The 57,149-nt window shown below is 71.9% G+C and carries 47 protein-coding genes and 1 tRNA gene (2 of these 48 cut by a window edge); 18 read left to right on the top strand and 30 right to left on the bottom strand.

All coding sequences use genetic code 11. From position 1 onward, the window contains the following. Positions 1-674 carry the 5' portion of a HipA family kinase gene (locus ACIBTV_RS04150; RefSeq protein WP_396702189.1) on the bottom strand. 85 nt of this gene lie to the left of the window's left edge, so the window shows 674 of its 759 coding nt (coding positions 1-674); the start codon lies at positions 672-674; its stop codon lies beyond the left edge, outside the window. A 729-nt stretch (positions 675-1,403) separates the two neighbouring features. Between ACIBTV_RS04150 and ACIBTV_RS04145 the strand changes: the two genes are divergently transcribed. The 3 genes from ACIBTV_RS04145 (at position 1,404) to ACIBTV_RS04135 (ending at position 3,404) form a co-directional block, all read left to right on the top strand. Next, a complete protein-coding gene (locus ACIBTV_RS04145) occupies positions 1,404-2,003 on the top strand; it encodes a restriction endonuclease (protein ID WP_396702187.1) in 600 nt (199 codons plus the stop codon). 104 nt (positions 2,004-2,107) lie between these two features. After that, positions 2,108-2,761 (top strand): HAD family hydrolase, encoded by a 654-nt coding sequence (locus tag ACIBTV_RS04140; RefSeq protein ID WP_396702185.1) that lies wholly within the window; start codon positions 2,108-2,110, stop codon positions 2,759-2,761. A 64-nt stretch (positions 2,762-2,825) separates the two neighbouring features. After that, positions 2,826-3,404 (top strand): flavoprotein, encoded by a 579-nt coding sequence (locus ACIBTV_RS04135; protein WP_396702183.1) that lies wholly within the window; start codon positions 2,826-2,828, stop codon positions 3,402-3,404. Positions 3,405-3,682: 278 nt separating this feature from the next. Here ACIBTV_RS04135 and ACIBTV_RS04130 read toward each other — a convergent pair whose 3' ends face one another. The 5 genes from ACIBTV_RS04130 to ACIBTV_RS04110 all read right to left on the bottom strand — a co-directional run bounded on the left by ACIBTV_RS04130 (position 3,683) and on the right by ACIBTV_RS04110 (position 12,903). Continuing rightward, entirely contained in the window at positions 3,683-6,166 is a 2,484-nt protein-coding gene (locus tag ACIBTV_RS04130; protein WP_396702181.1) for a M14 family metallopeptidase, read from the bottom strand. A 571-nt stretch (positions 6,167-6,737) separates the two neighbouring features. After that, positions 6,738-6,813 (bottom strand) — tRNA-Lys (locus ACIBTV_RS04125). A 97-nt stretch (positions 6,814-6,910) separates the two neighbouring features. After that, the gene (locus tag ACIBTV_RS04120) at positions 6,911-9,601 is read right to left on the bottom strand and encodes an RICIN domain-containing protein (protein WP_396702179.1); all 2,691 of its coding nucleotides are present in this window, start codon (positions 9,599-9,601) and stop codon (positions 6,911-6,913) included. A 383-nt stretch (positions 9,602-9,984) separates the two neighbouring features. Beyond that, positions 9,985-11,829: a LamG-like jellyroll fold domain-containing protein gene (locus ACIBTV_RS04115; protein ID WP_396702177.1), complete on the bottom strand. Its 1,845-nt coding sequence runs from the start codon at positions 11,827-11,829 to the stop codon at positions 9,985-9,987. A 165-nt stretch (positions 11,830-11,994) separates the two neighbouring features. Next, positions 11,995-12,903, bottom strand: a complete 909-nt coding sequence (locus ACIBTV_RS04110; RefSeq protein WP_396702175.1) for an SDR family oxidoreductase — start codon at positions 12,901-12,903, stop codon at positions 11,995-11,997. A gap of 120 nt (positions 12,904-13,023) precedes the next feature. Here ACIBTV_RS04110 and ACIBTV_RS04105 point away from each other — a divergent pair, with 120 nt between their 5' ends. Then, on the top strand, positions 13,024-13,590 hold the full coding sequence (locus ACIBTV_RS04105) for a TetR/AcrR family transcriptional regulator (protein WP_396702173.1): 567 nt from the start codon (positions 13,024-13,026) through the stop codon (positions 13,588-13,590). A gap of 1 nt (position 13,591) precedes the next feature. Here the strand turns inward: ACIBTV_RS04105 and ACIBTV_RS04100 are convergent, their stop codons facing one another. Further along, positions 13,592-15,700, bottom strand: coding sequence for a prolyl oligopeptidase family protein (locus ACIBTV_RS04100; RefSeq protein ID WP_396702171.1), 2,109 nt, complete (start codon positions 15,698-15,700; stop codon positions 13,592-13,594). Positions 15,701-15,884: 184 nt separating this feature from the next. Here ACIBTV_RS04100 and ACIBTV_RS04095 point away from each other — a divergent pair, with 184 nt between their 5' ends. Beyond that, positions 15,885-17,294 carry an FAD-binding oxidoreductase gene (locus tag ACIBTV_RS04095; protein WP_396702169.1) on the top strand — a complete coding sequence of 470 codons (1,410 nt, stop codon included), beginning with the start codon at positions 15,885-15,887 and terminating at the stop codon, positions 17,292-17,294. A gap of 35 nt (positions 17,295-17,329) precedes the next feature. Here ACIBTV_RS04095 and ACIBTV_RS04090 read toward each other — a convergent pair whose 3' ends face one another. Further along, positions 17,330-18,235 carry an oxidoreductase gene (locus tag ACIBTV_RS04090; protein ID WP_396702167.1) on the bottom strand — a complete coding sequence of 302 codons (906 nt, stop codon included), beginning with the start codon at positions 18,233-18,235 and terminating at the stop codon, positions 17,330-17,332. Between the two features lie 131 nt (positions 18,236-18,366). Between ACIBTV_RS04090 and ACIBTV_RS04085 the strand changes: the two genes are divergently transcribed. The 3 genes from ACIBTV_RS04085 to ACIBTV_RS04075 are packed head-to-tail and all read left to right on the top strand — an operon-like array spanning position 18,367 to position 21,018. Next, positions 18,367-19,248: a helix-turn-helix transcriptional regulator gene (locus ACIBTV_RS04085; protein WP_396702165.1), complete on the top strand. Its 882-nt coding sequence runs from the start codon at positions 18,367-18,369 to the stop codon at positions 19,246-19,248. 52 nt (positions 19,249-19,300) lie between these two features. Next, positions 19,301-19,879, top strand: coding sequence for a WHG domain-containing protein (locus ACIBTV_RS04080; protein WP_396702163.1), 579 nt, complete (start codon positions 19,301-19,303; stop codon positions 19,877-19,879). Continuing rightward, complete coding sequence (locus tag ACIBTV_RS04075) at positions 19,879-21,018, top strand: GDSL-type esterase/lipase family protein (RefSeq protein WP_396702161.1); 1,140 nt, start codon at positions 19,879-19,881, stop codon at positions 21,016-21,018. Before ACIBTV_RS04080 ends, ACIBTV_RS04075 begins: the two co-directional genes overlap by 1 nt. Before the next feature lie 30 nt (positions 21,019-21,048). Here the strand turns inward: ACIBTV_RS04075 and ACIBTV_RS04070 are convergent, their stop codons facing one another. The 4 genes from ACIBTV_RS04070 to ACIBTV_RS04055 form a co-directional block, all read right to left on the bottom strand. Continuing rightward, on the bottom strand, positions 21,049-21,828 hold the full coding sequence (locus ACIBTV_RS04070) for an SDR family oxidoreductase (RefSeq protein ID WP_396702159.1): 780 nt from the start codon (positions 21,826-21,828) through the stop codon (positions 21,049-21,051). A 117-nt stretch (positions 21,829-21,945) separates the two neighbouring features. Beyond that, positions 21,946-23,733, bottom strand: coding sequence for a glycoside hydrolase family 15 protein (locus ACIBTV_RS04065; protein ID WP_396702157.1), 1,788 nt, complete (start codon positions 23,731-23,733; stop codon positions 21,946-21,948). 116 nt (positions 23,734-23,849) lie between these two features. After that, positions 23,850-26,321 (bottom strand): ATP-binding protein, encoded by a 2,472-nt coding sequence (locus ACIBTV_RS04060; protein ID WP_396702156.1) that lies wholly within the window; start codon positions 26,319-26,321, stop codon positions 23,850-23,852. A 58-nt stretch (positions 26,322-26,379) separates the two neighbouring features. Further along, positions 26,380-29,406, bottom strand: a complete 3,027-nt coding sequence (locus ACIBTV_RS04055) for a S8 family serine peptidase (protein WP_396702154.1) — start codon at positions 29,404-29,406, stop codon at positions 26,380-26,382. Positions 29,407-29,746: 340 nt separating this feature from the next. On the opposite strand from ACIBTV_RS04055, the gene ACIBTV_RS04050 reads away from it, so the two are divergent. Then, positions 29,747-30,355, top strand: coding sequence for a TetR/AcrR family transcriptional regulator (locus ACIBTV_RS04050; RefSeq protein ID WP_396702152.1), 609 nt, complete (start codon positions 29,747-29,749; stop codon positions 30,353-30,355). 105 nt (positions 30,356-30,460) lie between these two features. On the opposite strand, the gene ACIBTV_RS04045 is transcribed toward ACIBTV_RS04050, so the two are convergent. The 8 genes from ACIBTV_RS04045 to ACIBTV_RS04010 form a co-directional block, all read right to left on the bottom strand. Then, the gene (locus ACIBTV_RS04045; RefSeq protein WP_396702151.1) at positions 30,461-31,900 is read right to left on the bottom strand and encodes a dihydrolipoyl dehydrogenase family protein; all 1,440 of its coding nucleotides are present in this window, start codon (positions 31,898-31,900) and stop codon (positions 30,461-30,463) included. Between the two features lies 1 nt (position 31,901). Beyond that, positions 31,902-32,459 (bottom strand): hypothetical protein, encoded by a 558-nt coding sequence (locus tag ACIBTV_RS04040; RefSeq protein ID WP_396702149.1) that lies wholly within the window; start codon positions 32,457-32,459, stop codon positions 31,902-31,904. A 188-nt stretch (positions 32,460-32,647) separates the two neighbouring features. Further along, positions 32,648-33,985, bottom strand: a complete 1,338-nt coding sequence (locus ACIBTV_RS04035; protein WP_396702147.1) for an FAD-binding oxidoreductase — start codon at positions 33,983-33,985, stop codon at positions 32,648-32,650. Positions 33,986-34,071: 86 nt separating this feature from the next. Next, positions 34,072-34,371, bottom strand: coding sequence for a hypothetical protein (locus ACIBTV_RS04030; protein WP_396702145.1), 300 nt, complete (start codon positions 34,369-34,371; stop codon positions 34,072-34,074). Between the two features lie 168 nt (positions 34,372-34,539). Further along, positions 34,540-35,907, bottom strand: coding sequence for a pyridoxal phosphate-dependent decarboxylase family protein (locus ACIBTV_RS04025; RefSeq protein WP_396702143.1), 1,368 nt, complete (start codon positions 35,905-35,907; stop codon positions 34,540-34,542). A 96-nt stretch (positions 35,908-36,003) separates the two neighbouring features. Continuing rightward, a complete protein-coding gene (locus tag ACIBTV_RS04020) occupies positions 36,004-36,807 on the bottom strand; it encodes an S-methyl-5'-thioadenosine phosphorylase (protein WP_396702141.1) in 804 nt (267 codons plus the stop codon). 49 nt (positions 36,808-36,856) lie between these two features. Then, entirely contained in the window at positions 36,857-37,348 is a 492-nt protein-coding gene (locus ACIBTV_RS04015; protein WP_396702139.1) for a hypothetical protein, read from the bottom strand. Next, a complete protein-coding gene (locus ACIBTV_RS04010; RefSeq protein ID WP_396702137.1) occupies positions 37,341-38,732 on the bottom strand; it encodes a molybdopterin-dependent oxidoreductase in 1,392 nt (463 codons plus the stop codon). Before ACIBTV_RS04010 ends, ACIBTV_RS04015 begins: the two co-directional genes overlap by 8 nt. Before the next feature lie 211 nt (positions 38,733-38,943). On the opposite strand from ACIBTV_RS04010, the gene ACIBTV_RS04005 reads away from it, so the two are divergent. Continuing rightward, positions 38,944-40,005: an NAD-dependent epimerase/dehydratase family protein gene (locus tag ACIBTV_RS04005; RefSeq protein WP_396702135.1), complete on the top strand. Its 1,062-nt coding sequence runs from the start codon at positions 38,944-38,946 to the stop codon at positions 40,003-40,005. A gap of 85 nt (positions 40,006-40,090) precedes the next feature. Here the strand turns inward: ACIBTV_RS04005 and ACIBTV_RS04000 are convergent, their stop codons facing one another. Continuing rightward, on the bottom strand, positions 40,091-41,494 hold the full coding sequence (locus ACIBTV_RS04000) for a hypothetical protein (protein WP_396702133.1): 1,404 nt from the start codon (positions 41,492-41,494) through the stop codon (positions 40,091-40,093). A gap of 150 nt (positions 41,495-41,644) precedes the next feature. Here ACIBTV_RS04000 and ACIBTV_RS03995 point away from each other — a divergent pair, with 150 nt between their 5' ends. From ACIBTV_RS03995 to ACIBTV_RS03980, 4 genes are all read left to right on the top strand, one after another. Continuing rightward, positions 41,645-42,343 carry a glycosyltransferase family 2 protein gene (locus ACIBTV_RS03995; RefSeq protein ID WP_396702862.1) on the top strand — a complete coding sequence of 233 codons (699 nt, stop codon included), beginning with the start codon at positions 41,645-41,647 and terminating at the stop codon, positions 42,341-42,343. Further along, positions 42,340-43,023 (top strand): DUF2064 domain-containing protein, encoded by a 684-nt coding sequence (locus ACIBTV_RS03990; protein ID WP_396702131.1) that lies wholly within the window; start codon positions 42,340-42,342, stop codon positions 43,021-43,023. Before ACIBTV_RS03995 ends, ACIBTV_RS03990 begins: the two co-directional genes overlap by 4 nt. Beyond that, complete coding sequence (locus tag ACIBTV_RS03985; RefSeq protein ID WP_396702129.1) at positions 43,020-43,790, top strand: class I SAM-dependent methyltransferase; 771 nt, start codon at positions 43,020-43,022, stop codon at positions 43,788-43,790. The genes ACIBTV_RS03990 and ACIBTV_RS03985 overlap by 4 nt, the downstream gene beginning before the upstream one ends. A gap of 362 nt (positions 43,791-44,152) precedes the next feature. Next, positions 44,153-44,869 (top strand): hypothetical protein, encoded by a 717-nt coding sequence (locus ACIBTV_RS03980; protein WP_396702127.1) that lies wholly within the window; start codon positions 44,153-44,155, stop codon positions 44,867-44,869. A 48-nt stretch (positions 44,870-44,917) separates the two neighbouring features. Here the strand turns inward: ACIBTV_RS03980 and ACIBTV_RS03975 are convergent, their stop codons facing one another. After that, positions 44,918-45,994: an AI-2E family transporter gene (locus tag ACIBTV_RS03975; RefSeq protein WP_396702125.1), complete on the bottom strand. Its 1,077-nt coding sequence runs from the start codon at positions 45,992-45,994 to the stop codon at positions 44,918-44,920. Positions 45,995-46,189: 195 nt separating this feature from the next. Between ACIBTV_RS03975 and ACIBTV_RS03970 the strand changes: the two genes are divergently transcribed. After that, a complete protein-coding gene (locus ACIBTV_RS03970) occupies positions 46,190-46,468 on the top strand; it encodes a BON domain-containing protein (protein WP_396702123.1) in 279 nt (92 codons plus the stop codon). A 61-nt stretch (positions 46,469-46,529) separates the two neighbouring features. On the opposite strand, the gene amaP is transcribed toward ACIBTV_RS03970, so the two are convergent. From amaP to ACIBTV_RS03940, 6 genes are all read right to left on the bottom strand, one after another. After that, a complete protein-coding gene (amaP, locus tag ACIBTV_RS03965) occupies positions 46,530-47,165 on the bottom strand; it encodes an alkaline shock response membrane anchor protein AmaP (protein WP_396702121.1) in 636 nt (211 codons plus the stop codon). Positions 47,166-47,168: 3 nt separating this feature from the next. Then, positions 47,169-47,699 carry a DUF6286 domain-containing protein gene (locus tag ACIBTV_RS03960; RefSeq protein ID WP_396702119.1) on the bottom strand — a complete coding sequence of 177 codons (531 nt, stop codon included), beginning with the start codon at positions 47,697-47,699 and terminating at the stop codon, positions 47,169-47,171. Positions 47,700-47,711: 12 nt separating this feature from the next. Next, positions 47,712-48,134 carry an Asp23/Gls24 family envelope stress response protein gene (locus ACIBTV_RS03955; protein ID WP_396702117.1) on the bottom strand — a complete coding sequence of 141 codons (423 nt, stop codon included), beginning with the start codon at positions 48,132-48,134 and terminating at the stop codon, positions 47,712-47,714. Next, entirely contained in the window at positions 48,131-48,310 is a 180-nt protein-coding gene (locus ACIBTV_RS03950) for a hypothetical protein (protein ID WP_396702115.1), read from the bottom strand. Before ACIBTV_RS03950 ends, ACIBTV_RS03955 begins: the two co-directional genes overlap by 4 nt. A 94-nt stretch (positions 48,311-48,404) precedes the next feature. Next, entirely contained in the window at positions 48,405-48,719 is a 315-nt protein-coding gene (locus ACIBTV_RS03945) for a hypothetical protein (protein ID WP_396702114.1), read from the bottom strand. A 2-nt stretch (positions 48,720-48,721) separates the two neighbouring features. Further along, positions 48,722-49,147 carry an Asp23/Gls24 family envelope stress response protein gene (locus tag ACIBTV_RS03940; protein WP_396702112.1) on the bottom strand — a complete coding sequence of 142 codons (426 nt, stop codon included), beginning with the start codon at positions 49,145-49,147 and terminating at the stop codon, positions 48,722-48,724. Positions 49,148-49,431: 284 nt separating this feature from the next. On the opposite strand from ACIBTV_RS03940, the gene ACIBTV_RS03935 reads away from it, so the two are divergent. Then, positions 49,432-49,854, top strand: coding sequence for a hypothetical protein (locus ACIBTV_RS03935; RefSeq protein WP_396702110.1), 423 nt, complete (start codon positions 49,432-49,434; stop codon positions 49,852-49,854). Between the two features lie 9 nt (positions 49,855-49,863). Continuing rightward, positions 49,864-50,730, top strand: a complete 867-nt coding sequence (locus tag ACIBTV_RS03930; protein ID WP_396702109.1) for an aldo/keto reductase — start codon at positions 49,864-49,866, stop codon at positions 50,728-50,730. A 70-nt stretch (positions 50,731-50,800) separates the two neighbouring features. On the opposite strand, the gene ACIBTV_RS03925 is transcribed toward ACIBTV_RS03930, so the two are convergent. Continuing rightward, complete coding sequence (locus tag ACIBTV_RS03925) at positions 50,801-51,292, bottom strand: carboxymuconolactone decarboxylase family protein (RefSeq protein WP_396702107.1); 492 nt, start codon at positions 51,290-51,292, stop codon at positions 50,801-50,803. A 63-nt stretch (positions 51,293-51,355) separates the two neighbouring features. Continuing rightward, positions 51,356-52,759 (bottom strand): PLP-dependent aminotransferase family protein, encoded by a 1,404-nt coding sequence (locus ACIBTV_RS03920; RefSeq protein ID WP_396702105.1) that lies wholly within the window; start codon positions 52,757-52,759, stop codon positions 51,356-51,358. 508 nt (positions 52,760-53,267) lie between these two features. Here ACIBTV_RS03920 and ACIBTV_RS03915 point away from each other — a divergent pair. Continuing rightward, a protein-coding gene (locus tag ACIBTV_RS03915; protein WP_396702103.1) for a toxin glutamine deamidase domain-containing protein crosses the window boundary here: on the top strand, positions 53,268-57,149 show its 5' end (the start). The gene runs 14,226 nt beyond the window's last position; 3,882 of the gene's 18,108 nt are visible here — the first part of the coding sequence; it begins with the start codon at positions 53,268-53,270; its stop codon lies off the right edge, out of view.

Below are 57,149 nucleotides of genomic sequence, written 5' to 3'. Positions count from 1 at the left end.
GCCGCGTCGGCGAAGTCCGCGCCGACCAGCCAGCCGTCCGGCACCAGCGCCAGCACCTGGTCGAGCAGGTCGGCGGTGATCCGCGGAGCGAGGTCGGCGTCGGCCTCGGGGAGCCGGGTGGCGTACGGCGCCAGCACGTGATCGTCGGCCCTGAACGGTCGGCGTACGACGGCCTGCGCGCGCGGCCAGTTGTGGTGGAAGTACAGGGCGGCGCCGTGGTCGATCAGCCACACCGCCCGGTGCCAGACCAACAGGTTGGGGTTGCGCCAGCTGCGGTCGACGTTCTCGACGAACGCGTCGAACCAGAGCACCCGGGAGGCCAGGTCGGGGTCGACCGGGTGGGCCAGCGGGTCGAAGCCAAGGGCGCCGGGCAGGAAGTCCATCCCTAGGTTGGTACCGCCGCTAGCTCGTAGCAGCTCCTGCACCTCCTGGTCCGGTTCGGCGCGGCCGATGACCGGGTCGATGTCGACCACCACGAGCGGCGGCACCGACAGGCCCAGCCGGCGGGCCAGCTCACCGCAGATCACCTCGGCAACCAGGACTTTGGGTCCCTGGCCGGCGCCGCGGAATTTCACCACGTAGGTGCCGAGGTCGTCGGCCTCGACCAGCCCGGGTAGCGAGCCGCCCTCCCGCAGCGGGGTCACGTAACGGATCCCGGTCACCTCGCGCAGCATTCGGCCAGCCTAGCCGCCGGGCGGTCCAGACCGGCCGAGGACCATATCAACCTCATCTCGGCTCTTCAGGTCAAGCGGCATCTCGGCTGGTCGGCGGAGGATTACCCGAAAACAGCCCCGACGCGGCGTGAACCACCAGGTCAGGGCCTTGATCGTTGGTGCGCCGCCAGGGACTCGAACCCCGAACCCGCGGATTACGAGCCAGCGTCGAACCGATGCTCGCGTGCCTGTCGGTGCCACCAACCCGAAGCGAGTAAGAGGACATCGCTCGCCAGCCGAACCAGCGTCCGGCAAGTCACGGAGGGCGAGCAGGCGCGATCCGCTCTGGAGATGTAACGGAACGTGCCGGCCCACTACCGGGCCGGCACTGCGGATGAGTTCAGCGCCCTCCGCGCCGGGTTGCCGGGGCCGTAGCGTCGCCGGCTGAACGTGGACTGGGGCTGGTTGACCTCGGCGCTGCGGCGACTGGACCTGCCCGATCCACGGGTCGCGCCCAGGGCCGGAGCGCGGGACACGTGTACGCCGACCTGCTGCAGCACCCCGTCGCTATAGCGCTGACCTGCGCGGATACGAGCGCTGGAATTTTGGAAGCGGCCGGGAAAGGGTTTGGGGAAGCGCTGGCGGCCGGTGGGCTTTGCCTGGTCCGTCCGGCGTGGACAGACTCTTGTCGCACCCCGCCGCTACATTCTGTGCGCGCCTTCTAGCCCACGTTGATCTGGGGAGGTTTAAGTGGCTCGACGCAAGAATCGGCGGCGCCGGGGCAAGCGCAGCGACGGGGTGACGCTCGCCGCGATCGGCGGGGGCCTGCTCGCCGTGTCGGCCGTGGTTCAGGTCGCGCGCGAGCACCCGGTCATTGCCTCCCTGGTCGTGCTCGCCGCGCTCGCCGGCCTGAGCGCCTGGGTGTACTTACGGTGGGCAGGCGAGCGGCAGTTGGCCGAGCACGAGCGCAACGTGGCGGTCACCGACCACATGTCTGGGCCGGAGTTCGAGCAGTTCGTCGCGCGGCTGATGCGCGCCAGCGGATACCGCAACGTCACGGTCTCCGGGGGCTCCGGCGACATGGGCGCCGACGTGATCGGGCAGTCACCGTGCGGGCGCCGGGTGGTGGTCCAGTGCAAGCGGTACAAGGGCAACCTGGGAAGCCCACACGTCCAGCGGTTCGCCGGGACGGCCCGCGAGATCCACCGCGCTGACGTCGCGCTGTTGGTGACCACCGGCCGCCCGACCGCGCAGGCGCGGGATGTGGCGCTGCGCTGCCGCATCATGCTGGTGGACCGGCCAGCGCTGGCCCGGTGGGTCAGCACACAGGCGCTTCATCTGAAGCACTGAGGCAAGCCCGCGGGAGCGCCGGCGTCGGGCTGGGGGCAGGGAGACAGGCCTCGCGGGCCATCACCCGTGTTGATCACTTTGAGCAAGGAGGGCACACTCGCAGGGTGATCGCGAGCGTGTTCTTCGACGTGGGCGAGACGATCGTCGACGAGTCCCGGGAGTACGGGACCTGGGCGGACTGGCTGGGCGTACCCCGGCACACTTTCTCGGCGGTATTCGGGGCGGTGATCGCTCGGGGCCTGGACTACCGGGAGACGTTCCAGGTCTTCCGGCCGGGGTTCGACCTGGACGAGGAGCGGCAGCGCAGGGCTGCGGTTGGCCAGCCGGAGCAGTTCTCAGAGGAGAACCTGTACCCGGATGCGCGGCCGTGCCTGGCCGCGCTGCGCGAGTTGGGCGTGCAGGTGGGTCTGGCCGGTAACCAGACGGCACGGGCTGAGACGATCCTGCGCGCTTTGGACCTGCCGGTGGACGTTATCGGCACGTCGGACGGTTGGGGCGTGGAGAAGCCGTCAGCGGCGTTCTTCGACCGCGTAATCGTGGAGGCGGGCTGCCCCGCCGATCAGGTGCTGTACGTCGGGGACCGGCTGGACAACGACATCCGGCCCGCGCAAGAGGCCGGGATCGTGACCGCGCTGGTACGGCGTGGCCCGTGGGGACACATCCTCGACGACAAGGCCGTCAGCGAGCGCTGTCTGTTCCGGCTCGACTCGCTGGCTGAGCTGCCCGAACTGGTACGCAAGCACACGTCGGCGACCTAGCCATGCGCGCCACGGGCTCTGTTCGCACCGCCGCTGTTGGTTTCGCCCAGAGCGTCGGGATCCAATGGTGACCGGCGGTCACCTCCAGATCGTCGTCTGCGGCGCCGGTCCGGCCACCGAGGTAACCAAGCTCGTCAGGGCTGCACAGAGTCAATCCTGGACAGCGGCGGTCACGGCCACGCCGAGCGCGATGAACTTCATCGAGCCGCAGTCGCTCGAGAGCCTCACCGGTCATCAGATCCGATCGACCTACAATTCGTCGCCCGGCACCCGCCGATCGCTCCCCGCCGCCGACGCCCTGGTCATCGCCCCCGCGACCTACAACTCGATCAACAAGATCGCCCTCGGCCTCGCCGACAACTACGCCATGACCTCGGTCGCCGAGTTGATCGGACGGCAGGTGCCGACCGTCATCGTCCCGTTCGTCAACGCCGCCCTCGCCGCGCGGGCGCCGTTCCGGCACGCCGTGGCCAGCCTCCGCGACGAAGGGGTACGCGTCCTGCTCGGCCCCGACGACCAATGGGAACCGCATCCGCCCGGCAGCGGCAACGATCGGCAGAAGGCCTTCCCCTGGACGGTGGCCTTCGACACAGCCGCCCAAATCGCCCACGAACTCCGAACGGCCGCTACCAGCCAGCTCTGATTACCTGTGTGCCGCCGTCTGCCACCGGATGCCCGTCGATAGAAGACGGGCTCTTGGTAAGGCGAGCCCCGCCGCGATCTGGCGAACACCCGGTCGGCGCGAGACCGCCCGTGTGACGCCGGGTCCAGGTCGGCGCCCGAATCCTCGCTCCCGGGCATGCGCGCCGCCTACCCACCAGACGAGGACCTGTCCACGGCGGTCGAGGACGCGGCCTGATAGATCATTGCCCCGCCGGCGCGGGTGAAGGCATCGGCGGGGCAATGATCACCTGATGCTTACTACCTCTTGGCGATCTTGATCGTCGCCGTACGGTAGTTGTTGCGTCTGTCGTTCTTCGTCGGGTCGTAGTTCTTCTCGATGTTGCCGGCGCTGTCCACCGAGAACCAGCGGAACGTCGTCGTCTCGGTCACGTGGAACACCTGCCCTGGCTCCCGGAACTCGGTGGCCGCGTAGCGCGGCGACTGGAGCGTGGGACGGCTACCGTCGGTCGTGTAGTAGATCGTGGCCGGCTCGCTGGTCTCGAAGCGTACGTCCACCGGCCCGCGGTAGGTCCCCGCGCCGGGAACGAGCTGCGACGTCGGGTTCTTCCGGTCCCGACCCCAGTCCGCCGCGACCCGGAACATCTCCATGATCCCGTTGGCGTACTCCATCGTCTCGGCGTGGCCGCTGACCAGCTCGGGGTTCCCCGTCCACTCCGGCTGGAACGAGCCGCCCTGCCATCCCCCGGTGGCCGGGTTGTAAACGGAGCCGCCGACCTCCCAACCGAAGGCGTAGATCCCGTAGGTGTAGTACAGGTCCTCGCGCACGTTGCCGGCGGAGGAGTAGAGGACGTCGGACGAGCCGCCGACGTTCTCCGGCGTGACGACTGTCTCCCGGTGCGCCTTGACCTGCGACAGGATCCGGGCCGCCGACTGCCAGTAGAACGCCTCGTCACCAAGCGGTGGGCGCGGCGTGGTGATCCGCCCGTCCGCGATGTACGCGCCGGGCTGCCAGAACAACTGACCGCCGTTGGAGTGCACCGACATCATGAACTTGATGTTCGAGTACTTCTCGACCAGCCAGATGATGTTCTTCGACTCGGGCTCGGACAGCTCCTCCGGCCCCTGGTAGGTGCCGCTGACGCAGTTGGTCGACCCGCCCGCGTAGCCGTCGTGACCCGACGCGACCCGGTAGTTCCGGTTCAGGTCGACGCCCCAGGAGTTCCGCTGCCCCGGGTCGGCCGCCGCGTCCGGGCAGTGGTTCGTCATGTTCTTCCGCTGCGAGGCGAAGTTGTAGAAGCTGTAGTTCGCCCCGTCGGGGTTGTTGGAGAAGATGAAGAAGACGTCGGTGTTGTCGACGATCTTCTTCGTCTCCCGGTCGGAGCGATAGTTGTGCACCAGACGCTCGGCCGACTCCAGGCTGGTCGTCGCCGGCACCCACTCGCGGGCGTGGTCCTGCGCCTGGATCAGGACGCCGGGCTTCGTGCCGTCGCGGTGCTTGCCGATCCGCAGGACGGGAATCGTGACCGGACCCCGGGGCACCTCCCCCTCCGGCGCGCCGACACGCTTCTGGTCGAGGAAGTCGGACAGCGCCACCGGGCCGGCTGTCGGCGCGACGATGCCGGTGCCCGCGTTCGTGCGGTACGGGTGCGCGCGGTCGATGACACCCTGCGACCGGGTACGCAGCGCGTCCGCCACCTCGGTGGCCGTACTCGCCGGCGCACCGGAGGCATCAGTGGCGAGCAGGACGCGGACCGCCGTGCCCGCGACCTCCACGGCGAGCGGAAGATCCGCCTCCGAGCGGTCCACGAACTCGACTGTGACGTCGTTGCCGCCCTCGTGGCCCCAGGCGGCCGAGCTGACCACGACCGCCGACTGCCCCGTACCGCCGATCGTGGCCTGCGCCTTGCGCTGGTAGCCGTTCGTCTGGTTCGGCAGGTAGACGATCTCGGCGATGTCCGGGTACTGGCGGGCGATCTCCCGGGCGCGGCTGTAGAGCTGCTGCGGGTGCTTGTAGCCGTCCACGAAGTCCGACTTGTACGACGGGTTCGCCGTCAGCGGCGGCGGCGCGTCCTCCAGCCAGTCGGAGACCGCGCCGGTGGCGACGCCGCCCGTCGAGCTGGTGACCCGGATCTGGTTCGGGCGGGCGTCGAGCTTGAACAGGTTCCTGTGGAACATGTACTGCCCCGAGTCGACGAACCGGCTCATCGTCCGGGGGAAGCCGAAGGACGTGCCCCTGCCCGAGTCGTTCTCGAGCTGCATCTCGACGACGGGCTCTTCCCGTTGTCCCTCGGTGGTGCGCGCCTCGACGTACAGGAAGCCCTGGCCCTTGGTGGTGAACCAGTCGGCACGGGCGATCCGTACCGTCGCCTCGTGGCTGGCCGGCTGCGCGGTGCGGACGGCCGCGTTGCCCTGGAGGCCGCCGTCGGCCTCGTCACTCCAGGCGAAGCCCCCCTCGTCGCCGAGGACCTCGACGCCCATCGCCGTCAGTTCGGCGATCTCCCCGGCGGTGACCACCGCCTCGCCCTCGATGCCGGTCGGCACACGCCGCAGGCCGTGGTCGATGTCGAAGCCGGCGGCGACGACCTTGTCCAGCAGGTCGGCGCCGGCCAGCCTGACGCGTACGCGGCGAACCTGGTCCTGGATCTCCAGCTCGGCTCGGGCGGAGCCGACAGTGGTGCTCGTTCCCGTGGGATCCGCGCCCGCGGGCCCGGTCGACACGAGGACACCCGCCATCAGGGCGGGCAGCGCCACGAACGCGATGCGTCGTGGGGTGCGTCGCATACTCCCCTCCTTCGTGCTCGCAGTAGTCCACATAGGATGGACGGTTGACGCTCGCGCAACCTGGGCATGGCGACGGTCGGCGTGGCGAGAAGGTCCAAGGGTCGTGCGCGAGTCCGGTGAGCGTATGCGCGTCGGCGGCCGCATCGGCCCGGATCGAAGTAATTTGAGCATTACTTGAGGCATCGCGAGGTCGGCCGCGCCGCCCGCCCCTCGCCGAGTCCCGGTGACCGGGGCGGTTGATCCGGCGTCGGCACGCCGTCAGGCCGCTCATGGGCGACGCCCACGGGATCCGTCACGGACGGGATCAAGAACCACGTGGTGCCCCTCTTCGGCGCGTGGTGGCGGCGGCGGGCCCCGGAAGCTCTCGCCTGACGCCCCGGACATGTCCGGCCCATCGACTCCGAGAACGAACCGACGGTGCGCGCCGCGCGTACACGAGACCCGCGTGCAGTCCGGGCAGCGCCCACCCGGTCCAACGGCTCCCGAGCACCCACCGAGCGATCACCCACCACGGACGTACGCGAAAAAGGCCCCGACCCGGTGTGAGCCACCAGGTCAGGGCCTTGATCGTTGGTGCGCCGCCAGGGACTCGAACCCCGAACCCGCGGATTAAGAGTCCGCTGCTCTGCCAGTTGAGCTAGCGGCGCTCACTGACAACGGCGAGCACGTTAACACGTCCCCGGGACGGCGCTCGGGCCGCCCCGGGGACCGGGCCGGATCGGCCCGGCCACCGGGGTTGGTCGGTCAGCTCCGCAGGCTCCACTGCTGGTTTAAGCCACCGTTGCACGACCAGAGGATGATCTTCGTGCCGTTGGCGGTGGCGGCGCCGTTGGCGTCGAGGCAGAGCCCCGACTGGGCGTTGGTGATGGTGCCGTTGGCGTTGACGTTCCACTGCTGGTTGAGCCCACCGTGGCAGTCCCAGATGATGACCTGGGTGCCGTTGGTGGTGCCCGCCCCGGAGGCGTCCAGGCACTTGTTGCCGTACACCGTCAGTTGCTTGCCGGCGGTGGAGGTCCACCGCTGGTTGGTGCCGCTGCCGCAGTCCCAGAGCTGCACCTGGGTGCCGTTGGTGGTGCTGGAGTTGGGCACCTCGACGCACCGGCCGGACTGGCCGCCCACGAGTTGCGCGCCCTGCTGGCCGCCGCCGCTCTGCTGGCGGACGAGTGAGGTCGACTCCGCCGACCGGTTGCCCTGGGCGTCGACGACGTAGAGCCGGTACTCCCCCGGCGCCGTCGGCACGGCGATGGACGTGGCGGTGCCGCCCGCCCTGGTCATCGTCGGGCCGGCGGTGAAGGTGGTGGTGCCGGAGGGGGCCAGCCAGACGGACCTGGTGGCGTCGCCGGTGCTGCGGATCGGGATGGAGGCGGTCGCGCTGGTGACGTACGTGCTGGCCGGCAGGACGTAGTTCGGCGCGGAGAAGGTGCCCGCCGGGATGATGTCCCGGTACGCGTCCTCCAGTCCGGAGTTGACGGCGATGCCGTACGCCGTCGCCGGCCAGACGTAGTCGGAGGAGACGATGATGTCGCCGATGGTGCTGTTCGGCAGGTTCTTGTTCGAGACCTTGTTGATCGGGCCGTAGATCTGCGTGATGCTCAGGTCGTGCTTTCGACCGAAGTCGTCGGAATTGATCATCCAGGTGACGTTCTTGTCGATGCTCATCACGTTGTCCCGGAACGTGATGAACGCCGACCCCTCATCCGGGTGCAGCCCGTACTTGTGGCCCGCGGGAACGCCCTGGAGGTAGTTGTTGGTGATCGTCGTCCCGGGCTGGCTGCCGAGCGTGTAGATGGGTGCGGTGTCGCTGAGCCGCTGCACCGTGTCGATGATGTGGTTGTAGCTGACGGTGTTGGTCCGCGCGGTGGTGGTCGGCCGGTTCGGCGCGATCGAGCCCGATGACCCGTCGAAGTTCCACCAGCCCCAGCCCATCGTGATGCCCGACCAGGGTGCCTTCTCGATCCGGTTGCGCTGGATCGTCAGGGTGTCGACGAAGTACGCCGAGATGGGGCTGTGCCCGTTGAACAGGACCGCACTGTCGTACAGGTAGTTGTTCTTGATCTCGATGTTCTTCGGCAAACCCTCGACCTGCGGAAGGTACTTCTCCCGGTTGCTCGATGTGCCGTCGCCGATGTAGGCGTGCTGGGGATGACCGACGTCGATGGCGGAGCCGGCGATGTCGTTGGTGTGGTTCCCGATCAACTGCGTGTTCTGCACGTCATTGACCATGCTGATGCCGTCGGCGCCGGTGTGCTGGATCCGGTTGCGTTGCAGGAGGATCCCGTCGGCGTTCTGCACCTGGACGATGCCGGGCGTGACGTCCACGTTGCGGTAGTAGTAGACGTGGAAGTTGGCCTTCGCGTACGCCTGGGCGCCGAGGTTGCCCTGCTGCGCCTGCTTGAAGGACGAGCCGGCGACGGTGAACAGGTTCCAGTCGGAGTGCTGCACGGTCAGGCCGGAGAACGTCAGGTTGCGCGCGTGGTTGGTCGTCGAGGTGCCGGCGACGCGCAGCAGGGTGGTCACGTTGTTCGGCGCGTGGACCGTCGCCGTCGACATGTTCTCGGAGCTGGTTTTGTAGTAGTAGACGGTCTTGCTGCCCTTGTCGAAGTAGAACTCGCCGGGCGCGTCCAGGAACTCGTACGCGTTCATGAGCTTGTGGGTGCCGCCGACCTGGGCGTTGCCGTTGAAGGCCCCCTGAGCGATGGCCGCGCCGGGCTGCTGGAACAGGGCGACCCGGCTGCCGCCGTCGGTGGTCACCTGCCGGACGCCCACGATGGCAGTGGTCCAGGTGGTGCCCGTCTCGATCTCGATGTCGTCCTGGTTGCGCGCGATGGCGGGGAAGTCGTTCTGGTTGTACCTGGCGCCGTCGCACTGCGACCCGGACTCCCAGGCCCAGTCGGCCTGGCCGGCGGTGATGGTGTACGTCCCGTGGCACCCCGCCGAGCTGATCGTCTTCGACGCCATGGCGGCGCGCTTGTCGTTGACGTAGAGCGCCCGGAGTTTGGTGGCGCGGTCCAGGGGCGCCTTCCAGATGTTGCCGCTGTGCTGGGTCCAGCCCGTCACCGGCACTCCGCCGTCGAGGACCGGCCGCTCGTTGGCGTACGCGGCGTAGGTGATCCGGTATCCGTTCGTGCCGGAGTCGGCGGCGCCGAACTCGACGGTGCTGCTGATCGGATAGGTCCCGCCGCGCAGGTACACGTTGATGTCGCCGGTCATGTTCGCGTTCACCGTGCGGACGACGTCCCGGGCACGTTGCAGGGTCTTGAACGGCGACTGGAGTGTGCCGGGATTGGCGTCACTGCCGCCGGGCGCGACGTAGAAGGTCTGTTGCACCGCGGCGGAGGCCGCCGTCTGGTGTGCCGTCACCGCCGGCAGCGTGGCGGAGACGAGCACCGCGACCGCCAACAATGACGTGCGGGCGGTGGAGACGATCGTTTTCACGCACTGCTCCTCTCTCACGTGCCGTCGACATGGGACCCTTTCCGAGAGTAGGTAATACGTGTGACCAATACAACCGTCGATGTAACATTGCTGGTGCCTGAGCGGTAACAAAGATCGGCTCAGCAGGCGTGGGGGGGGGCGGCCCCCCCCCCCCCCCCCCCCCCCCCCCCCCCCCCCCCCCCCGCCCCCCCCCCCCCCCCCCCCCCCCCCCCCCCCCCCCCCCCCGCGCGCCCCCCCCCCCCCCCCCCCGGCCCCGGGGGGGGGGGGGCCCCCCCCCCCCCCCCGCCGGCCGGGGGGGGGGGGGGGGGGGGCCCCCCCCCCGCGGCGCGCCGGGGGGGGGGGGGGGGCCCCCCCCCCCCCCCCCCCCCCCGCCTCCCCCACCGTCAGGCCCGCAGGAACCGGCTCACCGGCAGCGGACGGTTCACCACCCGCACGTCACCGATCCAGCCGTAGAAGCCCTGCTCCACGATCCGGTCGTAGTGGTAAGCCCCGACCAGCCACGGCTCGTTCGAGGTGGCCAGGCCGATCGCCGGAGTGGACGGGTTGCGCAGCAGTTCGGCGCCGTCGACGTACAGGGTGGTGGTCTTCCCATCGTTGACCACCGCGACGTGGAACCACTCGCCGGCGGGCATCTCGTGGCCCCAGTTGCTGGAGATGTCGTTCTGGTTGAGCGGAAAGACGGCCCACTGCAACGCCATGCCGTCCGACAGGCTCAGCGTGGCGATCGGCTCCGCCGGGTCGCCACCGGTCTTGCCCGCGTCCCGACCGGCGCCGAAGCGGCTCAGGATGCTCATCCAGGCGTGGTTGCTCGACCGGACGTCGGCGGGCAGCTTGACGAACGCCTCGATGGTGTACCCGTCGCGGAAGGTCTCGGCGTTGAGCGGGGCGCCGTCGACGGTCCGCAGGTACGCGCCGCGCGCCGGCTTCTTGGCTCCGTCGAAGCGGAGGCTGGCGTGACCCGGCTGATCGGGGTGGTGCTCGCCGGACCAGCGCAGCGCCTCCGGCCCGCTGCCGGCGAGGGTGACCCGGGTGAGGTGGTTGCCGCGTCCGGAGAGATCCTCGATCCGGGCACCGTCGGGCACCGCGACGCCGTCGCCGCGTCCGTTGTCGAAGCGCCAGTAGGCGAGGGTGCCGGGCACCAGCATGGTGGCCGGGTTGCGGGGCGCCCGCGGCGGCACCGGGGCGAAGCCGGCGAACCGCTGCGCGAAGTCGATCCCGAGGCTGAAGCGGTTGACCGGGTCGGTCAGCTCCATCTCGCGCTGCTCCAGCACGTTGCGCTGCTCGGGCCGCTGCCCGAGGATCCACGGCGAGAAGGTCTCCACGTCGATCGTGTTGCGTGCCAGGTCGAACTGGTAGAGCCGGATCATCGCGCTGCCGCCGTAGTAGCGGTCCTGGTAGTTGGTGATGTGCAGGTGCACGTCGTGTCCGGCGTTGTTGCGCAGCACGGTCCGACCGGGCGGCCAGTAGTGCCCGTTGAGGGTGAGGAAGATCTGGTCGCTGTCCGCGACGAGTTCGTTCCAGAGCCGCTGACCGTGCCCGGAGAGGGTCGCCGCCCCGGTATCGTCCGCGTCCACCATGTCGTGGGTGGTGAGGATGACCGGGGTGCGCGGGTGCGCGGCCAGGACAGACTTCGCCCAGGCGAGGCCGGCGTCCGACGGACGCCAGTCGAGCGCCAGCAGCAGCCACTGCCGCCCGGCGGCGGTGAAGAGGTGGTACGTGTTGTAGCCGTCCCTGGTCGACCCGCCGTACGTCGGCAGCTTCCGGAACCGCTGCGGCCCGAACACGTCGAGGTAGGGGCTCGGGCCCCGCTGGTCGGTGGTGGACGAGTTGATGTCGTGGTTGCCGGCGAGCACGCTGTACGGCATTCGCTGACGGTCGAAGGTCTCGAAGACCTTGCCGGCGGCGGCGAGTTCGTCGGCTCGGGCGTTCTCGACGATGTCGCCCAGGTGGGCGGTGAAGACGATGTTCCGCTCCGCCTGGTTGTCGATGATCCACCGCAGACTCGCCGCCAGCGGCGCCGGGTCACCGCGGTCGGCGTCGAAGAGGTACTGCGTGTCCGGGATGACGGCGAGCGTGAAGCGGGGCAGGTCGGGGTCGGGTCGACCGCCACCGCCGTGCGCGCTGGCCGACGCGGGGGCGAGGGCCCCGACGGTGCCGGCGCCGACCAGACCGGCACCGACCAGGCCGGCGCTCTGCAGGAATCGGCGCCGACTCGGGCCTTCTTGCATGGGACTACTCCTCGGGTCGGGTGATGCTCCGGGCCCAGTACGCCTCCCGACCACGAACGTTGATCATGGTGCCCGGCAACGCCGCCCGAACTCCCCGTGAATCCTCCCGGGCAGCCGATGAAGCGGACGGCGGCCCGGGAAGGGTCGCGGGCCGCCGTCCGTGGTTCAGGCCCGGAAGTAGTGACCCTCGTCCAGGTCGGCGAGGAGACCGGGGCGGGTCGGGGTCCAGCCGAGCAGGTCGCGGGTGATCGCGGCCGACGCCGGGCTGTCCAGCTGCGCGAACGGCGCGAGGAAGCCGAAGTATTCGCCCGCCGCCTCCGGGCTGATGCTGCGGACCGGGATGCCCAGGTTGCGGCCGATGGCGGCGGCGATCTCGGCGAACGGGACCCCCTCGTCGGCGACCCCGTGCAGGCGCGAGCCCGCCGGCGCCTTCTCGAGAGCGAGCCGGTAGAGGTCGGCGGCGTCGAGGGTGTGCACGGCCGGCCACCGGTTCGCGCCCTCGCCGACGTAGGCGGCGTAGCCGTGCCGTCGCGCGGCCGCGATGATCATCGTGAGGAAGCCGTTCCGGTCGAGCGAGCTGTGCACGGTGGGCGTGAGGCGGACGATCGAGGAGCGCACCCCGCGCGAGGCGAGGCCGGCGACGAAGTTCTCCGCGTCGACCCGGTAGCCGCCCGAGAACACGTCCCGTTCGGTGCCGGGGCGGCCGACGACACCGCCCAAGGCGAGCATGGCCGTGCCGCTCGTGCCGACCAGCGGCTTACCGGAGCCGGCGAGGCCGTCGGCCAGCGCCCTGAGGGCGGCCAGGTCGACCTCGGCGGCGGTGGCCAGGTCGCCGGAGACCAGAAGGTCGTGGCGGAACGCCAGGTGGATCACGCCGTCGGAGGCGGCCGCCTCCTCCCGCAGCGCGTCAAGGTCGGACAGGTCGCCGCGGCGCACCTGGGCGCCGAGCTTCTCGATCGCGGCGGCCGCCGCGTCGGAGCGGGCCAGCCCGACGACCTGGTGTCCGGCGGAGAGTAGTTCCGGCACGACCGCCGAGCCGAGGTGGCCGGAGGCGCCGGTGACGAATACCCGCATGGTGGTTCCTTCCCGAGGACCGATGTCATCTTGCGACATCACGCTACACCCACATGTCACCATGCGACATGGGTCGCTCGATAGAGATGTCGCCGTGTGACATCGGATACCATTGCGCCCATGGCCCGCTGGCAACCGGACGCGCGCGGCCGCCTTGCGGCGGCCGCCCTGGAGCTGTTCCACGAGCGAGGCTTCGACCAGACCACGGTCACCGACATCGCGGCCCGCGCCGGGCTCGACAAGCGCACCTTCTACCGGATCTTCGGCGACAAGCGCGAGGCGCTGTTCAGCGGCGACAACCTGCTGGAGGAGACGCTGGTCAAGGCGGTGGCCGAGACGGACGCCGACCCCTTCGAGACGGTCGTCACCGCCTTCCGTCAGGTGGCGGAAGAGATCTTCGCCGACCGCCTCGACCTGGTACGGATGCGCCAGGCCGTCATCGAAGCCAGCCCCGAGCTGCAGGAGCGCGAACTGCGCAAGATGAACAGGCTGGCGGCCACGGTCGCCGCCACCCTGCGCGCCAAGGGAGTCGGCGACACCACCGCCACCCTGGCCACCGAATCGGGCGTCACGGTCTTCCGGGTGGCATTCACCCGCTGGGTCACGCCCGGCCGCGACGTCGCGCTCACCGACCTGATCGCCGAGGTGGCCGCCGAACTGCGCGCGGTCACGTCGGCCCAGGGCTGACTCACGAAGCAGCACCTCGACCGGTCGCCGTCGGCTCGTCCGCCTCGACGGGCGCGGCCTGGCGTGGCAGGGCCGCCGGTCCGGCCAGCCTCCGCCACAGGAACTCACACACCAGCGCCCAGAGGAACGCGCGCTGCTCGTTGTTGGCCGCCGTGCCGTGGCCGCCTTCGACGTTCTCGTAGTACGCGACCTCGTGTCCGTGCGCACGCAGCCGGGCCGCCATCTTCCGGGCGTGCCCAGGGTGCACCCGGTCGTCGCGGGTCGAGGTGATGAGCAGGACCGGCGGGTGCGCCGCCCCCGCCCGCACGTTGTGGTACGGCGAATACTCGCGCAGGTAGGCCCAGTCCTCCTCGCGGTCCGGGTCGCCGAACTCGGCGATCCACGAGGCGCCGGCGAGCAGCCGGTGGTACCGCCGCATGTCCAGCACGGGAACGCGGGCGACGACCGCCCCGAACCGCTGCGGATAGCGCGTCAGCATCACACCCGCCAGCAGCCCGCCGTTGCTGCCGCCCTCGACGCCGAGCTGCCCCGGGGTGGTGATGCCACGCCGCACCAGATCGGCCGCCACCGCCGCGAAGTCCTCGTACGCCCGGGGCCGGTTCTCCCGCATCGCCGCGCGGTGCCAGTCGGGGCCGTACTCCCCGCCGCCGCGGATGTTCGCCACCACGTAGGTGCCGCCGCGGGCCAGCCAGCCCCGGCCGACGAGTCCGCTGTAGTAGGGCGTCTGGGACAGCTCGTACCCGCCGTAGCCGGTGAGCAGCGTCGGCCCGGCCGGCGCGCCGGGATCCCCCACCACGAAGTACGGCACCCGGGTGCCGTCATCGGAGGTGACGAAGAACTGGCGCACCGTCCGGCCATCGGTGTCGAAGAACTCCGGCTCACGCTTGAGCGTCTCGACCGGGCCGCCGACGTGCCCGAGCCGCAGCGTCGCCGGTTGGAGGAACCCTTCGGCGGCGAGCAGGTACGCGTCGCTGTGGTCCGGGTCGGTCGCCACGATCCGGCTGTCGTCGAACTCCCCGACGCCGGCCAACGGCTCCCGCCGCCAGCCCGTCGCGTCGGGTGTCAACACCTCCAACCGGCTCCGCACGTCCACGAGGGTGGTCAGGAGCAGGTGGTGGCGGGTCCACAAACAGGAGTTCAGCGCGGTGCGGGCATCGGGCCGGAACAGCACCGTCAACTCCCGCTCACCGGCGAGGAACACGTCGAACCGGGTCGCCAGCAGGGCACCCGCCGGGAAGGTCACCCCGGCGACCTCCCACGGCGAGCGCGGCCGGATCAGCAGCCACTCCCGGCGTGGCTGCCAGTAGGCGTCCTCCGGTACCGGGATCCGGATCTTCTCGCCCGCCGTCGTCAGCAGGTAGTCCTGGCCGCGGTAGAAGTCCAGCCGGCGGCCGACGAAGTCGCGTTCGTACCCGGGGGTCAGATCGCGCCCGGCCCACACGGCGACGTCGTCGACCTGCCCCTCGTGGACGATCTCGGCCTCGGCCAGCGGCGTGCCGCGCCGCCACCGCTTGACGATCCGTGCATAGCCGGAGGAGGTCATCGAGCCGGGCCCGAAGTCGGTGGCGACGTAGATGTGGTCGACGTCGATCCAGCAGACGTAGCTCTTCGCCTCGGGCAGGGTGAAACCGTCCTCGACGAAGACGCGGCGGCGCAGGTCGAACTCGCGCACCACCGCCGCGTCGCCGCCGCCGCGGGACAGGCTGACCAGGCACCGCTCGTGCGTCGGCCGGAGCACGGTGACGTGCTGCCAGACCCAGTTCTCGCCCTCGGCCTCGGCCAGCGCGTCCACGTCGATCAGCACGTCCCACTCCGGCTCGCGCCGGCGGTACTGGTCGAGGGTCGTCCGCCGCCACACGCCCCGCGGGTGCGCCGCATCCTTCCAGAAGGTGTAGAAGAATCCGTCTCCCCGCCAACCCGGCCAGGGGATGCGGTCCTCGGCGTCGAGCACCTGCCGGATCTCGGCCTGCCGAACGGCGAACGTGTCGCTGCCGGTCAGCGCGGCGACGGTCTCCGCGTTGCGGTCCCGCACCCACTCGGCGGCGTCCCCACGATCAAGATCCTCCAACCAGAGGTACGGGTCGTCGCCCTCGTCCGCCAGCCTCGCCATATCGCCACTATCCCGAGGCCCGGAGCGCGCCGACGCCCGGCTGTCGGCATGGCGACTCGGCGCGGCGTCGGCGCGTCCGTCGCCGGTGTGAGGCGGCGCACCCGTCGGGTCCCGAACCAGGTCGGCACGGGACTCGTGTGTGAGGCGATTCCCATCCCGATCCTCTCGGAAGGCGTCCTTCTTCATGAACCACGGTCACCACTCGTCGCAGGACAGCGCTGCGGTCAGCATGGATGCGGCCCTGCGGCTCGCCACCGAGACGGTCGGGCCGGTGCTGCTCCCCGGCGACGAGGGATATGACGCCGAGTGTGCGTCGTACAACCTCGCCGTCCCGCAGCGGCCGGCCCTCGTGGTGGGTGCCGCGAAGGTCGCCGATGTCCAGGCCGCCGTCCGCTTCGCGGCCGAGCAGGGGCTGCCGGTCGCCGTGCTGACCACCGGTCACTCCGCGTTCCCCTCGGCCGGAGCGGTCCTGATCAACACCCGACGCATGGACGCGGTCACCATCGACGTCGAGGCGCTCACCGCCCGGGTCGAGGCCGGTGTGCGGTGGCACCAGGTCGTCGAGGCCGCGGGCAAGCACGGTCTGGCTCCGCTGAACGGGGCGGCGCCCACCGTCGGGGTGGTCGGCTACACGCTCGGTGGCGGTCTGGGCCCGATGAGCCGGACCTTCGGCTTCGCCGCCGACCACGTACGCCGGATCGAGCTGATCACCGCGGACGGTCAGCTGCGGGTGGCGACCGCGACCGAGGAGCCGGAGCTGTTCTGGGCCGTGCGGGGCGGTAAGGGCAACTTCGGCGTGGTGACCGCGCTGGAGTTCAACCTCTTCCCGGTCAGCCACATCTACGGCGGCGGCCTCTTCTTCGCCGGCGACGAAATCACCGAGGTGTTCAACGCGTGGGGCCGGTGGGCATCCGGCATGCCGGACGAGATGAACTCGTCGATCGCGTTGCTGCAGCTGCCTCCCGTTCCCGAGGTGCCGGAGCCGCTGCGTGGCCGGATGGTGGTGCACGTCCGGATCAGCTACGTCGGATCCGCCGAGGAGGGGGAGCGCCTCGTCGCGCCGCTGCGGGCCATCGCCCCGGTACTGATCGACTCGGTCGCCGAGATGCCGTACACCGCGGTCGGCGCCATCCACGCCGACCCGCCGAACCCGATCCCGGTCGTGGACCGGTCCGGGCTGCTGCGGGAGTTCACCCCGGAGCTGGTCGACGCGATCGTGGCGCAGGCCGGTCCCGGCGCGGGCAGCCCGCTGGCCATCGTCGAACTCCGGCGCCTCGGCGGAGCGCTGGACCGCCGCCCCCCGTCCGGCAACGCCATGGACCTGCAGGGCGCCACGTTCAGCGTCTACGCCGTCGGGATCGGCGGCCCGGACGAGGCAGAGGCGATTCAGGCTCACCTGGCCCGCGTGTTCCAGGCCATCGCGCCGTGGAGCACGGGCCGGAAGTTCGTGAACTTCCTGACCGCCAGCGACGTCAGCCCCGAGGCGGTCGCCGAGGCATACCTGCCGGAGACGTACCAGCGACTGGTCGCCATCAAGGGCAGCTACGACCCGACGAACATCTTCCGGACCACCCACAACATCATCCCCGCATGAGCGGACCGGCCCGGTGCCTCGCCCGCGCCGCCGGTTCAGAGGTAGCTGATGCCGGTGCGTTCCTCGGCCGCCGCCCACAGCCGCCCGCCGACGGCCGGGTCGGCGGCCTCCCGGCTCAGCCGCGCCTCGGTGACCGGGCCCCGGGTCTCCCAGAGCCGGGACGGTCCGAAGAACTGGCCGCCCCGCGCCCCCGGGTCGGTCGCGGCGCGCAGCTGCGGCAACGCGCCCTGCTTCACCGACTGGGTGGCGACCAGCCCGAGCCGCGCGATGACCTGCCCGAGCCGGCCGCGGTGTTCCCAGGCGCGTGGCGTGAGGTTGCTGCGGGTGAGACCGGGGTGCGCCAGCGTGCTGACGATCGGTGACCCGGCGGCGCGCAGCCGACGGTCCAGCTCGACACCGAAGACCGTCGTGGCGAGCTTGGACCGGCCGTACGCGGCAGCCGCCCGGTAGTTCCGCTCGAACATGAGGTCGTCGAAGTCGAGGTGCGCGTTCTTGTGGGTGATGGAGCTGAGACTGACCACCCGGGCTTCCCGCGCCGCGCCGAGGGCGCCCAGCAGCAGACCGGTCAGCGCGTAGTGGCCGAGCATGTTGGTGGCGACGTGCAGCTCGAAGCCGTCGGCCGAGGTGCGCCGCGGGCCGAGCAACACCACGCCGGCGTTGTTGACGAGCAGGTCGATCGTCGCGTGGTCGGCGGTCAGCCTCGCGGCGAAGGCGCGTACCGAGTCGAGGCGCGCCAGGTCCAGCTCGCGTACCTCGACGTCGCCGCCGATGCGGCGGGCGGCCTGCTCGCCGGCGGCGGTGTTGCGCACGGCGAGCACGACGTGGGCGCCACGGCGGGCCAGCTCGGTGGCGGTGACCAGGCCGAGACCCGAGTTGGCGCCGGTCACGACGGCCACCCGCCCACGCTGGTCGGGGATGCGGTCGGTGGTCCATCCGGTCATCTGCTGCTCCTCGGTGCGGGGTTCGCGTCGAGCGATGACGCTAGGAGCAAGCCGGTCCGGCTCGGTGGTACGCGGTTGCCTAGGTCGGCGGGACCTACCCTGCGCGTCCGGGGAGGCGGCACACTGGCGGCATGAGCAGCCCGCATCCGTACGCCCGCGAGCTCGGCGCCTTCCTTCGCGCCCGGCGTAGCCGGCTGCGGCCGCACGACGTCGGCCTGGAGCCGGGCGGCCGGCGCAAGGTGACCGGGCTGCGGCGTGAGGAGTTGGCGCTGCTGGCCGGGCTGAGCACCGACTACTACCAACGGATGGAGCAGGGCCGGGAGGTACGCCCGTCCGACGACGTCCTGGACGCGCTCGCGGGCGCGTTCGGCCTCGACGACGCCGAACGCCGGCACCTGTTCACGCTGGCCCGCGCCGCCCGCCGCCCGATGCCCGTACGGCCCGACCGTGGCCCGGAGCGGGTGCCGGAGGGCACCCGCCGGCTGCTGCGGGTGATGGACACCCCGGCTGTCGTCCTCGGTCGGCACCTGGACCTGCTCGACTGGAACCCGCTGGCGCAGGCGCTGCTCGGTGACCCGGCGGGCCGTCCACCCGAGCGGCTCAACATGCTCCTGCTCCTGTTCGACGACACGCTGACCGGGCAGCGGAGCTGCCCGGACTGGGAGCGGCAGGCCCTGGACTACATCGGCATGATGCGCGCCGCCGTCGCCACCGACCCGACCCATCCCCGCGCCACGGCGGTCGTCGGCGAGCTGAGCATCCGCAGCGCCGAGTTCCGGCGGCTGTGGGCCCGCCACGACGTCCGCGTGTCGGTCAGCGGCACCAAGACGTTCCGGGTGCCCGAGGTGGGCGACATCGTCCTGGAGTGGAACACCTATCCGCTTCCCGGCGATCCCGGTCCGGTGATGCTCGTCTTCACCACCGAGCCGGGCAGCCCCGACGCGGACCGGTTGAAGCTGCTGGCCTCGTTGCACGCGACCCGCTCGGGGCTCGGCATCGAACGCCGCGCCTGAGCGGCAAACCACATGTAATTAGGTTTCTAGCTACAGGGTGTAGGCTCGGGGCATGGTACGAGCGAACCTGACCCCGGCGGCAGTCATCGCGGCGGCGGCGGACCTCGCCGACCGGGAGGGATTCGACGCGATCACCCTGTCGGCACTGGCCCGCCGGTTCGGGGTGCAGACCGCGAGCCTCTACTCCCACGTCCGGGATCGCTCCGCCCTGCTCGACAGCGTGCACGAACTGGCCCTCGGCGAGCTCGCCGACCGGATCGCGATCGCCATCGGCGGCCTCTCCGGGCGAGACGCGCTCATCGCCCTGGCCAACGCGCACCGCGACTACGCCCGCCAGTTCCCCGGCCGCTGGGCCGCCCTGCAACGCCCGGCCGCGCCGTCGACCGTCCAGTCGGAGGCGGCCGGGCGGGTCGCCGCGCTCACCCTGGCGATGCTCCGCGGCTACCGGTTGCCGGAGACCGAGCTGGTGCACGCCACCCGGCTGCTCGGCGCGACCATCAACGGCTTCCTGGCGCTGGAGGCGAGCGGCAGCATCGCGCATCGCGAGCCGCCGACCGAGCTCTCCTGGCAGCGAGCGTTGGACGCACTCGACACGGTCTTCCGATCCTGGCCCACCGAAGGAAACCCCTGATGCCCATCCGGCCCGACCTTCTCCGCGGCGTCGCCGAGGTCGAGGTCACCTCACGCGGCCTGCGGCCCCACCGGCTGCCCGCCTGGGTGCGCGAGCAGTTCCCGGACGGGCAACTGCTCGCGATGGAGGCCCAGCCCTCCGGCGTACGCCTCGTGTTCCGGACGGCGGCCAGCAGCATCGAGCTGGTGAGCCGCCCGACCCGGATCGCCTACGCGGGCGCCGAGCGACCGCGCGGGCGCATCGACGTGTACGCCGACGGCGAGCTCACCGTCCGCGACGTGCTCGACGGCGGCGACCGGATCGAGATCGACCTGGCCACTGGCCAAACCACGTTCCATCCCGGGCCGGCACACACGACCACGGTCTCCGGTCTGCCCGCGGGCCGGCACCGCATCGAGGTCTGGCTGCCGCACAACGAGAGCGTCGAACTGATCGAGCTGCGCGCCGACGCACCGGTCGAGCCGGACGACACCGGCGCCCCGCTGTGGGTGCATCACGGCAGCTCGATCAGTCACGGCTCGAACGCGCTGGCGCCCAGCGACATCTGGCCGGCCGTCGCCGCCCGTCGCGCCGGCGTCGAGCTGCGCAATCTCGGCCTGGGTGGCAGCGCGCTGGTCGACCCGTTCCTGGCCCGCGTGATCCGCGACGCCCCGGCCGACTACATCAGCGTCAAGCTCGGCATCAACGTCGTGAACCTCGACGCGATGCGGCTCCGTGCCTTCGTCCCCGCCGTCCACGGCTTCCTCGACACGATCCGCGACGGCCACCCGGACGTGCCGCTGCTGCTGATCTCGCCGCTGTTCTGCGGCATCCACGAGGACACTCCCGGCCCGGGTGCGATCGACCCCGCCTCGATCGGCACCGACCAGGTGCGTTTCGTCGCGACCGGAACACCTGCCGACGTCCCGTTGGGACGCCTGACGCTCCAGGTCATCCGGCGTGAACTGCGCTCGCTGGTCGACCGTCGCGCGGCCGACAAGAACCTGCACTACCTCGACGGCACCGCCCTCTCCGGCCCGGCGGACGCCGTCGAGCTGCCCCTGCCCGACGGCCTGCACCCGAGCCCCGAGGCCCACCAGCGCATCGGCGCCCGCTTCGCCGAGTACGCCTTCACCGGCGCCGGCCCGTTCGCCCGATAACCACCGGGTCCGTCGACGGTCGGACCGTGGCTACGCGCCCTGCCCCTGGTTCTGCATCAGTCCACCGTCCATGAAATACGTCGACCCGGTGACGTAGTCGGCGTCGTCGCTGGCCAGGAAGACGGCGAGCTTGGCGATCTCCTCCGGCTGCGCGGCGCGCTTCCACGGGATCGACTGCACCTGCTCCTCCAGGTACTTCGGGTCGTCGATCGCCTGCTGGTTGAACGGGGTGAGCACCATGCCGGGCCCGATGTTGTTGACGTTCATCCGCATCGGGGCGACCTCCAGGGCGATGCTCTTCGCCAACTCCAGCATGCCGCCCTTACTGGCGTCGTAGTCGGAGCCGCCGGCCCGGGCCACCTCCTGGTGGATGGAGGTGATGTTGATGATCTTCCCGTGTCCGCCCTGGTCGCGGCGGTGCTGGATGAACCGTCGGCAGCAGAAGAACATCCCGTACAGGTTGGTGCGGATGGCCCGGTCCCAGGTCTCGGTGTCCAGGTCGGCCACCGGGATGCCGGACGCGTCCACACCCGCGTCGTTCATCAGGATGTCCAGCCGGTCGAACTCCCCCAGGGCCTCGTCGAACATCGCCTCCACCTGGTGCTCGACGCTGATGTCGCCCTGCACCACGACAGCCCGCTGGCCGGACTTCTCGATCTCGGCCTTCGTGTGGTTCGCGCCCGCGTGGTCGTGCAGGTAGTGCACCACGACGTCGGCGCCCTCCCGGCCGAACTCGATGGCAGTGGCCTGCCCGATACCCGAGTCGGAGCCGGTGATCAGGGCGGTCCGGCCCGTCAGTCGTCCGGTCATCAGCACGCTCCCCTCCGTGGCTGTCGCTCCGCCGGGGGCGTACCCGCTGGCCGCAGCCCTAAGCGGACAGGCGCGGTCGCCTCAACCGGACGTTCGAGTGGTCTCGACACGTCCGCCTCACGGTGTGGTGCCCGACTCGGACTGGCCGATGGTCCAGGCGGCGTTGATGAGGCCGATGTGGGAGAGCGCCTGCGGGAAGTTCCCGATGAGGCTGCCGTCGCGGCGATCGATCTCCTCGGACAGCAGACCGAGATCGTTCGCCCGGGCGGTCACGCGCTCGAAGATCTGCTTGGCCTCGTCGAGCCGCCCGGTCATGGCCAGCGACTGGGCCAGCCAGTACGAACAGATGATGAAGGCACCCTCCTCCCCCGCGCCCGTCCAGCGTTGCACGAGGTCGTCCCGGCCCAGTTCACGCCGGATGGTGTCCACGGTGGCCCGGACCCGGTCGTCGTCGCCGGGGAGGAACCCGACGATCGGCAGGACGAGCGCTCCGGCGTCGAGGTGGTCGGACCCGAACGCGCCGGTGAACGCCTGGCGGGAAGGGCTCCAGCCCTCGTTGAGGATCGCCTCGCGGATCTGCTCCTTGGCCTGCGACCACCGGGGCACCCGCGCCTCGGCGTCCAGGGCCGGCGCCAGCTTGACGGCCCGGTCCAGGGCCACCCAGCACAGCAGCTTCGACGTCAGGTAGTGCCGCTCGCCCTCGCGTCCCTCCCAGGTGCTGGCGTCCGGCTCCCGCCACGTGTCGGCCGCCCGGTCGGCCAGTGACCGCAGCAGGCTCGCGGCGACGGGCGACGGGTCCGCGAGTTCTTGTCGCAGGACCGAGGCGCACTCCAGGATCTCGCCGAGGACGTCGAGTTGCTTCTGCTGCCAGGCGTCGTTGCCGATCCGCACCGGTCGGCTGCCCTGGTAGCCCTCCAGGTGCTCCAGGGTGTGTTCGGTCAGGTCGCGCTCCCCACCCACACCGAACATGATCGGCACGTGCCCCCCGGCGCCCATCGAGCCGACGCACCCGGCCATCCAGTCGAAGAAGCGATGCGCCTCGTCGGGACAGGCGGCCACCCACAACGCCCTGAGGGTGGAGCTGCCGTCGCGGAGCCACCCGAACCGGTAGTCCCAGTTCGCCGCGCCACCCACCTCCTCCGGCAGCGAGGTGGTGGGCGCCGCGACCACCGCACCGGTCGGCTGGTAGGTCATCGCCTGGAGGACCAGGGCGCTGCGCCGGACCTGCTCCCGGTAGGGCCCCTGGTAGTCGTGGTGGATCCGGTCCCAGGACTCCCAGGCGGCGATCGTGTCCCGCAGCGCGGCCCGCCCGTCCAACGGCACGGTCCGCGGGTCCGCGGCCCGGCGGTGGTGCAGGGCGAACACGGCGCTGTCGCCCTCGGCGAGGGTGAGCCGCCCGCTCACCAGCGATCCGTCGATGGCAAGATCACGGTCACTGACCAGGGTCAGCCGATCGGCGGCTCCGGAGATCTCCATCCCCAGCGGCGTCCGGGCGACCGTGGGAGTGACCAGCCCGTACTCCGGCCGGGCCGCGAGCTCGACCGCCACGTCAACCGCTCCGGCGACGACCTCCACCTGCCGCAGCAGGACATGGGGGGACGTGTAGCCGATACCGTGCTCTCGTTCACCGGGGCCGAGACTGAGGGCGTCGGTCAACCGCAACACACCGCTTTCGGTACGGAACTCCGTGCGGAGCACCATCGTCCCGTCAAGGTAGTGACGGGAGGTCGTGTACCGCCCGTGCGGTCGAATCGACCAGAAGCCGCCGCTGGCGCCGAGCATGCGCGCGAAGACGCTCGGCGCGTCGAACCGGGGCGGGCACCACCAGTCCACGGACCCGTCCGAGGAGACCAACGCCGCGCCCTGACAGTCACCGAGAAGCGCGTAGTCACTGATCACAGCCACACCCGGCACCTACCCGCCGTGGTGCTCCCTACGCGCCTCGGTGCTCCCCGCGCGCCGGACGCCGGCGTTGCGCTCCCCCACCGCGACCCACCGGCCTCGTCAGGCCCGACCCGGCGTCAGGTCGGGTGTCGATCCGAGATCAGGTCCCGGCACCTGCGCAGGACGGCACGGGCGGCGGGTGCGTCGCGGCCGTGGATGCCGGCCGCCAACTCGGCCACCGCCGGTGCGGCCCGTGCGGGTTCGCCCGCCGCCACGGCCGCCTCGGTCAGCACCTCGACGGCCTCGGCGGCCCACGCCCAGATCCCCTTCTCCCGCACCAGTGCCAGCGCGTCGGCCGCGTGCCCGGCCGCCTCGTCCGGTCGTCGGCGAAGCATCAGCCGGGCCAGCGCCGACAGCGCCTGCACCAGGGGCCAGATGGCACCGGCGCGGCGCGCGTCGGCGACCACGCCGCGCAGCGCGCGCTCGGCCGCCGCCACCTCGCAGCCCTCGGCGGTACGGGCCAGCACGGTGGCCAGCTCGGCCCGGGCGTCGAGCAGGGTGACCGGCATCCGCTCGGCGGCGGCGACCAGCCGGGTGAGCCGATCGGCCAGCCCGTCCCAGCGTCCAGCCGCCCGGTCCAGCGACAGTTCGGTCGCCTCGACGAGGGGGGACAGCCGCTCGTACGCGGTCTCGGCGACCAGTTCCCGACCGGTCGCCAGCAGCGCGGCGGCCTGGCTCACGTGCCCGGCGTGCAGTGCGCCCTGCGCCCAGTTGAGGCAGGCGCGGGCGTGTTCCCGGGGCCGGTCCGCCAGTTCGGTGGAGGCGCTCAGCTCGGCGATGATCGCCCAGGCCGCCGGGTCGCCCAACTCCAGCAGCAGGGAGGCGCGGGCGATCCGGACGGCGAGATCGGCCGCCGGGTCTCCGCTGGCCGCGGCGGCGGCCTCCGCCTCGGCGCATCGGGCCAGGTGCTCGTCGACGTGTCGCCCGACGACGGTGTCGGGCGCGGCCAGCACCGCGAGGGCCTGCGCTCGGCGGCGCGGGGCGCGCAGGTAGGGCACGGCGCGCTCGATCTCGGCGTACCCGCGCAGCGCCTCCCCCTGTTGACGCAGCATCCGTCCGAGCATCAGGCCCAGCTCGCCCCGGGCGCCGGGTGGCAGCCCCCGGTCGGCGAGCAGACGCTCCAGCACCGGGATCGCGTCGGCCTGGCTGAGTCCGTCGATGGCGGCGCGTGCGAGCTTGTTGGCGAGCCGGGCCCGCACCGGTCGGGGCAGTTCGGGGACGTCCATGGTGTGGAGCAGGAATCTGGCGGCGGTGGCGTCGTCGCCGCGTCCGGTGGCCAGGTCGGCGGCGGCCTCGCTGTTGCGGACGAAGTCGGTCCAGCTTCCGGCGAGCCGGTAGTGGTGGGCCAGCTGGGCGACCGGCTTCGGTAGGTGGTGCTCCAGCACCCGGGCGATGCGCAGGTGCAGCCATTCCCGGGTCTCGCGGGGCATCAGGTCGTACACCACCTGCCGGGCCAGGTCGTGACGGAAGCGCAGCCCTTGCCCGGTGTCGTGCATGAGGCCCGCCCGGTGCGCCGCGGTCAGGGCGGCGGCGACCGGCGTCCGACCCAGGTTGAGCGCCGCCGCGAGGACGCCCTGGTCCGGCGCGAGTCCCAGCACGGCGGCGGCGCCGAGCACTTCCCGGGCGGCGTCGTCGAGCGGACGCAGCCGCCAGAGCAGCACGTCGCGCAGCAGGAACGGGACGCTGTCGTCGGCCAGTGGGTCCCCGCCGCGCTCGGCGAGGGTGCGCAGCACCTCCTCGACCACGAACGGTATGCCGGCGGTGCGGTCGAGCAGGGTGGCGGTCAGCTGCGGCGGTGGGTCGTCCAGGCGCAGCGTCTGGGCGGCCATCCGGCGGACGTCGTCGGCCTCCAGTGGGCCGAGCGGCATGCGGGTGACCGCCCACGGTGGGGTGCGGGCGAGCGCGTCGTGGACCGGTGTGCTGCCGCCCGGTGGCGGGGTGCGGGCGGTCAGCAGCACCGACAGCCCGTCGACGGGGTGGGTGCCGAGGTAGCTGAGCAGCTCGCAGGTGACCGGGTCGGCCCAGTGCAGGTCCTCGAGGACGAGCACGGTGGGGGTGAGCGCGGCCAGCACGGCGGTGGCGGCCCGGAGCAGCCGGTGCCGCTCGGCCGCCGGGTCGGCCAGCGGGGGCGGCGCGGCGGGTAACCGGTCGGCGAGTTCCGGCAGCAGCGGCGCGAGCGCGCCGGCCACCGGGTTGAGTGGGCCGAGCCGGTCGGCGCTTCCCCGGATGGCGTCCAGGAGCGCCCCCAGCGGGAAGGGCTCCGGCACATCGTCGCAGTCGCCGATCAGGCGGTGGCCGGGCATCCCGGCGAGCAGCTGGGTGACGAGCCGGCTCTTGCCGATGCCGGCCTCCCCCTCCAGGAGGATCAGGCACGGCGGGGCGTCGAGGAGGCGGCGCAGCGCGCTCAGCTCCGCGGTCCGCCCGACGAACTCGACGGGTCCGCGCAGCCGTGGCAGGCGGATGTCGGCGGAGACCCCACCGCCCTGCGTCGTGTTCTCACCGCCGTCGACCACCCTGGCGAGCACATCACCCGGGTGGGGAACGGCCACCGGCCGGCGCTGCGACAGTGAACTGGTTCACACATCGCGGCGCCGGCCGGCGTCCCGCTCAGGACTGGACGGTGATCGGCACGGACTTGAGCGGCCCGTCGCCGTTGCGGAAGTCCACGAACCCGATGTAACGCTTGCCGGGGGTGAGCCCGGACCAGCGCAGGGTCAGGTTCGCCGTCGCACCCGCCTGCACGCTGCGCTGCTTGGGATCGACGGTGAGCTTGCCGGTGGCGGTGCCCGGCGCGCCCGGCAGGTAGGTGGTGATGGTGTACGTCTCGGTCTCCTGCCCGGCCGGCAGGTTCTCGGTGAACTCCTGCTCGACGACGAGGACGTACTCCCCGGCGCCGTCCGGCAGGTCCACCCGGGCGCCGTCACGGCCGCTGGCCGTGGCGGTGACGAACTTGCCCGCCGTGTCGTAGACGTTGACGCTGAACTCAGTGCACGCCATCGTCCCCTCCTCGTCGTCCCAGTCGATGTGGGAGCAGACCGGCAGCCGCGAGGTCACCTGGACCTGCGGGTCGCGGGTCCCGGCCGGCACCCGGACGGTGCTCTTGTGGATCGACGCGGGCAGCGGGCTGGGCAGGTTGTCCAGCGAGCTCCAGTCCCAGCTCACGCCGCGGCCGGTGAGGGTGGCGGTGCTGCTGGTGCCGGCGGTCAGGCCGGTGAGCTGCGAGATCAGCTTGCCCTGGTAGCCCACCTCGGCGTCGATCTTGATGTTGCCGGAGGTGCCGGTGCCGGTGAGCCGGTCGGGCACGCTCAGCCCGGTGTTGTGCACCACCAGCGGGGTCCGCACCTGGTGGCGGTGCTCGTCGCGCCAGATCACCGCGCCGTCGACCCAGGTGTCGAACGCGCCACCGTCGTTGGTGACCTCCACCTTGAACTCGGCGCTCTTGCCGGGCCGCAGCTGGAGCTTGGCCGGGGTGACCTTGACCTTGTAGCCGGCCGGGGCCTGCACACTGGAGGTGTAGGTGCTGGTCTTGTCGCTGACGTTGGTGACGGTCCGGGTGACGGTCTGCTTACCCACCATCCGGCCCAGCGAGATCGACGGGTAGTTGAGCTTGGCGGTGTCGAGCGCGCCGATCTCGTCGCAGCCGTCCATCTGCAGGTACTCGGTGCCCCGGGCGGCCACGCCGCACAGGTAGCGCATCCAGTCCTGCGGCCCGGAGTCGTAGATCAGGCCCGGGTCGAAGGCGCCGCCCGGGTTGACCTGGCCGGCCCCGTAGTTGAGCGGGGTGGCATCGTAGCTGCCGATCTTGATCGGGTTGCCCTTGTCGGTCGTGTCGACGGCCGTGGTCATGAGCGCCGAGCGCACCGCGGCCGGCGACCAGTCGGGGTGCTTCGCCAGCACCAGCGCGGCGATGCCGGCGATGTGCGGCGCCGCCATCGAGGTGCCCGACTCCACGGCGAAGTCGTTGCCGCCGCCGGCGGGCGAGAACGCTGCGGCGATGTCCTGCCCGGGGGCGCTGATGTCCGGCTTGAGCAGGTCACCGGCGTTCAGGTTGGACGGGCCCGCCGACGAGAAGGCGGCGACCTGCGGCCCCTCGACGGTCTCCTGCTTGCCCGCCGAGATGCTCGCGGTGGGGTTGCCGGCGGCCACGTAGGCGCTGACCCGGGCGAGGGCGACCTCGTCGATGTGTACGGTCGGCACGGTCTGCACGTCGGCGTTGAGGGAGTTCAACGAGTCGTTGTAGAGGACCATGCCGACGCCGCCGGCCCGGGCCACCTCGATGCTCTTGTCGGTACGCGGAATCTCGCCGCGCAGGCAGAGCACGATCGCGCCCTTGACCTTGGCCGGGTCGAGCGTGTTGTCGGCGCAGAGCTCGGCACCGTACGTGTCGTTCGGGTCCGGTCCCGCGGTCCGGCTGAAGACGAGCGGCGCCGGCCCTACGGCGGTCTCGCCGACGCCCGCGCCGGTGAGCACGGTGCCGTCGCCGAGGGTCAGCTTGCGCACGTACTGCCGATCGGTGGTGCTCGCGGCGACCGTGGTCAGCCACGGCAGCGAGTTGTCGACCGTGCCCGCGTACGGCCCGGCGTTGCCGGCGGCCGCGGAGACGAAGACACCGGCGGCGGCGGCGTTGTAGAACGCCGCGTCGATCGCACCGAAGATCTCGCTGTCGTCGCCGATCGAGTAGTTGATCACGTCGACGCCGTCGGCGACCGCGTCGTCGATGGCGTGCACGATGTCGACATCGGTGCCGGTGGCGGAGCCCGCGCCGTTGTCGTAGAGCGCCTTGTAGATCGCCAGCCGGGCGGCCGGGGCCATCCCGGAGATCATGCCGAGATCCTGGCTGCCCGAGGAGGCCGGTACGCCGTTGTTGCCGGCGGCGGTGCTGGCCGTGTGGGTGCCGTGGCCGTTGCGGTCACGCGGCGAGGAGTACTCGTCGGGGAACTGGTCGGCGATCCCGCTGTCGTTGTACCAGCGGGCGCCGATCACCTTGTTGTTGCAGGTGACGGGGGCCTCGACGCCGGTGTCGCAGACGCCGTGCCACTTGGCGTCGATGAGCGCCTGGTCCGGGCGCGGGGAGGGCAGCGGCGCGAAGCTCGCGCTCTCGGGCCAGAAGCCGCTGTCGATGACCCCGACGATCATGCCTTCACCGGCGTGGGCGACGTCGCCGAACTGCTGCTGCCACACCCCGCCCTGTCCGGTCATGCCCAGGTAGTCCGGGGTGTGCGAGGTGGCGGCGCGCACCGTCCGGCTCTCGTAGACCGCACGCACACCGCGGGTGGCCCGCAGTCGTGCCGCCTGCGGCTTGGTGAGGTCGACCGCGAAGCCGTTGAACGCGGTCTCCATCGTCACCCGGGGCTGGCTGGCGGTCAGACCCACGCTCGTCAGCACGTCCGCGCGCTTCTGGCGCAGATGCTGCCGGTAGGCCTTGGCGTTACCGGAGTTGCGGTTGAGCTTGCCGCCGCCGGTCGGCTTGGTGGCCGCGATCCCGGCCACGCCGCCGCTGTAGGCGGCCAGCGGTTCGTCGTCGAGTTGGACGAGGTAGCGCGTGGTTGGTCCGCCGCTGGCCGTCGGCGCCGCGGCGGCACCTCCCGGCAGGCTCGTCAGACCGGCCGCCGCAAGCGTGACGGCGGCCAGCATGCTGACCGCGCGCCTGCCCCCTCCGCGCCGGTGTGCGTTGCGTTGTGGCACGTCATTGCCCTCCACGTTCGGTACCGGCCACCACGGGTGGTGGCGGTGGGCGAAACGTAGGATCGGCAACCCGTTCCAGAGAAGAGCGCGTAACGCGGCCGTCATCTCGGAAACAAGCTCGTAACATCGCGGGTACTTTGAGCGTCATTTTCGCGGCCCGGAACCGGCCGACCGCGTCCGTCGACCGTCCGTCGACCGTCCGTCGACCGTCCGTCGACCCGGTCGGCGGACCGGGCTCGGGGCGGCGCGCGTCCCTGAGACCGAACGTTCTATTCGCTAAACTGGGGGGATGACGCGCGACGAGCCTGACACCCGGCCCTCCGAGGCACGAAGCCGACTGCTCAGCACGGCAACCCGGATCTTCTACGCGGAGGGCATCCACTCCGTCGGAGTCGACCGGATCATCGCCGAGGCGAAGGTGACCCGGGCAACGTTCTACCGGCACTTCCCCAGCAAGGACGACCTCATCCTCGCCTACCTGCGTCAGGTGCACCAGATGGAGCGCGGCATGGTCGACGCGGCCATCGCCGCCAACCCGTCACCGGCCGATTCCCTCCTGGCCGTCGCCGGCGCCATCGCCGAGCGCATCACCTCGCCGGTCTTCCGTGGCTGCGCGTTCCTGAACGCCGCGGCGGAGTATCCCGACACGAACCATCCCGTGCACCAGGAAATCATCGCCCACCGGGAATGGTTCCTGGACACCATCACCGCGCTCATGGCGCAGGTCCACGAGGAGACGGCGGACTCCGCCGCCCGTCACTTCGTCATGCTCCGCGACGGCGCCATGGCCGCCGGTTGCCTCTTCGACCCCGCGTTGGTGTCCGAGACCTTCCTCCGCGGCGTCGAGGGCCTCCTGCGGGTCAACACCGAGCGCCAGTCGGCCGGATCGGCCCGCTAGCGCACGCAACAGCGACGCGCACGGCGGCGGCCCACCCGACGATGTCGAGTGGGCCGCCGCCGTCTTCGCACTCGGGACGCCCGCTGGCCCGCGTCCACCTGCGGGTCAGCGGCCGTAGGCCTCCAGCAGGCGCAGCCACACCTCGCTGACCGTCGGGTACGCGGGCACGGCGTGCCACAGCCGGTGCAGCGGGACCTCGCCGACGACGGCGATCGTCGCCGCGTGCAGCAGCTCCGCGACGTCCGGACCGACGAGGGTGAAGCCGACGATCACCTGGCGGTCCTCGTCGACGACCATCCGGGCGTGCCCCTGGTATCCGTCGGCGTGCAGGGCGGCTCCGGCGACGGCGGCCAGGTCGTAGTCGACGACCCGGATCCGCAGCCCGGCGGCCGCGGCGGCGGCCGCGGTCAACCCCACCGAGGCGACCTCCGGGTCGGTGAAGACAACCTGCGGCACGGCACGCTCGTCGGCGGTGGGGACGTGCCGGCCCCACTGGCCGTCCGCCACCGGCTCGCCCTTGGCTCGCGCCACGATGACGTCACCCACCGCGCGCGCCTGATACTTGCCCTGGTGGGTCAGCAGCACGCGCCGGTTGACGTCACCGGCCGCGTACAGCCATCCGTCGCCGATCAACGCCCCGTCGCCGTCGACGACCCGCAAGGTGTCGTCGACCGTGAGCCAGGCTCCGGGCTTCAGGCCGATCCGGTCCAGGCCGAGGTCCTGCGTGTTCGGCGTACGACCGGTCGCGACCAGGAGTTCGTCGGCGTCCACCTGCTCGCCGTCGGTGAGCGTGACGCGTACCGTGCCGTCGCCGTCGCGGTGCACCGACGCGGCCTCGGCGCCGAGGCGTACGGACACACCGGCGTCCCGCAGCGACCGCGTGACCCGCTCACCGACGAACGGCTCGGCCAGCGGCAGCACCCCGTCCCGGGCCAACACCGTCACCACGGATCCGAGACCCGCGAACGCCGTCGCCATCTCGGTGGCCACCACGCCGCCGCCGATGATGGCGAGCCGACCGGGAACCTCGCTCGCGGCGGCCGCCTCCCGGCTGGTCCACGGTGCCGCCGCGCGCAGCCCGGTGACCTCCGGGATCAGCGCGCCGCTGCCGGTCGCGACGACGACCGCGTGCCGCGCGGTGAGCGACACGGTGGCCCCGTCGGCGCCGGTGACCTCGACGACCCGCTCGGCGCTGATCCGTCCCTGGCCGCGGTACAGCGCGATCCCGGCCGAGTCGAGCCAGGACACCTGCCCGTCGTCCGACCAGTTCGAGGCGAAGGAGTCACGGCGGCGCAGGACGGCGGAGGCGTCCAGGTCGCCGGTCACCGCCTCGCGTGCTCCGGGCAGCCGACGGGCCGCCCGCAGCGCGGTCGCGCTGCGCAGCAACGCCTTGGTCGGCATGCACGCCCAGTACGAGCACTCACCGCCGACGAGTTCCCGCTCGACGATGGCGGCGGTCAGCCCGCCCCGCACGACCCGGTCGGCGACGTTCTCCCCGACCGGCCCGGCGCCGATGACGACGACGTCGTACGTGCCGCTGTCCATGTCAGTTCCCCTTCGCGGTACGACCGAGGCGGATGGCTGCGATGAGGAAGAAGATGGCGCCGGGGATGGCGTACCCGATCGCGTTGGCTAGCGCCGGGTCGGCCGCGGCGGCGCTGGCGATGAACGACCCACCGGCGAGCACGGAGAGGCCACCGCTGATGATCATCGGCCACTGGCCGCCCATCCTGCGGCGGGGTACGGCCACGACCAGCTGCACCAGGCCGGCCACGACCGCCCAGGCGCCCCACACCCGCAGGACCGCCGGGATGCCGGACGCCCCGGCGACGGCCAGGCCGATCGCGGCGAGCAGGCTGACCGCCATGTTCACGTACAGCAGGGTAGGCGAGCCGGTGGCCCGCGACGAGCGGGCATCGACGACCGCGGCGGCCACGTCGAACAGCGGGTAGATCACGAAGAGTGCGACGGCGAGCGGGTTGAGGTCGCCGGCGATCGCGAACGTCACGGCGGCCCAGACGATCGCGAACGCGAAGCGGACGAAGTAGAGCCGCCGCAGGGCGGATGCCGTCGTCGAGATGCCAGGGGTGGCAACGGTGGTCATGGTCATCCTCTCGGTGATTGCTGAGAACGAACGTCCAGCGGGGTGACGGACGCCCGGCATCCTTGGGTAGAACGAACGTTCTGTCACTCTCAACATAGACGCCTCGGCCCGGCAATGTCAATACCGAACGTTCTATCCCTCTGCGACGCGATCAGGTCATCCCGACCGCACGGACCGACGGACGCGGGTCAGAACGGCAGCGGAATGGCGCTGAACACGCCGTCCGGGTCGAAGCGGCCCTTCAGCGTCCGCAGGCGCTCGGCGTTGGCCCCGAAGCCGAACGGAATCTGGTCCACCGCGTCCGGCGCGAGCAGGTTGGGATAGCCACCCGGCAGCGAGTACGGCGCCAGGGCCGAGGCGAGGTCCCGCGCCCACTGTCGATGCGTCGGCGACTCGCGTTCCTCGGTCCAGATCGAGATGATCTCGACCATGTGGTGCGGCACCCGCGTACCGAAAGCGGTCGCCTGCGGCGCGACCCTGGCCGCGGCGCCGCGAAAGGAGTGCAGGGACACCGCCGTCAGCGGAGCGGGCTTGCGCACCACGTGGTCGATGAGCACGGCGGTCACGTCATCGGAGAGCACCGGCACGGACCGCGTCCGGATCTCCACGTGCCGTCCGTACGGGAACATCGTCCCCAACTCGGCCGCGCCCTCAGCGAGACGCTTCTCGGCGACCGCGGCCACGACGGGTTGTCCCAGCCGCGCCAGGGCATGCACCGGGCCGTCCTCGGCCAGACCCGTCGCCAACGGTCCGCACCACGTCGGCGCCAGCAGGAGGACAGGCGCCCCGTCCGGCCCGCTGAGCAGAGCGATCTGCACGGTCAACTCGTCGGGCATCTCCTCGTGCAGCTCACGCAGGCGCCGCAGGACCTCGGTGGCCTGATCGAGCGGGTAGATGACGGTGCCGGTGACGACCGACGGGACGCGATGCACGTCGAAGCGAGCCTCGACCACGACGCCGAAATTGCCGCCACCGCCGCGCAGCGCCCACAGCAGGTCCGGGTCGCCGGTCTCGTCGGCGATCACGACGGACCCGTCGGCCAGGACCACCGTGGCGGCCACCAGATTGTCGGCGGCCAGCCCGAACCGCCCGCTGAGCGGGCCGTAGCCGCCGCCCGTCGCCAGCCCGACCATGCCGACCGAGTCGACGGTGCCGGTGACCGCGACCAGCCCGTGCTCCTCGGCGGCCGACAGGACCTCGCCGACGCTCGCCCCGCCACCGACCGTCACCTGCCCGCCCTCCGGATGAACCCGCACGCTGTTCATGCCGGACAGGTCGAGCACGAGCCCGCCCGCGCGCCGCGCACGCCCCGCCCAGTCGTGGCCGCGCCCGCGCACGGACAGCGGCACGCCCAGCCGCTGGGCGGCGGCGACGCCCGCCCGGACGTCGCCGACCTCCCCGCAGCGGATCACGGCCGCCGGGCGGTCGACCACGGCGGCGTCGGTCACGATCCGCTCGGGGCGCACCCGGTCTCGCAGCGCGGCGGCGACGGGTACGGCCAGGGGACCGTCGGGGAGGTCGGACATCGGCTCCACTCCTTGGTGGCTGATGGTCGTCTGGCTGCGGCCGTCCCGCTCGGTTGAGCGGCCGTGCCGTCGGACGGGGTGCGGTCCTACTCGATGTCGGAGAAGAGTCCGGTGATCTCCACCTGGGCCCCCTGGAGCCCACCGAAGACGGCGCCGGCGACGGGCGTCGCGACGGCGGCGGAGGCGTCCTCGTAGCTGGCGAAGTACAGGTCGAGCGTCCGGTACGCGGGCGTGGGCGTGCCGTCCTCCTTCGGCCACACCTTGGCCGACTCGACCCGCTGGAGCTTCGGGAACGTCTCCGCGGCCTGGCGTACGTCGGCATAGATCTTCTCGAACTCGTCGGGGTTCGTGGGATTGCCGATGATCAACGTGATCTTGGTGGGCATGTCACCCTCCTTCAATGGGGTCCGGTGATGACGCGCGAGGGAAGGCACGAACGAGCGGATTCCCGCGCGGCAGAACGATCGTTCTGTCTCGTACGACGGTAGTGGCCCGCCGCCCGATCGTCAAGACCGATCGTTCTATCCAGCTCACCGCCGGTGCCGGAGGACGCGCTACGCGGCGAGCCGGGTGATCGCGGCCACCGATCGGTCCACGTCCGCTTCGGTCGTGGTGGCGCTCGACACCGAGATCCGCATCAGCCGCCGTCCGTGCCAGGTCGTCCCGCCGGCCCAGCAGGTGCCGTCAGCCTGGACCGCGGCCACCACCCGGTCGGTGCGCGCGTCGTCGCCGAAGCCGACCAGCACCTGGTTGAGCACCACCTCGTTCGCCACCTCGAACCCGGCCCGGGCCAGGCCCGCCGCGAACCGCCGAGCCAGTCCGCAGCACCGCTCGACCAGCGCGGCGACACCCGCGCCGCCCAGTTCCCGCAATCCGGCCCAGACGGCGAACCCCCGGGCCCGCCGGGAGGACTCGGCGGTGAGGTCGGCCCCTTCCGGTGCTCCTCCGGAGCCGACCAGGTACGCGGCGCGGTAGGACATCGCCGCCACGTGCACGTCGGGCCGGGCGCAGATCGCGAACGCCGAGTCGTACGGGAGATTGAGCCACTTGTGACCGTCGCACGCCCACGAATCCGCCAGTTCCAGCCCGTCGACCAGATGCCGGGTGACCGGACTCGCCGCAGCCCACAGCCCGAAGGCGCCGTCCACGTGCACCCATCCCCCGTGCCGACGAACCAGTTCGCAGGCCTCGCGCAGCTGGTCACAGGCGCCGGTGTTCACATTCCCGGCCTGCAGGCAGACGATCGTGGGTCCGGACGAGCCGGCCCGCAGCGCCTCCCGTAACGAGGCGAGGTCGATGGCGCCGTTCGGTCCGGCGGACACCGGCCGCACCAGGTCGGTCCCGAGGCCGAGCAGCCGCAGGGACCGGTCGATGGTTCCGTGCCGCTCCTCCCCCGCGATCACCCGGATCGGCGGCGCGCCGGGCAGCCCGCGCCGCTCCACGTCCCAGCCCGCCTCCGCCAGCACGTGGTGCCGGGCGGCGGCGAGCCCGACGGTGTTGGCCGCCTGGGCGCCGGTGACGAACCCGACCGACGCCGACGCCGGTATCCCCAGCAGCTCCTTCAACCAGCTACCGGCGGCGGCCTCCGCCGCGATGGCGGCCGGCGACGAGACGGCGTTGGTCGCGAGCTGGTCCCAGCCGGCGGCGACGATGTCGGCCGCGGTCGCCGCCGGCGACGCGCCGCCGACCACGAACCCGAAGTACCGCGGGCCGGCGCTGGCGACCAGCCCCGGCTCGGCCGCGGCCACCAGATCCGCGAGCACCTGCTCCGGCGGGCGCCCCGCGACGGGCAGCGGGCCGGCGAAGGCCTCGGCCAGCGCCGCCCGATCGACGGGCACGCCGACCGGGCGGTCCGACAGCGCGCCCCGGAAGTCCGCCGCCTGCTCGGCCGCCAGGCGGAACAGGTGCCCGAAGTCCTCCATGGCAGCAGCCTCCCTGATCGACGGAGCCGACACGCATTCGTCTACTCGCTCGTCGACCAGCACCGCAAGGGTCGCTTTTCCCGCTCGGCGCGCGGGTCAGGGCAGGTCGAACGGGAGCGTGAGGCCGTCCAGCGCCTGAGGACAGCGGCAGTCCCGCTGGTCGGGCAGCCGTCCGACGACGGCGAGCAGCAGGGCACGTAGCCGGGCGGTGTTCTCGCCGAAGACCCGGAACACCTCGTCCTGGGTCACCGCCTCGTCGCTGGTGACGCCGGCGTCGAAGTCGGTGACCAGAGCGATCGCGGTGTAGCAGAGCGCCAACTCCCGGGCGAGGATCGCCTCGGGGTGCCCGGTCATGTTGATGACCGTGCCGCCGATGCCGGCATACCACCGGGACTCCGCGCGCGTGGAGAACCGGGGTCCCTCGACGACGACCATCGCTCCCCCGTCGTGGACGTCGACCTCCTGCTGGCGAGCCGCCGTCAGCACCGAAGCGCGCCCGGCGGGGCAGTACGGGTCGGCGAAGGAGACGTGCACCGCACCCTCGTCGTAGTAGGTCTGGACGCGGCCACTGGTGCGGTCGATCAGCTGATCGGGCAGCACGAAGGCGCCCGGCCCGCACTCGGGCCGCAGGCTGCCCACCGCGCACGGGGCGAGGATCTGGCGCACGCCGATCGAGCGCAGCGCCCAGAGGTTGGCCCGGTAGGGGATCCGGTGCGGTGGATGCCGGTGGTCGCGGCCGTGTCGCGGCAGGAACGCCACCGCGCGGCCGGCGACCTCAGCCACGGCGATCGGGTCGGAGGGCGGCCCGTAGGGAGTGGTGACGACGTGCTCGGCGGCCTGGTCGAACAGGGCGTAGAGCCCGGAGCCCCCGATGATGGCGAGTTCGGCGAAGGGACGCACCGCCAACCTTTCTGTTGCGCGGGGTGGGCCCGCTGCCGGTCCGGTCAGGTCACTGTGGGCGCGGCGTTCGGCGCCACCGGGCCCACCTGATCGCCCACCACGCGACGCTGATCAGGAAGAGCACGCCGGTGACCGCCAGCCAGCGGGCGAGGTACGAGACACGTTCCTGGCCGGTGGCGGCCCGGTAGGTGTCCGGGGTCAGCCCGAGGATGCCGGGCAGGAACACCAGGAAGAGCAGGGCGGCCGCGAGCGCCGCGGCCCGGAGGTGATTCAGCAGGGCGATGCGGGCCGGCCCGGCCCCCCGGCGGCCGGCCCGGACGGCCCGACGCAGGCCGCCGTCGGCCGTCGCGTAGATCGGGAACAGGACCAGGTCGTGGGCCACGGCCGCGCCGACGAACCAGAGCAGCATCCGGCCGGCTGTCGGCTCCCCGGCCAGTCGCGCGACGACCCAGCCGGCGACGGCGAAGCAGACCAACATCAGCAGTACGTGGCGGAGTCCCCCGCCGTAGGCGGCGCGGAGCCGGTCGATCCACCTACGCATCGCCGCCGCTCCGGAACTCGATGCGGGCGACCCACTTGGTGCAGTGCACGCCGGGCAGGGCCGGGACGATGATCCGGGCCGGATATCCGTGGTCGGCCGACAGGTCGACGCCGTTGACCCGCAACGCGAGCAACGAGTCGGGATCGAGGACCTGGTTGGCCTGCAGCGTCGCCTGGCGGAACAGGCCCGTGCGCTCCAGCGACTCGACGTACGCCGAGGCGGGGTCGGGCACCCCGGCGAGCGCGGCCAGGTCGCGAAGCCGTACGCCGGTCCAGGTCTGCAGGGTGGACCACCCCTCGACGCAGGCGATCGGCAGCCGGGCGGTGTGCTGGCCCATGGCCAGCAGGGCGGCGCGGTCGACGTGGATCGTGCGGCCCGCGCCGGTCATCGTCAACCGCCAGGTCGGGCCGGTGGCCTCGGGTCGGATGCCGGCCGCCGCGGCGCTGCGGTTGATCGGGAACCCGTTCGGCCCCTCGCCGGGGGCCTGCCCGCGGGGCAGCAGGAGGGCGGTGCGGCGCAGCGGGCCGTCGAGGCTCTGCCCGACCGTCAGCACCGCCAGCAGCAGGGAGCCGCCGCCGACCAGGGCCACCGCGCCGCGTCGGCTCATGGTGGCCGGTCCGGGACGAGCGGCCACCAGATTATCCGGGTCGGCGGGTTCGGGTCGGGTCGCGGCGCGGGAGGTGTGCCGTACCTCGCGCGGCGGACGGGACCGGAACGCGGAGACCAGCCGGGGCAGCTTCAGGGCGACGTGCGCCACGAGCGCGGCGGTGAAGACCCACGCGCCGAAGTAGTGCGCGGTGTAGAAGTCGAAGCCGAAGAGGTACGAGTACTGGATGTTGAGCAGGCCGGTGGCGATCTGGAAGAGGATCCCGCCGACCAGCAGCAGCAGGGAGAGCCGCTCCAGCACCTGGGCGACCGAGCGGGCCGGTGGCCAGTCGAACAGTTTGGGAATCACCGACCAGAGCTTGGCGAGCACCACCGGGATCAGGACGATCCCGAGGCCGACGTGCAGGCCCTGGGTGAGGCGGAAGAGCCAGGAGGGCCGCGTCGGCCAGTCGAACGGTGGCAGCCGCAGCCAGCCCACGTCGTGGGGAAACGCCTGACCGAACTGCGGTCCGTAGGCGGCGTAGTCCAGCAGCCCGGTGATGATCACCACGGGGAGCAGGGCGAGCAGCACCAGCCCGAAGACCGAGGTGAGCCACGGGCCCCGCAGCGGGCTGCGCCAGCTCCGCTGGACGGCTCGCGCACCCGGCGCCGGGTGCCGCTGCAGCGCCCGCCACAGCGGAGCCGGAAAGGCGACGTCGCTCCCGCCGCCCGGGTTCGGCCGACGACCGTCGTCGGGGTGCCCGTGATCGCCCTGGGGGCCGGAAGGGCGGGCTGGCACAGGTCTGTCTCCTTAACCACTCCGGGGAGTGAATCCCCTGTCGATCCGCGTGGCGTTCCTCAGGCGAGGCTAGGAGATCCGGCTGCCGTCCAGGTGAGTTCGCGCCTTACCGAACACTTACCGAACGCGTGAGGATCCGCGGATGTTACGGAGTCCTGACGAGCGTCGGATCGACCCGGTCGGCCACCCCGATTGGCCTACCCTGACCGGAATGCGGGTACTTCTCACTGGTGCGGCCGGGTTCATCGGATCGCAGATCGCCGATCTGCTCGTGACCGAGGGGCACGAGGTGGTGGCGCTGGACCTGCTGCTGCCGCAGGCGCACGGGGGCGAGCTCCCCGACTGGTCCCGCCCGCACGGGGTGACCCGTGGCGACGTGCGCGACGCGGCGGTGTTGGCCGAGCTCCTCGCCGGAGTGGACGCGGTCTGTCACCAGGCGGCCATGGTGGGGCACGGCCTCGACCCGTCCGACGCGCCCGACTATGCCAGCCACAACGACTTCGGCACCGCGGTGCTGCTCGCCGCGATGCACCGGGCCGGGGTCGGGCGGCTGGTCCTGGCCAGCTCGATGGTGGTCTACGGCGAGGGGCGCTACACCTGCGCGGAGCACGACGTCGTCCGCCCCGCCCCGCGTCGGGACGTCGACGTCGCCGCCGGCCGGTACGACCCCACCTGCCCGGTCTGCGCTCAGTCCCTCACTCCGCTGCTGGTGCCCGAGGACGCTCCGCTGGAGCCGCGCAGCACGTACGCGGCGAGCAAGCTGGCCCAGGAGCACCTGGCCGGGGCGTGGGCCCGGCAGACCGGCGGCGACGTCTGGGCGCTGCGCTACCACAACGTCTACGGTCCCCGGATGCCGCGCGACACCCCCTACGCCGGAGTGGCGTCGATCTTCCGCTCGGCCCTGGCCAGCGGGTTGCGGCCACGGGTGTTGGAGGACGGTCGGCAGCGGCGCGACTTCGTCCACGTCACCGACGTGGCCCGGGCGAACGTGCTCGCCCTGGCCACCCCGCCGCCGGACGCGCTGGTGCCGCTGAACGTCTGCTCCGGCGAGCCGCACACCGTCGGTGAGCTGGCGACGACGCTGGCCACGGCGATGGACGGGCCGACGCCGGTGGTGGTCGGCGGCGCCCGGGCGGCGGACGTCCGGCACGTGGTGGCCGACCCGCGACGCGCCACCGAGCTGCTCGGCTACACCGCCCGGGTCCGCTTCGCCGACGGGATCGCCGCCTTCGCCACCGACCCGCAGCGGGAACCGGCCGCCCTCGCCGGCTGAGCCTCGCCCGTCGGGCCACCAAGACGGCCAGCCGCCGGGCCCACCCACGACGCCCGGAGCACACCGCCGATCCGGCCGGCTCGGGTCAGGAGACGGTCCAGAGCAAATGGTTGACCGCCAGGGCCGTGGCGGCCTGCCCCACCAGCCACCAACGATGGGCGCGCGGCGGCAGCAGGGCCGCGGCCACCAGCAGCCAGACCGTGAACGGCAGCCAGATCCGTTCGACCTCGGCCTTGCTGAGGCCGGACACGTCCGCGCCGACGACGGCCAGCCCGGCGGCCAGCGGAAGCAGCACGGCCGCGCCCATCCCACGTATCGCGGCGGCACGATCCCGCACCCCGCGGCGGCCACCGGCCAGCCCGGAGCGGGCCGCGGCGGCCGCCGTGACCACCGCCCGGCGTAGCGCCGGCCCGAGCACCGGCCCGGCGGCGAGCAGCAGCGCCGCGAGGTTCGCCCACACCCAGTAGGCGTACGGGCGTTCGGCCGCCCAGCCCTGGTAGTAGCGCTCGACCACCAGCCGGTACCCCACCCACCACGGGAAACCGGCGGCCGTGAAGGCGAGCACCACCCCGGCGACCCCGGCCAGCGCGGCGAGCAGCGCGCCCACCCGGCGCGTCGGGCGCAGCACGACCACGACCAGGGCGAGCAGCCCGACCAGCACGAACCCGTACGACAGGTACAGCGCGAAGCCGAGCAGGAGGCCACCGACCGCCGCGACGACCGGCCCGCGTACGGCCAGCAGGGCGAGGCCGGCGGCGACCACGCCGGCGAAGATCCCGTCCGCGGAGGCACCCACCCAGACCGCCCCCGGCAGCAGCACGAGGAACGGCGTGACGGCCCGCGCCGCGTCGGCGGCACCGAGGGCCCGCAGCGTCACCGGCACCGAGACCGACACCGTGGCGCCGATCAGGACGCAGGCCAGCGCGGCGCTGGTGCCGCCGCCGAGGCCCACCCGATCCAGCCAGACGAAGATGAGCAGCGCCCCCGGCGGGTGACCCGCGGTGTGGGTGGACCAGGACTCCGGTTGGAAGTCGAGGATCCGGCCACTGAAGCCGGCCAGCATCGCGGGGATGTCGCTGACGCCGGGCACCTCGGACAGGTACTCCGCCTGCGGGGTCATCCGTTGGGTCAGCCCGGCCGACGCGCCGTCCACCAGGGCCAGCGACAGCGTCCAGGCGACCGCCGCGAGCCAGGCCGCGGCCAGCAGGGCGCCCCACCGGGCTGTCCTGGCCCACCGCAGCCCGGGGCCGATCACCACCGCGGCGACCAGCACCGCCGCCGGGGTGCCCCAGCCGACGTGCGGCAGCCAGGTCGCGTACAGCGGGGCGGCGTCGGCGTACAGGCCCACGCCACGCCGGTTGAGCAGCACGCCGACCAGCACCGCGGCGGTGAGCAGCGCCGCCTCGACGCCGAGCACCACCAGGTCGCCGAGCCGCCGCCGGGTGGGAGTCCGTTCGGGGGCGGTGCCCAGTGTGGAAGCGGAGTTCATGACGTCCGGACGGTACGGCCACCGCCGGCCCCCCGGTAGCCGAACCGCCGGGCCGTCACCGTTCGGTAAGAACGCGTCGGTGGTAAGGCTTCGGTAATCACTTTCCGGCCCCGAGCAGGTGGGACGCGTTCTAGCGTCGGCGATATGCCGATGCAGTTCGATCACGACGATGCCGCGCCGATACCCGTCGACGTGGTGCTGCCGTGCCTCGACGAGGCGGCCGCGCTGCCGCTGGTGCTGACCGCGCTGCCCCCCGGTTACCGGCCGATCGTGGTCGACAACGGGTCGCGGGACGGCTCGCCGGAGGTCGCCGCCCGACACGGGGCACGGGTGGTGCACGAGCCTCGCCGGGGTTACGGCGCCGCGGTGCACGCCGGGTTGGCGGCCGCCGAGTCGGAGCTGGTCTGCGTGTTGGACGCCGACGGCTCCTTCGACCCGACCGAGCTGCCCGCCCTGGTCGCACTCGTCGCGACCGGCGCGGCGGACCTCGCGGTCGGCCGCCGCCGCCCCGTCGCCGCCGGAGTGTGGCCCTGGCACGCGCGAGCCGGTACGGCCCTGGTCGCGGCGTTGCTGCGGCGTCAGGGCGTACCGCTGCGCGACCTGAGCCCGATCCGGGTGGGCCGCCGCGAGGCGCTGCTCGCCCTGGACGTCGCCGACCGGGCGTTCGGCTACCCACTGGAGCTGCTCATCCGAGCGGCCGCGGCCGGCTGGCGAATCCGCGAGCTCGACGTGACGTACTCGCCGCGCGCCGCCGGCACCCGATCGAAGGTCTCCGGCTCGGTACGCGGCACCCTGCGCGCCACCCGCGACTTCGCGACCGTGCTGCGAACGGTGGGGGTGCCCCGGTGACCGTCCTGTTGGTGATGGCCAAGGCACCGGTGCCGGGCGCGGTCAAGACCCGGCTCTGTCCGCCCGCCACCCCGGTGCAGGCGGCCCGGATCGCCGCCGCCGCGCTGCGGGACACGCTGGACGCGGTCCGCGCCACCCCCGGGGTGATCCCCGTGCTCGCCTGCGCCGGTCAGCTCGCCGATGGCGAGGACGCCGGCGGGCTGACCGCGGCCCTCACCGGGTGGACGGTGCTGGCGCAGCGCGGCACCGGTCTGGGCGAGCGGCTGGCCAACGCGTACGCGGACGTGGCGGCGGCCTTTCCGGACCGGCCGGTGCTCCAGATCGGCATGGACACGCCACAGGTGACGGCGCACCGGCTCACCACCGCGGCGCGCCGGCTCGCCACCGTCGACGCGGTCCTCGGCGAGGCCGTCGACGGCGGCTGGTGGGCCCTGGGGCTGCGCGACCCGCGACACGCGTGGGCGCTGCGCGGTGTGCCGATGTCCACGCCCGAGACCGGCCGGCGCACCTGGGCGGCGTTGGTGGACCGGGGACTGCGCCCGGCGCCGCTGCCGGTGCTGCGGGACGTGGACGAGTGGGCCGACGCGCTGGCGGTGGCCACGACGGCTGCCGGCGGCCGGTTCGCCCGGCAGGTCGCGGCGGTCCGCCGCACCCTCGTGACCAGCGGCGGACCCGGATGACCTCCGTCTTCACCGTCCCCACCAACGGCGGCGACCCCGGGCCGGGTGCCGAGGTCGGCCTGATCGCCGTGCGCGCCGTGGCCGGCCGCCGACCGGACGACGGCGGGCGCGGCTTCGCCGCCGCGCTGCGGTCCACGGGCACCACCGAGCACTGGCTCGTGTACGACGACGGGGCGCGCAGCCGGCTGCCCGTCCGCCGCTGGCACGGGCCCCCGGAGCCGGCGACGGCGGAGGTGGTGGCCCGCTGCACCGGCCCGACCCTCGACCTCGGGTGCGGTCCCGGCCGGCTCATCCTGGCGCTCGCCCGAGCCGGCATCACCGCCATCGGCGTCGACGTCAACGCGTACGCGGTCGCCACCGCCCGTGCCCGTGGCGCCGTGGCGATCCACCGCGACGTGTTCGAGCCCCTGCCCGGCGAGGGCAGGTGGGCGCACGCGATCCTGCTCGACGGCAACATCGGCATCGGCGGTGACCCGGTCGCGCTGCTGCGCCGCTGCCGGGCGCTGCTCGACCCGGCCGGCACCGTGCTGGTCGAACTCGAGCCGCCGGGGCCCGGACTGTGGCAGGGACACGCCCGCATCGCCACCACCGCCCGCACCGGCCGGCTCGTCCTCGGGCCGGTGTTCCGCTGGGCGCGGCTCGACGCCCGCGCCGCCCACCATGTCGCTGCCCGCGCCGGCCTCGCCGTGCGCGAGATCGTTCAGCACGGCGGACGCTGGTTCGGTGAACTGGCCGTATCGCTGCCCCGGCCGGCGACGAAGCGCTGAGCGGACCGGGCAGGCGCCGGCCGCGAGCCCGTACGGTCACAACGCCCCTGGCCCGGCACCCTCCGCCGCATGTCACCGGACTGTCATACGACCGCGCAGCGGTCTCCATCGGCGCAGGCGAAGGTTGGATCGTTCGTGACAGCTCCTCGACCCGCAACCGCACGAGATGGTGATCAAATTGTCCGAGTCCCGGCACGTCGACGCAGCCGCCATCGGGTTGCTGCTCATGGTCAGTCGTGGTCCGTCCCGACGCGGCGCAGCGACCATTCCCCCCGCCGCCGTCCTGACCCGCAGCACACGGCGACAGCCGGTTCGACCGATCCCACCGAGCACGTACCCCTAAATGACTACCCTTCAGCAGGGTGACGTCACGAGGACGGGGCGGGCCCACCGGTCAGGGTGACCGGCCGGGTCAGGAGGCGGAGGCGGCACTACACGGTCTTGCCCGTCGCCTCGACAAGCCGATGGGTGCTCTCGGCGTCGTGTTCCTGCTGCTGATCCTCGGCCAGGCGTTCGCCCGCGACGCCACCCTGTCCGCCGCGCTCCAGGTCGCCAGCTGGGTGTTGTGGGCGGTCTTCGTCGCCGAGTTCGCGTTACGGGCCTGGCTGGCCCGCCACCGGTGGAAACAGTTCTGGCGCCGCAACTGGTGGCAACTGGTCTTCCTGGCCGTTCCGTTCCTCCGGTTCGCAAGGGCCGTCGCCCTGCTGCGGGCCGCGCGAGGCACCGGGGTGGTCGCGGCCGCCGTCCGCGGATCGCGCTCCGCCGGTCGACTGCTGACCGACCGGCTGGCCTGGCTGGCCGTGGTGACAACGGCGATCATCCTCGCGACCGGGCAGTTGCTGGTGCTGACGAGGTCCTACCGCACCTACGGACAGGCTCTGCATGACGTGGCACTGACCACCATCACCGGCGAGCCACTGCGTGCGAACGATACGTTCTCCCAGGTCATCGAACTGCTGCTGGCCGCGTACTCGATCGTGGTATTCGGGACGTTGGCCGGCGCTCTGGGCGCCTTCTTCCTCGACAGGGACCGGCGCGGTGAGCAGTCCTCCCCCACCGGCGAGCGCGCTGGCGGGTGACGCTCCTCTCGTCTGACGCATCAGTTCGAGTGCCAGCGGTTCACCCTGTCATGGCTCCGTCGGGCCGTCGCGTGCCGCCGCCAGCGCCGACAGCGCCCGGTAGCTCGCAGCCACGAGGGGTACGGAGACGAGGGCACCCGCGACCCCGGCGAGAACCGCGCCGGCGCTGACCGCGACGAGGATGACGGCGGGATGCAGCCGCACGGTGTGCCCCATGATCAAGGGTTGGAGGAGGTTGCCTTCGGCTTGCTGCACGCCGATCACGGCGGCGAGGACGATCAGTGCCGCGGTAGGACCGTCGGCGACCAACGCCACCAGCACCGCCGCCGCCCCGGCAAGGGTCGCACCGATGATCGGGATGAACGCGGACACGAAGGTCAGGAACGCCAGCGGCAGCACCAGCGGCACACCGACCAGGAACAGCGCCAGACCGATGCCGGCGGCGTCCACGGCGGCGACCAGCAGGGTGCCGCGCATGTACCCGCTGAGCGCGTCCCAGCCACCTGTACCCATCAGTCGCGCGGTGCTGCGGTGGCGCTCGGGCAGCCGGTCGACGACCCATGCCCACATCCGGTGCCCGTCCTTGAGGATCAGGAAGAGCAGCACGAGCGCCAGCGCGATCGCGCCGACGGTCTCCACGGCCAGGTACGCGCTGGCCGCCGGATCCGGTCCACCACGGCTGAGCGCGGCGCGGAACTGCGCCCAGACGGCATCCAGGTCCTTCTCGTCGATCGGCAACGGCCCGCCGACCAGCCACGACCGGGTCCGGGCGATCCCCTCGTCAAGCTGCCGGCCGAGGTCGTCGAACTGGTCCACCAATTGCTGGCCGAGCAGCGCCAGCGGTAGGACGAGCACGAGGACGAGCACCAGCACGCCGGCCAGGGCGGCCAGAGCGCGTGGCAGCCGCAGCCGCGCGAGCCGGTCGACGAGGGGCATCAGCAGCGAGGCGGCGAGCAGGGCGGCGGCCACCGCCAGCGTCACCGGGCCGATCCGAGCCAGCGCCCACACGGCGAGCGCCAGCGTGACCGCGACCACCAGGGCGCTGCCGCAGACGACGGCCGCGCGTAGCAGGCCGACCGGGAGTCCGCGCAGGGGCGGTCGGGCCCTACCCGGTCCGTGGCTCATTAGGGTCCCGTACCCGCCCTCCTGTCCGGCTCACCCGCGACGGCTTTCCGGCCGGCCCGGATCACCCGTTCGGGCGACGTGAGCGCAGCGGTGAGCCGTCGCGTCGATGAGGGCAGATCGTCATCGATTCGTCGTGTTGCCTCACAGCCGTCGTGGGTAGCGCAAGGGGAACCAGCCGCGATCGAAGGAGCAGCGATGACGTACGTTCCCTGGTTCCTGCCCTACCAGCCGCCGTCAGCGTTTCGCAGCGAGCCCGCCTGCGCGGACGCCCGGTTGGCCTGTCGGCTGCTGGACCGCATGCTGCGGGATCCGCTGCTGCGCCACGAACACATCTGCATCGAGGTGCAGAACCGGGTCGTGGTTCTCGAGGGCGTCACCAGCTCCGTCGAGGTGCGCGCACACGCCCACGAATGCGCGTGGGACACCCCCGGGGTGCACGACGTCAACAACCGGCTGCACGCTTCCCAGCGCTGAACGGGGTCGCGGCGGCGGGCAGTGGCGGCTGTGCGTCCATGCCAATCGTCGAACGGTTTGCTCAGGCGCCCGCGTCCGCTCGGGACGTGGTCAGGCCGGTCACGTCCGTCGTATGGTCCGCGCTGAGCCGTGGTGGGCGGCGGTGGGCGCTGTAGCCGAGGTCGATGACGACGGGCAGATCCGGTTGTCCCAGTGCCTGCCGGGCGTGGCCGACGGCGATGGTTTCGAGCCGTTGCCGCAGCACGGCGATGTCGGCGTCGGGATCGGCGGTGACCCGCAGGACGAGACGAGGCCGTTGGGCGGTGCCCGAGACCCTGACGTCGGCGTCGTTGACGTCGGGGAAGCCCGCCACCTCCTCCTCGACGGCGGTCCGCAGGGCGCCGGTGTCCAGGACCGTCCTCCCCAACTGGCCGTCGCCGGGGAGGGTGATGTGTCGCTGGCGGGGTTCGGTGCGGACGACGCTGGTCAGCCAGCCCACGCTGAGTAGGGCGAGGACCACGGCGACGAAGGCCGCCAACGGCCAGAGCCAGTCGCCGTTGTCACCGACGAAGCGCGCGACGGGATTGTCGAGCAGACGCTGGCGGTGGACGTTCTCGCCGTACACGTCGGTGCCGGCGAGGATGACGGCGACACCGACGGCGAACAGGAGGACGGCGAAGAGCGTGAGCAGGACCCGGTTGCGGCGGTCGACGCGCATCGACTACTCCTCGGTGTCGAGCCGTACGTACGGGATCGGCGGATTGATCAGGCGCAGTGTGTCGAGGCGGTGCTGTGCGGCGGCGGTGATGTCCCGCACGGGCCCCATCCCCGCAGCCGTCGTCGACACCACCTCGGCGCGGATCTTCAGCCGACGCTTGCGAACCGTGACGTTGGCGTCGCGGACGCCGTCGACGGCCACGACGGCGTTGCGTACGGCCCGCGCCAGGCCACGCCGGGTCAGGGCGGTGTCGGTGCGGGGGTCGACGGGTTCCAGTCGCAGCCGTCCCGGTGCGCGGCGGACGAACTGCGCGATCAGCAGCAGGAGCGCGACGATCGTCAGGCCGATGCCGATGGTGCGGACCAGGGCGCTGCCCCAGGTGGCACCGCTCGCCCAGCGATACAGGCCGGGCCAGTCCAGGGCGACCCACCCCGCACCCACCCGGAAGGCGACGACTTCGCTCGCGACGAGCAGCAACCCGAGGGCCAGCCCCAGGCTCAGGAGGAAAGCGAGCAGACGGTTGAGGACTCGCACCGTGGCCTCGTTTCACCTCACCCGGGCGCGGGGCGCCTGGTTGAGAATCAGATCGTCCACCGTGATCTCGACCTCCTGCACGTGCAGGCCGGTCAGGTGGGACACCCGGGTGCGGACCTGGTCGCGGACCCGCGCGGCCACATCGGGAATGGAGGCGGGCCAGCGGACACCGATGGACAGCTCGATGCGGCTCACCGATCCCTCGACCTCCACGGAGGCCTTCGGTGGCGCGTCCAGGTCAGCGGAGCGGGTGCCGAGGCGACCGGACCAGGGCAGGGTCCGCCCGAGCACCCGCGGGGCGGCGCTGCCCGCCTCGGCGATCTCCCGTGCGGCCCGGGCGGCGATCTTCTCCACCACCCGGTCATGGATGTGCAGGCGCCCCAGGTACTCGTCTTCCGAACGGCTGGACACGCCGACCGCTTCGCCGACTGTCACTGGCTGCTCCGGCGGCCCTGGACGTACGGACTCAGGTCGATCTCACGGGCGACGACCTTCGCCACGGCGAAGCCGATGGCTCCGAACAGTGCCACGATGACCATCTGGCCGAAGCTGCCGAACGCCAGGGCGAACCCCAACGCCAGGCCGAAGACGGCGCCTATCAGTTTGCTCATGCTGTCGGCTCTTCCCATCCTGATTCCGAATCCCGCGGTCCGCCGGTCGGCGGCGACGCGGGGCCTGGACACACCGCGATCAGCCCACCTCGGGTCACCGGCCGTCGCCGTCCGGTGGGTCGCCCACATCAGCGACGACGACGTCGATGTGGCGTCCGGCGACCAGCGGCGCCACCGCCGCGCGGACCTGCGCGGCCAGCTCCGGGGCGCGCGCTCCCCACCGGGCCCGGACCTGCACGAGGACCGTGTCCGCGTCGACCACCACCCCGTCGACCCGGCGGCCGGGCAGGTAGGTGCCACGTCCGCCGAGGGCGACCAGGCCCGCCACGGCCGGACAGGCGCGGACCGCGGCGGCGACGGCGTCGACGTCCACGCCGTCGACCACCGCCACCGGCTCTACCGCCACCATGCTCAGGACACCCGCGACTGGTTCTGCTGGCCGTCACTCTCCGGCAGGTGCACGTCGTCCACGCTGACGTTGACCTCGACGACGTTGAGCCCGGTCATCCGCTCGACGGCCGTCTTGACGTTGCGCTGGATGTTCCGGCCGAGGTCGGCGATGCTCACGCCGTACTCGACGATGATGTCCAGGTCGACGGCGGCCTCGTTCTCGCCGACCTCCACACCTACCCCCTGGGACACGTTCGGCCCGCTGCTGCCCGGGATCCGCTCGCGGATGGCGCTGAAGGCGCGCGTGCCCCCGTCACCCATCGCATGCACGCCGGCGACCTCCCGGCAGGCCACCCCGGCGACCTTCTGCACGACGTTCTCGGCGATCATGATTTTGCCGTCGTCGTTGTTCAGCCTGCTCTGACCGGCCGACCGGCTCCCGCCCACCTGTCCAGCCTGTTCAGTTCTGACGTTCTGGCTCATCGGCGTTGCCCACTCCCTCGGCTGCTCGCTCCGGCACCGTTCGACAGTTGTTAAGCCTGTGGTCCCGGGCCGCCTGGGGTCGGCGATGGCACCGACGTTCCCCCGTTGGTGGCAGGGTCACCCCGCTCAGCGCAGCGGGCGCAGGACGGCGGCGATCGTGGCGACGCCCTCGTCGATGTCGGTGGCGGTGCGGGCGGCGTAGCCGAGGACGAGCCCGGGGGCGGCCCGGGACGATCCGACCATCGGCGATGGCGGCGCGCAGGCGCTCGGCCAGCCAGAGCGGCTGGTCGGCGGTGCGGCCGCAGACCTCAAACGTGCTGATCGTCGCCGAGGCGTTGCACGCCACGGCCGCCGTCGACGTCTCCCGGCTGGTGGACGACCTGGCCGCGGAGCTGACCGCGCTGTGGTCCGCGCCGGTCACCCGCGCGGTGCTCGACGCGGGGGCCCCGGGCTGCGAGGTGCCCCACGACAACGGCCTCACCCGACAGCGCCGCAGGACGCCGAACTCGTGCGGGCGTTACGGGCACCTCGTCCGCATCACCGCAGCGGGCGCCCTGACCGTCGGGCTGTCGCTCCACTGCCCGGGCTCCGACGATAAGTACGCTAGCAGTGATCTTGCGTACGCGGTATCCGGCGGACGACCGACTGCGCAGGTCAGCGGGGGTGGCTAGATTCGCCCGATGCCCATCAACATGATCACTGCGGGGTCGGCCGGCACCTGGACGCTCGGCGACCTAACCGTCAACCGGATCGGATTCGGCGCGATGCGTCTGACGGGTGACGGCAGCGCGGCGAGCGACCGCGACCGGGTCGTCGGGGTGCTGCGCCAGGCGGTCGAGCTCGGGGTGAACCACATCGACACGGCGGCGTTCTACTTCTCGCCGCTGCGGTCGGCGAACGAGTTGATCAACACGGCGTTGTCGCCGTACGCCGATGACCTGGTCATCACCACGAAGGTCGGGCCGGGCCGCGACCCCTCCGGCGAGTGGTTGCCGCTGGCCCGGCCGGATCAGCTGCGGGGACAGGTCGAGGAGAACCTGCGCCAGCTCGGCCGCGACCATCTGGATGTCGTGAACCTGCGCCAGCACGGGCTGGACTCGGTCGCGGAGCACTTCGGCGCGCTGGCCGACCTGCGCGACGCCGGACTCATCCGGCACCTCGGCCTGTCGAACATCCGCCCGCACCACCTCGCGCAGGCGCAGGCGATCGCCCCGGTGGTCTGCGTGCAGAACCCGTACGGCGTCGACACCCGACGCATCCACGACCAGTTCGTACGCACCTGCGGCGAGCAGGGTGTCGCCTTCGTGCCGTTCTTCGCGATCGCCGGCGACGGACGTGAGGCCGGCGGCGTGGCCGCCAACGAGGCGGTGCATGCCATCGCCCGCGCGCACGGCGCGACGCCGGCGCAGGTGCGCATCGCGTGGACCCTCAGCCGCGGGCAACACATGCTGGCCATCCCCGGCACCGGCAACCCCGACCACCTGGTCGAGAACGTCGCCGCCGGGGCGCTGCGCCTGTCTCCCGAGGAGTTGGCCAGCCTCGAGTAGCGGGGCCGTGGCAGGCCGGTCGCCTGCCACGGCACCACCACCCGTCGACGATGGGCGCCGACGCGGCCCCCTAGTCGCGACGGCGGATGGCGGTCGGCCAGCAGCGCGTCGTGACCCCGATCGTGTTCCAGGTGTTGATCGCGATGACGAGGGTGAGCAGTGCCGCGGCACCCTCCTCCCCGTACGCCGCGACGACGGCCGTGACGGTCGACTCCGGCACCTTCGTCGTGGCGAGCAGGGTGACCTGCTCGGCGAAGTGGAGAGCGGCGCGCTCGGCCGAGGTGAACAGGTTGGAGTCGGACCAGATGGCCACGGCGTCCACGCGTTGGGCCGTGACGCCGGCCCGGCGGGCGGCGCGGGCGTGCATGTCGACGCAGTAGGCGCAGCCGTTGAGCTGGGAGGCACGCAGCCGCACCAGTTCGCGCAGCGCCGGCTCGATGCCAACCCGGTCCAGCTCGGCGGTCGCGGCCTCGTCCAGCTGGTTGACGGTGCGGGCGAAGGCGGGAACGAGTGCGTCGAAGTCGAGACGGGCGGGGATCGGGACGTACTCAGTCGCTGTCATACCGAGAACGCTAGAGCTCGATCGCCCCGAATCCCTGGGGCAATTCGACGCTTCTGCCTTGGGTCAATCCGCGCTCCGTCGGACGCTCGCCCGGATGCTCTCCACGAGAAGCGCGAGCGCTGTCTCGTACTGTCCGGGGGTCGGGCCGCCGTACCCGACCACCATCGCCGGCTCGTGTGCTCTCTGCCCGGAGCCGAAGTGGAAGGACCCGAGGCCCTCCACGAGCAGCCCGCGGGCGGCGGCCTCCTGCCGCACCGCCTCCTCGGAAGCCCCGGCGGGGAGCGCGAGCAGGCATTGGAGGCCGGCGGCGAGACCGGCCACCTCGCAACCGGGGAGCTGGTCCGCGACGACCTCCTCCAGCCGGCGGCGACGCGACCGGTAGGTGGCGCGCAGCCGCCGGACGGTGCGGTCGTAGTCGTGGCCGTCGACGAACCTGGCCAGCGCCAGCTGCTGCAGTGCCGCGGGCTGCCCGCCAGCGAGCGTGCGCTGCTCCAGCACGTCGGGCAGCAGCCAGGTGGGCAGCACCGCCCACGCCAGGCCGACACCCGGCGCGACCGCTTTGCTGGCGGTGCCCAGGTACGCGACCTGTTGCGGTGCCAGGGACTGGAGCGCGCCGATCGCTCTGCGGTCGTAGCGGAACTCCCCGTCGTAGTCGTCCTCGATGACGAGTGCGTCGACACGCTGCGCCCATCCGGCGAGCCAGCGGCGCCGGTCGGCGGCCAGCGGAACGCCGACTGGGAACTGGTGGGCAGGGGTGAGGACCACCGCCGAGACGTCCAGCGTCGCCAGAGTTCTGACATCGGCGCCGTCCTCGTCGACCGCCACCGGGACGGGCGTGAGCCCGGTCGCGGCGATCAGCCGCCGATGGGTGTCGTGACCGTACTCCTCGACGGCGATCCGGGTCGCGCCGCGCTGGCGCAGGGCCCGGCACACGAGCACGAGCAGCTCGCCGAATCCGTGGCCGACGACGACCCGTTCCCGCTCGACGACGACGCCGCGGGTGCGGGCGACATAGGAGGTGAGGGCGCCCCGCAGCTTCGTGGTGCCGGCGGGATCGGGATAGCCGAGTTCCGCGGAGGTGGCGTCCAGGGTGGCCTGACGCGCCGCCGACGCCCATTCCCGGCGGGCGAACGCGGCCGTGTCCGGTATCCCGCCCCGCAGGTCGATGGAGCGACGGTTGACCGCCCGCTGGCGCGGACCCGTCCGGACGTACGACGGCGACCGGGCGGAAACCCAGGTCCCGGCGCCGACCCTCGATTCCAGCCAGCCCTCGGCGGCGAGTTGGGCGTACACGTCGGCGACGGTGTTGCGGCTGATGCCGAGGTCAGCGGCGAGCGTGCGGGCGGCGGGCAGCCGGGTGTCCGGGGTGAGCTGACCGTCGATGATGGCGGAACGCAGAGCCACCTCCAACGACCGCCCGGGGCGGACGGGTGAGAGGTCGAGGTGCAGGTCCAGGCCGAGGGTCACGAGAAATCCTAGATTGACCCCGTTGACGTGCGTCAACGGGCAAGGTCATCCGGGCCAATCCGATTCCGACCCACCGGGTGGCTGGCGCTGTGGGCAGACGCGCGTCGTGCCCCGCAGCAAGCGCCCCCCAACCGCACGCAACCACCCCAAGATCGTCGGAAACGCCCATCGAAGCAGAACATTTGCACGAGTTTGCGCTATTTTGCGCGTCCACAGTTACAACTTCTTAACGTAATTGCATGATCATGCGCCGCGACTGAAGCACTAGATTGCTGACGTAGAACGCAAAACTGGTCAGGCAAGCCGCCCTGCGTGGGGCCGGGTTGAGCATCGGCCCCGGATGCTGCGGTTGCGCCTGGACCGCTGGATGATACAGGAGGCGGACGTCCGATGGGTCACCCCCGGCATTGCTCCGCTTCGATCGCGATAGCTGAATTTCCGAGAGTTGAGGCTGTGTCGTCGACAGGCGGCATGGCTTCTTCTCTGCGGATGTGGGGGTGTTGACGCGGTGCCTGCTTTTCAGAGTTCTGAGGATCTGGCGGAGTTCTTCAAGTGGTTTTATGGTGAGGAGCTTCCGGGTCTGCAGCCGGAGCGGTTTTATGCTTTGGCGCAGGAGTTGCATCAGGTCGCGGATTCTCTGGATGAGGCGGGTCTCGAGTTCCTGGACGGGGTGCGGACGATCCGTTCCGGGGTGATGGGCGCAGCCGAGGAGGCGTTCGTCGATTCGTCGGAGAGTGTGGCGGAGTCGTTGGGGTTGGCTCCGGATTATGTGCGCACGATGGCGCAGATGATGAATCAGTTCTCCGCGTTGTTCAACTATGTGATCATCACGGTGATGGCGATCACGGCCCTGTTGCTGTTCGAGTTGATCGTCGCGTTGAAGCTGTTCTGGATCAACCCGGCGCTTCTGATGGAGTGGTTGGCGAAGGCGCCGGCGGTGCGGCAGGGTCTGTTCCGGTTGTTCATGCAGCTCACGGCGAAGGCGAGCCTGGGTGCGGCGTTCAACATTATTTACGAGTTGCTGGTCGATGTGTTCGCGCAGTTGATGAACCGGGCCAAGCGGTATCAGCGGGGGTGGAACAACAAGAACACCGGCGACGCGGTCGCCTCGGGCGCCCTGGAGAGCCTCGTCAGTGGCCTGTTCGGGCTCGGCGGGTCCGGGATGCGCCGGCTGGGCCGCAACACCCACGTCGGCGGGAAGAGCGTCACGGAGCATCTCCCGACGGGTAAGGGCGGCAAAGCCCTCGGGGCCGGGGCGGGTCTGGCCGGTAACGCGGGCGAGGAAGTCGCCACCGAGGTCGTCGTCGGCGGCATCTTGAACGGTCAGATCGACACCAACATCTTGGGGCCGACGGCGGTGTCCTCGGTGCTCAACGGTCTGACGTTCGGGGGCATCGGCGCCGGCAGGGACGCCCTCACCGGCAGCGGGGGACGCGGCGGCGACGGGGTTCCGCCGCGCACGTCGAGCACCCCACCCCCGGCCACGACCCCGGCTGCGCCCCCGGACACGGTCGCCGACGCCGACCCGGTGCCGGCCTATGAACCGCCACCACCGGCATACGAGCAGCAACCACCGGCGTATGCCGAGGTTGACCCCGGCGCGGGCACGGGTGCCGGAGCAGGAGTTGCCGGCGGTGCTGGCACCGGCGGCACCGGCGGCACGGGCGGTGCGGGCACGGGCACGGCTCCCGGCGCGGGCACAGGTGCGGCCGCCAGCACGGGCACGGGTGCGGCCGCCGGTACGGGCGTGGCCCTGCCGGGTGCGGGCGGCCCCGGTGCCGCGGGCTCCACCGGCGCAAGTGTTCCACCGACTTCGGGCACCCCGGGCACCCGCACCGATCCGCAAACCACCGTTGACCCCCAGTCGATCCCCCAGACCGGCGGTGACCCGCAGTCGATCCCGCACACAAGCGTTGACCCACAATCGGTCCCCCGGACCGCCGTTGACCCGCAGACCGTTTCGCAGACCGGTGGTAGCCCGCAGTCGGGCCTGCCGGCTGGCCCGCAGACCGACGTCAGCGCACAGCCGGGCGCTGACGCGCACTCGGGCGTTGACGCGCAGTCAGGCCCGCAGACCGGCGTTGGCCCGCAGTCGGGCGCGCACTCCGGCGCCAGCCCACAGTCCGGTGCCAGTTCGCAGTCTGGCCCCCACGCTGGCGTCGGCTCACAGTCGGGTCCGCAATCTGGCCCGCAGACCGGCGTTGGCTCGCATTCGGGCGTGCAGTCGGGTACGCAGTCCGACGTCGGCTCGCAATCGGACGCGCATGCTGGTGTCAGTCCGCAGTCGGGTTCGGAGGTTGGTCGTCGGGCTGACTCCGAGTCGGCCGTGATCTCGGGGTCGGCCGTGATGTCGGGGCCGGCGCCGGTGTCGGGTCTGCCTGGTGCGCCTGACGGTGTCGCGGGTGCTGCCGAAGTAGTGCGGCTGCCGGGGGCGGTGGAATCCTCGCCCCCGTCGTCCTCGTCTTCGTCCCCGTCGTCCTCGCCCTCGGTCTCGTCGTCGCTTTCGTCGGTGCGGGCGCGTGGGGGTGCGCCGTCGCGCGGGGGTGTGCCGGGGTGGTCGGCCGGGTTGTTGGACGCGTTGGTGGTGCGGGCGGGTAGTTCTGGTGCGTTGGCGGATACGAGTGCGGGGCGGTTGTGGGGTGTCCTGGCTCGGGTGCGGGGTGAGCGCGGTGGTGTCGCCGTTGGGCGGGGTTCTGATGTGTCGTCGGTGGTCGCGGGTCAGTTGGGCGGCGGGTGGCGTGGTGGTTCTTTGGGTGATTTGGAGCGGTTGCGTCCGGGTTCGGTGACGGCTGTCTGGACGCAGAAGAAGCTGAAGAACGGGCGTGTGCAGGTCGATTTTGTCCTGGTGGAGCGCCTGGAGGATGGCCGGTTCGTGCAGGTCGAGACGGTGCGGAAGAAGGCGCCGGTTCGGACGGAGTTCGATCTGGCGGGTTGGCGTGGGTCTGGTGACCCGCCGGCGGTGTTCTCCACGAAGTTCGTGGTTTTCACCGATGCCAATGAGTTGGGTCAGCTTCCGATCCGCCCGGTGGGTGACGTGTCCCCGGTGGTGATGCCGGCCGGGACCAGAGTGACGCCGGGGTCGGTGGCCGCACCGGTGACAAATGTGCCGGTGGCGGGTGTGCCGGGGCAGCGTCAGGCAGTTCCCGGGGTGGTCGGCCAGATGGCGGCGGGTCGGGGCGCCGGGGGGACCAGGACCCAGCCGCCTCGCAGCGTCCACCAGCCCGATCCACAGCGGTCCGGTACGCAGCAGGCTGGTTCGCGTCGGGGTGAGGTGCGGGGGGCCGACGCGCGGGTGCGTAGTGGGTTTGGGCAGTTGCCGTATGCGCGGGGTCCGCACCCGATGGATCTGCGGGCGGCGTCTGGTGAGCGGCGGGTGGGTCACGCGTCGGGTGATGCGATGTTCGCCAGTTGGATTCACGGTAATCCGTCGGACTCCGAGGCCCGGAAGACGTATCCGTGGTTGGCGGAGGTGAATCCACGCAACGTGTGGTGGCGGCCGGGTCGGAAGGTCGCTCAGGTTTTCGAGACGAACTGTGTGGTTGCGGCGATCGCGACGGACATGTCGTTGCGGACGGGGTTCGGGCACAAGGCCAGTGGCACGACCGCGTTGCCGCTGGGTGATTTGATCAATTATCAGCGTCAGCAGCTCGGGCTTGCCGATGACGCGGAGGCGGTCAGGTATCGCGTCAAGGACATCCGGTCGGTCCGGGAGGCGATCAAGAGTGCCGCTGTTCCGGCTAAGCAGCCGGGGTCGCGTCGGTGGCAGGGGCCACGGGGTCTGGTGGTGGTGCAGACCCCTTCGGATGCCACCGCGCACGTGTTCAACGTGGTCCGGCGGTCCGACGGCACGGTGTATTTCCTGGACGGGCAGACGGGTCGGGCGGCCCGTCTGCCCAAGGGGGAGTACACGATCGATTTCCTGCCGCTGACCCCCGACATCCCGCAGCCGAGGGGTTCGGCTCGTGTTCTGGACCTGCGGCGGCGGACCCAGTTCGTGGACGACATCCAGGCGACCACGAACAGCCTCGTGCAGCCCTGGCTCGATGCTCGGGTCAACAATCCGTTCGATCCGATCAGGAACCCGTTCCTGCGCCAGCAGGTCGAATCAGCACGCGACGCCGTGGCGGCGGTCAACGCCCTGGACCCGACCGCGGACAACGCGCTCTGGTGGGCACAACTCGACAACGCACGCGAGAAGTTGGCGTCGTTCCGCGACGCCGTGGACGGCGCCGGCCCAACGCCACGGTCGGACGCGACGTTGAACGAGGTCATCGCACGGGTCGATGACGCCCTTGCCACCGCGACCAGCGACCACGGCTCTTTCGCGCACGTCAGCGCCGAGGACCACAACGGTCTGCGGGTTGGTGGGGTGTCGTCATCGTCGTCGGCG

Source organism: Micromonospora sp. NPDC049366, from assembly GCF_044466625.1.
In the GTDB taxonomy this organism is placed as follows: domain Bacteria; phylum Actinomycetota; class Actinomycetes; order Mycobacteriales; family Micromonosporaceae; genus Micromonospora.
Note: the sequence above shows the minus strand (reverse complement) of the source record. Positions and strands in the feature narration are given on the sequence as shown.

Excerpts from the sequence above, each read along its gene's own strand:
- ACIBTV_RS04135 (WP_396702183.1), top strand. The coding sequence starts at position 2,826 with ATGGTGACCGGCGGTCACCTCCAGATCGTCGTCTGCGGCGCCGGTCCG.
- ACIBTV_RS04130 (WP_396702181.1), bottom strand. The coding sequence starts at position 6,166 with ATGCGACGCACCCCACGACGCATCGCGTTCGTGGCGCTGCCCGCCCTG.
- ACIBTV_RS04115 (WP_396702177.1), bottom strand. The coding sequence starts at position 11,829 with ATGCAAGAAGGCCCGAGTCGGCGCCGATTCCTGCAGAGCGCCGGCCTG.
- ACIBTV_RS04110 (WP_396702175.1), bottom strand. The coding sequence starts at position 12,903 with ATGCGGGTATTCGTCACCGGCGCCTCCGGCCACCTCGGCTCGGCGGTC.
- ACIBTV_RS04105 (WP_396702173.1), top strand. The coding sequence starts at position 13,024 with ATGGCCCGCTGGCAACCGGACGCGCGCGGCCGCCTTGCGGCGGCCGCC.
- ACIBTV_RS04100 (WP_396702171.1), bottom strand. The coding sequence starts at position 15,700 with ATGGCGAGGCTGGCGGACGAGGGCGACGACCCGTACCTCTGGTTGGAG.
- ACIBTV_RS04095 (WP_396702169.1), top strand. The coding sequence starts at position 15,885 with ATGAACCACGGTCACCACTCGTCGCAGGACAGCGCTGCGGTCAGCATG.
- ACIBTV_RS04090 (WP_396702167.1), bottom strand. The coding sequence starts at position 18,235 with ATGACCGGATGGACCACCGACCGCATCCCCGACCAGCGTGGGCGGGTG.
- ACIBTV_RS04085 (WP_396702165.1), top strand. The coding sequence starts at position 18,367 with ATGAGCAGCCCGCATCCGTACGCCCGCGAGCTCGGCGCCTTCCTTCGC.
- ACIBTV_RS04080 (WP_396702163.1), top strand. The coding sequence starts at position 19,301 with ATGGTACGAGCGAACCTGACCCCGGCGGCAGTCATCGCGGCGGCGGCG.
- ACIBTV_RS04075 (WP_396702161.1), top strand. The coding sequence starts at position 19,879 with ATGCCCATCCGGCCCGACCTTCTCCGCGGCGTCGCCGAGGTCGAGGTC.
- ACIBTV_RS04070 (WP_396702159.1), bottom strand. The coding sequence starts at position 21,828 with ATGACCGGACGACTGACGGGCCGGACCGCCCTGATCACCGGCTCCGAC.
- ACIBTV_RS04055 (WP_396702154.1), bottom strand. The coding sequence starts at position 29,406 with ATGCTGGCCGCCGTCACGCTTGCGGCGGCCGGTCTGACGAGCCTGCCG.
- ACIBTV_RS04050 (WP_396702152.1), top strand. The coding sequence starts at position 29,747 with ATGACGCGCGACGAGCCTGACACCCGGCCCTCCGAGGCACGAAGCCGA.
- ACIBTV_RS04045 (WP_396702151.1), bottom strand. The coding sequence starts at position 31,900 with ATGGACAGCGGCACGTACGACGTCGTCGTCATCGGCGCCGGGCCGGTC.
- ACIBTV_RS04040 (WP_396702149.1), bottom strand. The coding sequence starts at position 32,459 with ATGACCACCGTTGCCACCCCTGGCATCTCGACGACGGCATCCGCCCTG.
- ACIBTV_RS04035 (WP_396702147.1), bottom strand. The coding sequence starts at position 33,985 with ATGTCCGACCTCCCCGACGGTCCCCTGGCCGTACCCGTCGCCGCCGCG.
- ACIBTV_RS04030 (WP_396702145.1), bottom strand. The coding sequence starts at position 34,371 with ATGCCCACCAAGATCACGTTGATCATCGGCAATCCCACGAACCCCGAC.
- ACIBTV_RS04025 (WP_396702143.1), bottom strand. The coding sequence starts at position 35,907 with ATGGAGGACTTCGGGCACCTGTTCCGCCTGGCGGCCGAGCAGGCGGCG.
- ACIBTV_RS04015 (WP_396702139.1), bottom strand. The coding sequence starts at position 37,348 with ATGCGTAGGTGGATCGACCGGCTCCGCGCCGCCTACGGCGGGGGACTC.
- ACIBTV_RS04005 (WP_396702135.1), top strand. The coding sequence starts at position 38,944 with ATGCGGGTACTTCTCACTGGTGCGGCCGGGTTCATCGGATCGCAGATC.
- ACIBTV_RS04000 (WP_396702133.1), bottom strand. The coding sequence starts at position 41,494 with ATGAACTCCGCTTCCACACTGGGCACCGCCCCCGAACGGACTCCCACC.
- ACIBTV_RS03995 (WP_396702862.1), top strand. The coding sequence starts at position 41,645 with ATGCAGTTCGATCACGACGATGCCGCGCCGATACCCGTCGACGTGGTG.
- ACIBTV_RS03985 (WP_396702129.1), top strand. The coding sequence starts at position 43,020 with ATGACCTCCGTCTTCACCGTCCCCACCAACGGCGGCGACCCCGGGCCG.
- ACIBTV_RS03975 (WP_396702125.1), bottom strand. The coding sequence starts at position 45,994 with ATGAGCCACGGACCGGGTAGGGCCCGACCGCCCCTGCGCGGACTCCCG.
- ACIBTV_RS03970 (WP_396702123.1), top strand. The coding sequence starts at position 46,190 with ATGACGTACGTTCCCTGGTTCCTGCCCTACCAGCCGCCGTCAGCGTTT.
- amaP (WP_396702121.1), bottom strand. The coding sequence starts at position 47,165 with ATGCGCGTCGACCGCCGCAACCGGGTCCTGCTCACGCTCTTCGCCGTC.
- ACIBTV_RS03950 (WP_396702115.1), bottom strand. The coding sequence starts at position 48,310 with ATGAGCAAACTGATAGGCGCCGTCTTCGGCCTGGCGTTGGGGTTCGCC.
- ACIBTV_RS03945 (WP_396702114.1), bottom strand. The coding sequence starts at position 48,719 with ATGGTGGCGGTAGAGCCGGTGGCGGTGGTCGACGGCGTGGACGTCGAC.
- ACIBTV_RS03935 (WP_396702110.1), top strand. The coding sequence starts at position 49,432 with ATGGCGGCGCGCAGGCGCTCGGCCAGCCAGAGCGGCTGGTCGGCGGTG.
- ACIBTV_RS03930 (WP_396702109.1), top strand. The coding sequence starts at position 49,864 with ATGCCCATCAACATGATCACTGCGGGGTCGGCCGGCACCTGGACGCTC.
- ACIBTV_RS03925 (WP_396702107.1), bottom strand. The coding sequence starts at position 51,292 with ATGACAGCGACTGAGTACGTCCCGATCCCCGCCCGTCTCGACTTCGAC.